Source organism: Simiduia curdlanivorans, from assembly GCF_030409605.1.
Classification (GTDB): Bacteria; Pseudomonadota; Gammaproteobacteria; order Pseudomonadales; family Cellvibrionaceae; genus Simiduia; species Simiduia curdlanivorans.
On the sequence record NZ_JAUFQG010000006.1, the window covers coordinates 173,014 to 230,684 of the forward strand.

General features: G+C 50.6%; 47 protein-coding genes (2 of these 47 only partly in view). 22 read left to right on the plus strand and 25 right to left on the minus strand.

The features are described from left to right. The 3 genes from htpG to QWY82_RS14680 all read right to left on the minus strand — a co-directional run. Positions 1 to 133: the start of a molecular chaperone HtpG gene (gene htpG / locus QWY82_RS14670; protein WP_290263838.1), read on the minus strand. It extends 1,826 nt beyond the left edge of the window; the window shows 133 of its 1,959 coding nt (coding positions 1-133); the start codon lies at positions 131 to 133; its stop codon lies beyond the left edge, outside the window. 105 nt (positions 134 to 238) lie between these two features. Continuing rightward, complete coding sequence (locus QWY82_RS14675; RefSeq protein ID WP_290263840.1) at positions 239 to 685, minus strand: PaaI family thioesterase; 447 nt, start codon at positions 683 to 685, stop codon at positions 239 to 241. Next, positions 682 to 1,191: a PaaI family thioesterase gene (locus tag QWY82_RS14680; protein WP_290263842.1), complete on the minus strand. Its 510-nt coding sequence runs from the start codon at positions 1,189 to 1,191 to the stop codon at positions 682 to 684. The genes QWY82_RS14675 and QWY82_RS14680 overlap by 4 nt, the downstream gene beginning before the upstream one ends. A 185-nt stretch (positions 1,192 to 1,376) precedes the next feature. Here QWY82_RS14680 and QWY82_RS14685 point away from each other — a divergent pair, with 185 nt between their 5' ends. Continuing rightward, a complete protein-coding gene (locus QWY82_RS14685; protein ID WP_290263844.1) occupies positions 1,377 to 4,901 on the plus strand; it encodes a PAS domain-containing hybrid sensor histidine kinase/response regulator in 3,525 nt (1,174 codons plus the stop codon). 15 nt (positions 4,902 to 4,916) lie between these two features. Here QWY82_RS14685 and QWY82_RS14690 read toward each other — a convergent pair whose 3' ends face one another. Further along, complete coding sequence (locus QWY82_RS14690; RefSeq protein WP_290263847.1) at positions 4,917 to 5,579, minus strand: response regulator transcription factor; 663 nt, start codon at positions 5,577 to 5,579, stop codon at positions 4,917 to 4,919. 164 nt (positions 5,580 to 5,743) lie between these two features. On the opposite strand from QWY82_RS14690, the gene QWY82_RS14695 reads away from it, so the two are divergent. The 6 genes from QWY82_RS14695 (at position 5,744) to QWY82_RS14720 (ending at position 12,976) form a co-directional block, all read left to right on the plus strand. Continuing rightward, positions 5,744 to 7,036 carry a DcaP family trimeric outer membrane transporter gene (locus QWY82_RS14695; protein WP_290263850.1) on the plus strand — a complete coding sequence of 431 codons (1,293 nt, stop codon included), beginning with the start codon at positions 5,744 to 5,746 and terminating at the stop codon, positions 7,034 to 7,036. A 98-nt stretch (positions 7,037 to 7,134) separates the two neighbouring features. After that, the gene (locus tag QWY82_RS14700; RefSeq protein WP_290263853.1) at positions 7,135 to 7,401 is read left to right on the plus strand and encodes a DUF4212 domain-containing protein; all 267 of its coding nucleotides are present in this window, start codon (positions 7,135 to 7,137) and stop codon (positions 7,399 to 7,401) included. 9 nt (positions 7,402 to 7,410) lie between these two features. Then, positions 7,411 to 9,117 carry a sodium:solute symporter family protein gene (locus QWY82_RS14705; protein WP_290263855.1) on the plus strand — a complete coding sequence of 569 codons (1,707 nt, stop codon included), beginning with the start codon at positions 7,411 to 7,413 and terminating at the stop codon, positions 9,115 to 9,117. Between the two features lie 422 nt (positions 9,118 to 9,539). Continuing rightward, entirely contained in the window at positions 9,540 to 10,271 is a 732-nt protein-coding gene (locus QWY82_RS14710) for a DUF1223 domain-containing protein (RefSeq protein ID WP_290263857.1), read from the plus strand. Positions 10,272 to 10,391: 120 nt separating this feature from the next. Further along, on the plus strand, positions 10,392 to 12,296 hold the full coding sequence (locus QWY82_RS14715; RefSeq protein WP_290263859.1) for a putative nucleotidyltransferase substrate binding domain-containing protein: 1,905 nt from the start codon (positions 10,392 to 10,394) through the stop codon (positions 12,294 to 12,296). After that, positions 12,293 to 12,976, plus strand: a complete 684-nt coding sequence (locus QWY82_RS14720; protein WP_290263863.1) for a 3'-5' exonuclease — start codon at positions 12,293 to 12,295, stop codon at positions 12,974 to 12,976. Before QWY82_RS14715 ends, QWY82_RS14720 begins: the two co-directional genes overlap by 4 nt. 4 nt (positions 12,977 to 12,980) lie before the next feature. Here QWY82_RS14720 and QWY82_RS14725 read toward each other — a convergent pair whose 3' ends face one another. The 4 genes from QWY82_RS14725 to QWY82_RS14740 all read right to left on the minus strand — a co-directional run bounded on the left by QWY82_RS14725 (position 12,981) and on the right by QWY82_RS14740 (position 18,088). Continuing rightward, positions 12,981 to 13,463 carry a hypothetical protein gene (locus QWY82_RS14725; RefSeq protein ID WP_290263867.1) on the minus strand — a complete coding sequence of 161 codons (483 nt, stop codon included), beginning with the start codon at positions 13,461 to 13,463 and terminating at the stop codon, positions 12,981 to 12,983. A 52-nt stretch (positions 13,464 to 13,515) separates the two neighbouring features. Then, a complete protein-coding gene (locus QWY82_RS14730; RefSeq protein WP_290263870.1) occupies positions 13,516 to 14,280 on the minus strand; it encodes a TSUP family transporter in 765 nt (254 codons plus the stop codon). Positions 14,281 to 14,378: 98 nt separating this feature from the next. Beyond that, entirely contained in the window at positions 14,379 to 16,109 is a 1,731-nt protein-coding gene (locus tag QWY82_RS14735; protein WP_290263873.1) for a M28 family metallopeptidase, read from the minus strand. 245 nt (positions 16,110 to 16,354) lie between these two features. Then, positions 16,355 to 18,088: a DUF885 domain-containing protein gene (locus tag QWY82_RS14740; protein ID WP_290263875.1), complete on the minus strand. Its 1,734-nt coding sequence runs from the start codon at positions 18,086 to 18,088 to the stop codon at positions 16,355 to 16,357. Between the two features lie 195 nt (positions 18,089 to 18,283). On the opposite strand from QWY82_RS14740, the gene QWY82_RS14745 reads away from it, so the two are divergent. The 3 genes from QWY82_RS14745 to QWY82_RS14755 all read left to right on the plus strand — a co-directional run bounded on the left by QWY82_RS14745 (position 18,284) and on the right by QWY82_RS14755 (position 20,574). After that, complete coding sequence (locus QWY82_RS14745; RefSeq protein WP_290263877.1) at positions 18,284 to 18,610, plus strand: hypothetical protein; 327 nt, start codon at positions 18,284 to 18,286, stop codon at positions 18,608 to 18,610. A 364-nt stretch (positions 18,611 to 18,974) separates the two neighbouring features. Further along, positions 18,975 to 19,535, plus strand: a complete 561-nt coding sequence (locus tag QWY82_RS14750) for a CBS domain-containing protein (RefSeq protein WP_290263880.1) — start codon at positions 18,975 to 18,977, stop codon at positions 19,533 to 19,535. Positions 19,536 to 19,767: 232 nt separating this feature from the next. After that, entirely contained in the window at positions 19,768 to 20,574 is an 807-nt protein-coding gene (locus QWY82_RS14755; protein WP_290263883.1) for a spermidine synthase, read from the plus strand. A 14-nt stretch (positions 20,575 to 20,588) separates the two neighbouring features. Here the strand turns inward: QWY82_RS14755 and QWY82_RS14760 are convergent, their stop codons facing one another. From QWY82_RS14760 to QWY82_RS14770, 3 genes are all read right to left on the minus strand, one after another. Further along, positions 20,589 to 22,211: a glycerol-3-phosphate dehydrogenase/oxidase gene (locus QWY82_RS14760; protein ID WP_290263886.1), complete on the minus strand. Its 1,623-nt coding sequence runs from the start codon at positions 22,209 to 22,211 to the stop codon at positions 20,589 to 20,591. Positions 22,212 to 22,398: 187 nt separating this feature from the next. Then, a complete protein-coding gene (locus QWY82_RS14765) occupies positions 22,399 to 22,914 on the minus strand; it encodes an ATP-dependent zinc protease family protein (RefSeq protein WP_290263890.1) in 516 nt (171 codons plus the stop codon). An 82-nt stretch (positions 22,915 to 22,996) separates the two neighbouring features. Next, positions 22,997 to 24,232 carry a TIGR03862 family flavoprotein gene (locus tag QWY82_RS14770; RefSeq protein WP_290263892.1) on the minus strand — a complete coding sequence of 412 codons (1,236 nt, stop codon included), beginning with the start codon at positions 24,230 to 24,232 and terminating at the stop codon, positions 22,997 to 22,999. A gap of 200 nt (positions 24,233 to 24,432) precedes the next feature. On the opposite strand from QWY82_RS14770, the gene QWY82_RS14775 reads away from it, so the two are divergent. Together QWY82_RS14775 and QWY82_RS14780 are read left to right on the plus strand one after the other, a co-directional pair. Beyond that, positions 24,433 to 27,402, plus strand: a complete 2,970-nt coding sequence (locus QWY82_RS14775; protein ID WP_290263894.1) for a DUF748 domain-containing protein — start codon at positions 24,433 to 24,435, stop codon at positions 27,400 to 27,402. A gap of 100 nt (positions 27,403 to 27,502) precedes the next feature. Next, the gene (locus tag QWY82_RS14780) at positions 27,503 to 28,366 is read left to right on the plus strand and encodes a PA4780 family RIO1-like protein kinase (protein ID WP_290263895.1); all 864 of its coding nucleotides are present in this window, start codon (positions 27,503 to 27,505) and stop codon (positions 28,364 to 28,366) included. A 99-nt stretch (positions 28,367 to 28,465) separates the two neighbouring features. On the opposite strand, the gene QWY82_RS14785 is transcribed toward QWY82_RS14780, so the two are convergent. Beyond that, positions 28,466 to 30,070 carry an ABC-F family ATPase gene (locus tag QWY82_RS14785; protein WP_290263897.1) on the minus strand — a complete coding sequence of 535 codons (1,605 nt, stop codon included), beginning with the start codon at positions 30,068 to 30,070 and terminating at the stop codon, positions 28,466 to 28,468. Positions 30,071 to 30,395: 325 nt separating this feature from the next. Here QWY82_RS14785 and QWY82_RS14790 point away from each other — a divergent pair, with 325 nt between their 5' ends. Further along, on the plus strand, positions 30,396 to 31,562 hold the full coding sequence (locus tag QWY82_RS14790; RefSeq protein WP_290263898.1) for a mechanosensitive ion channel family protein: 1,167 nt from the start codon (positions 30,396 to 30,398) through the stop codon (positions 31,560 to 31,562). A 50-nt stretch (positions 31,563 to 31,612) separates the two neighbouring features. On the opposite strand, the gene QWY82_RS14795 is transcribed toward QWY82_RS14790, so the two are convergent. The 5 genes from QWY82_RS14795 to hutC form a co-directional block, all read right to left on the minus strand. After that, the gene (locus QWY82_RS14795) at positions 31,613 to 33,121 is read right to left on the minus strand and encodes a type VI secretion system contractile sheath domain-containing protein (RefSeq protein ID WP_290263903.1); all 1,509 of its coding nucleotides are present in this window, start codon (positions 33,119 to 33,121) and stop codon (positions 31,613 to 31,615) included. Positions 33,122 to 33,345: 224 nt separating this feature from the next. Continuing rightward, positions 33,346 to 34,695, minus strand: coding sequence for a serine hydrolase domain-containing protein (locus tag QWY82_RS14800; protein WP_290263904.1), 1,350 nt, complete (start codon positions 34,693 to 34,695; stop codon positions 33,346 to 33,348). Between the two features lie 137 nt (positions 34,696 to 34,832). Beyond that, positions 34,833 to 36,368 carry a histidine ammonia-lyase gene (hutH, locus tag QWY82_RS14805; RefSeq protein WP_290263906.1) on the minus strand — a complete coding sequence of 512 codons (1,536 nt, stop codon included), beginning with the start codon at positions 36,366 to 36,368 and terminating at the stop codon, positions 34,833 to 34,835. A gap of 58 nt (positions 36,369 to 36,426) precedes the next feature. After that, positions 36,427 to 38,103: a urocanate hydratase gene (gene hutU / locus QWY82_RS14810; RefSeq protein ID WP_290263908.1), complete on the minus strand. Its 1,677-nt coding sequence runs from the start codon at positions 38,101 to 38,103 to the stop codon at positions 36,427 to 36,429. A gap of 60 nt (positions 38,104 to 38,163) precedes the next feature. Continuing rightward, complete coding sequence (gene hutC / locus QWY82_RS14815) at positions 38,164 to 38,871, minus strand: histidine utilization transcriptional repressor HutC (protein ID WP_290263910.1); 708 nt, start codon at positions 38,869 to 38,871, stop codon at positions 38,164 to 38,166. A 377-nt stretch (positions 38,872 to 39,248) separates the two neighbouring features. Here hutC and QWY82_RS14820 point away from each other — a divergent pair, with 377 nt between their 5' ends. Genes QWY82_RS14820 through QWY82_RS14830 form a run of 3 tightly spaced genes read left to right on the plus strand, consistent with a single transcriptional unit; the run spans position 39,249 to position 43,099 of the window. Beyond that, positions 39,249 to 40,364 (plus strand): M24 family metallopeptidase, encoded by a 1,116-nt coding sequence (locus tag QWY82_RS14820; RefSeq protein WP_290263912.1) that lies wholly within the window; start codon positions 39,249 to 39,251, stop codon positions 40,362 to 40,364. Then, positions 40,351 to 41,292 carry a bifunctional Delta(1)-pyrroline-2-carboxylate/Delta(1)-piperideine-2-carboxylate reductase gene (lhpI, locus tag QWY82_RS14825; RefSeq protein ID WP_290263914.1) on the plus strand — a complete coding sequence of 314 codons (942 nt, stop codon included), beginning with the start codon at positions 40,351 to 40,353 and terminating at the stop codon, positions 41,290 to 41,292. Before QWY82_RS14820 ends, lhpI begins: the two co-directional genes overlap by 14 nt. Positions 41,293 to 41,332: 40 nt before the next feature. Then, positions 41,333 to 43,099 carry an MFS transporter gene (locus tag QWY82_RS14830; protein ID WP_290263915.1) on the plus strand — a complete coding sequence of 589 codons (1,767 nt, stop codon included), beginning with the start codon at positions 41,333 to 41,335 and terminating at the stop codon, positions 43,097 to 43,099. A 97-nt stretch (positions 43,100 to 43,196) separates the two neighbouring features. On the opposite strand, the gene QWY82_RS14835 is transcribed toward QWY82_RS14830, so the two are convergent. The 4 genes from QWY82_RS14835 to QWY82_RS14850 form a co-directional block, all read right to left on the minus strand. Then, positions 43,197 to 44,126: a collagenase gene (locus QWY82_RS14835; protein ID WP_290263917.1), complete on the minus strand. Its 930-nt coding sequence runs from the start codon at positions 44,124 to 44,126 to the stop codon at positions 43,197 to 43,199. A gap of 142 nt (positions 44,127 to 44,268) precedes the next feature. After that, positions 44,269 to 44,937, minus strand: a complete 669-nt coding sequence (locus tag QWY82_RS14840) for a GntR family transcriptional regulator (RefSeq protein ID WP_290263920.1) — start codon at positions 44,935 to 44,937, stop codon at positions 44,269 to 44,271. A gap of 220 nt (positions 44,938 to 45,157) precedes the next feature. After that, positions 45,158 to 46,159, minus strand: coding sequence for a 4-hydroxyproline epimerase (locus QWY82_RS14845; RefSeq protein WP_290263922.1), 1,002 nt, complete (start codon positions 46,157 to 46,159; stop codon positions 45,158 to 45,160). A gap of 9 nt (positions 46,160 to 46,168) precedes the next feature. Continuing rightward, entirely contained in the window at positions 46,169 to 47,080 is a 912-nt protein-coding gene (locus QWY82_RS14850; RefSeq protein ID WP_290263924.1) for a dihydrodipicolinate synthase family protein, read from the minus strand. Between the two features lie 132 nt (positions 47,081 to 47,212). On the opposite strand from QWY82_RS14850, the gene QWY82_RS14855 reads away from it, so the two are divergent. Beyond that, a complete protein-coding gene (locus tag QWY82_RS14855) occupies positions 47,213 to 48,544 on the plus strand; it encodes an NAD(P)/FAD-dependent oxidoreductase (RefSeq protein ID WP_290263926.1) in 1,332 nt (443 codons plus the stop codon). A 131-nt stretch (positions 48,545 to 48,675) separates the two neighbouring features. Then, positions 48,676 to 49,110, plus strand: coding sequence for an META domain-containing protein (locus tag QWY82_RS14860; protein ID WP_290263928.1), 435 nt, complete (start codon positions 48,676 to 48,678; stop codon positions 49,108 to 49,110). A 129-nt stretch (positions 49,111 to 49,239) separates the two neighbouring features. On the opposite strand, the gene QWY82_RS14865 is transcribed toward QWY82_RS14860, so the two are convergent. From QWY82_RS14865 to QWY82_RS14875, 3 genes are read right to left on the minus strand one after another with little or no spacing between them, the layout of a single operon-like run. After that, positions 49,240 to 49,779, minus strand: coding sequence for a RidA family protein (locus QWY82_RS14865; protein WP_290263931.1), 540 nt, complete (start codon positions 49,777 to 49,779; stop codon positions 49,240 to 49,242). Between the two features lie 31 nt (positions 49,780 to 49,810). Next, complete coding sequence (locus QWY82_RS14870) at positions 49,811 to 50,503, minus strand: c-type cytochrome (protein WP_290263933.1); 693 nt, start codon at positions 50,501 to 50,503, stop codon at positions 49,811 to 49,813. Beyond that, positions 50,500 to 52,071, minus strand: a complete 1,572-nt coding sequence (locus tag QWY82_RS14875) for a flavin monoamine oxidase family protein (RefSeq protein WP_290263935.1) — start codon at positions 52,069 to 52,071, stop codon at positions 50,500 to 50,502. Before QWY82_RS14875 ends, QWY82_RS14870 begins: the two co-directional genes overlap by 4 nt. A 250-nt stretch (positions 52,072 to 52,321) precedes the next feature. On the opposite strand from QWY82_RS14875, the gene hutI reads away from it, so the two are divergent. The 4 genes from hutI to QWY82_RS14895 all read left to right on the plus strand — a co-directional run bounded on the left by hutI (position 52,322) and on the right by QWY82_RS14895 (position 57,515). Continuing rightward, on the plus strand, positions 52,322 to 53,524 hold the full coding sequence (gene hutI, locus QWY82_RS14880) for an imidazolonepropionase (protein ID WP_290263937.1): 1,203 nt from the start codon (positions 52,322 to 52,324) through the stop codon (positions 53,522 to 53,524). Further along, positions 53,521 to 54,531 (plus strand): formimidoylglutamase, encoded by a 1,011-nt coding sequence (gene hutG / locus QWY82_RS14885; RefSeq protein WP_290263939.1) that lies wholly within the window; start codon positions 53,521 to 53,523, stop codon positions 54,529 to 54,531. Before hutI ends, hutG begins: the two co-directional genes overlap by 4 nt. 66 nt (positions 54,532 to 54,597) lie before the next feature. Next, positions 54,598 to 56,025 (plus strand): alanine/glycine:cation symporter family protein, encoded by a 1,428-nt coding sequence (locus QWY82_RS14890; RefSeq protein WP_290263941.1) that lies wholly within the window; start codon positions 54,598 to 54,600, stop codon positions 56,023 to 56,025. Then, entirely contained in the window at positions 56,022 to 57,515 is a 1,494-nt protein-coding gene (locus QWY82_RS14895) for a Ppx/GppA phosphatase family protein (RefSeq protein WP_290263943.1), read from the plus strand. Before QWY82_RS14890 ends, QWY82_RS14895 begins: the two co-directional genes overlap by 4 nt. Here the strand turns inward: QWY82_RS14895 and QWY82_RS14900 are convergent. Next, positions 57,512 to 57,671 carry the end of a helix-turn-helix domain-containing protein gene (locus QWY82_RS14900; protein ID WP_290263946.1) on the minus strand. The gene runs 242 nt beyond the window's last position, so only the last 160 of its 402 coding nucleotides appear in the window; its start codon lies beyond the right edge, outside the window; its stop codon occupies positions 57,512 to 57,514. The two genes, QWY82_RS14895 and QWY82_RS14900, sit on opposite strands and share 4 nt — an antisense overlap.

Below are 57,671 nucleotides of genomic sequence, written 5' to 3' on the forward strand. Positions count from 1 at the left end.
TCTCCTTGTTCGAATACAAGGAGTGGATCATCAGATGAAGCAGTTGTTTTGCCTCTGTCTGGAAGCCGCGGGTTTCTTTGTTGCTCTCGACGTTGTTCTCGAAGTTGTTCTCGGTATTGTTTTCGACGCTCATGCGTGCAAGCTCCTGTTATCTCAGTATTTCTTTGCCTTGGCCGCCAAGCGACCAGTTGCCCTTAAGATGGGGCCGGCAAATGAGAATTCAAGCGTGGCAGAGGGCTTAATCGGTGAGCAAAAAATGAGCGCGAGCCCTAGCGATGGGCTCCTCAGGCGACTCTTGCCAGGCAGCTACGCCCATATTGACCAATTTTCGGCCCTGACGAACAATTTCGCAGCTAACCCGGGTATCGCGTAATTTACCGGCGCGAATATAGTCGATGGAAAAATCGACAATTTTAGGCAGTTTCAGGGTGTCCATTGCCATCAACAGGTGCAGCGCCGCCGACATTTCCATAAAACCGCCAATAGCGCCGCCGTGCAGTGCCGGCAGTGTTGGGTTACCCACATTGCCGGGGCTAGCCGGCAATAGAAAACACAGTGTTTTAGCGCTCTGATCCACGGTCATACCGAGCAACTTGGCATAAGGTATGGCATCCGTGATCAAATTTACCTGGCCGCTTGCGCGAGCCTCACGCACCAGATCAGCAAAAGTTCCCTGTTGACTCATGACTCGGCTCCGAAACTGTCGATAACTGCACGAAATTGCTGCGCCACCTGGGAAGCGATGGCCTTATCTAAGCGAGAGAAATTGGCCACACAGTAGGCAACAGGCTTGTCTTTATCGTCATGATAGGCAACGCCACGGGTAAAAATCACATGCTCAGTCACCTTGTAAACCTCGCCTTCGGCATAGAGTGTCTGGCCGGGTGTGGCTGGGCGCATATAGTCGATGCGTAAATCCATGGTGGGGCAGAGCTCTGGCTCTTCAAGGGCCGTACAAGTGGCGAAACCACAACAGGTATCGAGCATAGTGGTTAACACACCGCCATGAATCACGCCGGTATCGGGGTTACCCACAAGGTGTTCGCCCCAGGGTAACTTGACCGTCACCCGACCATCGCCCACCGCCTCAATCGCCAAACCCAATCGATGAAAGTGATCGCCCTTGTTAAAAGACACCATAAATTCAAACAACTGTTTGGCTTTTTCAAAACTAATCCCAGACTTCAGCATGCACACCTCAAAACCTCAAACGCTCGTTTAAGCATTATAGGGCTAAGCAGCGGACAACCACTAGCACACCGATGCCCAGGCCCAAACAAGGACTTAAAGCCAAATAGCCCCTTAGACCAAAGTCGAACAATACACCTTGGCAATAAATTAGGTAGACTGCAAAAAAATAACGAAAACAGGCTCTTATGAATAGTCAGCTGGTACTGTTACTGGCGTTTGTCTATGCCGGCTTACTCTTTTTAGTGGCCTGGAAGGCCGAGCGGCTTACGCAGATTTCGCCAAAAATTAAAGCCCTCATGTACGCCTTATCACTTGCGGTTTACTGCTCTTCGTGGACATTTTTTGCCGCCGTGGGGCTGGCGGCAGAGAGCGGCTGGGACTTCCTGCCCATCTATCTAGGCCCAGTTTTACTGTTTGGCTTGGGCTGGCCTTTTCTGCGCAAGCTTTCGGTCATCAGCCAACGCAATCGCGTCACATCCATCGCCGACTTCATCGGTTCCCGCTACGGCAAACATCAACTGTTGGCCTCTGTAGTGACCTTGTTGGCGGTCATTGGCACCCTGCCCTACATTGCTCTGCAGCTAAAGGCGGTGAGCTTGGCCTGGCAAACCGTCGATGCACAATGGCCATCGGTTAGCACCAACCTGCAAGCCAGTAACAGCCTAATTGCCGCCATCATCATGGTATGGTTCGCCATTTTGTTTGGCACCAGAACACTCGATGGCCCGCACCGGCATCAAGGTTTGATCTCCGCTATCGGCGTTGAATCCCTAGTAAAGTTATTGTCGTTCATATTGGTAGCTTGGCTCGCCTTTAAAGTGCTCAGTAATGCAAATTCGACTCCCCATGAATTAGCAGCGCTTCCTTCTGCTCTCAAACAATTGCCGGTTATAGATGCTAATTTTTTGACCCAAACCCTACTCGCACTCGCCGCCATTATTTGCCTGCCTAGGCAATTTCATCTGACCTTTGTAGAGCACCACAGTAGCCAAGGTTTGAGAACGGCACGCTGGCTCTTGCCACTGTATTTAATTATTTTCAGTGTGCTCGTCGTGCCTATCGCACTCGCCGGCCAAAGCCTGTTCGATTTACAAAGCGTCGCTGGTGACACCATCGTACTGAGGCTGCCGCTTGCGGAGAATTCACCGACGATAACAGCCATGGCATTTCTCGGTGGCATTTCCGCCGCGACCGGCATGGTAGTGGTCGCGGCCATCACCCTGTCTATCATGATATCCAACGAACTGGTGGTGCCGTTATGGTTGCGCTTTGGTTCAAACCGTCAATTTAGAGCCGAGCAACTGGGCCAAAACTTGCGTAACGTTCGCCGCTTAGCCATCGCCATTGTGTTGATGCTGGGTTGGTTATTGGAACAACATTTATCGGCAGACAACTCCCTACCCTCCATCGGCCTGATTGCCTTTGCGTCCGCCGCACAGTTGCTCCCCTCCTTAGTGGCCGCTTTGTATTGGCAGCGCGGTCACCGCAATGGTGTGCTGGCAGGGCTTTTGGGTGGCGCAGGTATTTGGTTTTACTGTTTATTGATACCCGCTCTGCTCGGTGCAGACCATCCACTGGTGACCGATGGCCCAGGCCAAATTCACTGGCTAATACCGACCAATTTATTTGGCGTTGATAGTGTCGACCCGCTCACTCAAGGCGTGTTTTGGAGCCTGTTGATTAATTGCTTGCTGTTTTATTTGGTGTCGTCGTTTAGTCGTTTCAACGCACTCGATATTCGCCAAGCCAATGCCTTTACCCAATTGCACCGCCGGTTTCATTATGCGCAACAGGATTTCGATTTAAGTGGCATTGAAATTCGACAGCTACAACGGGTTATTACCCCGCTCATGGGCGAACAGCGCAGCCTAGCGCTATGGCGAGAGTTCGAACAAAAGTTAAGCCATCGATTGTTACCTCACGATAAAGCACCACGCTTTGTGTTGGCGAAAGTCGAATCGGCATTGGCCGCCATTATTGGCGCCGTGTCCGCACACCGAACCATGGAGCTGCTACGCAAACAACAGCCCTTAATGCTTGAGGACTTGGTCAATCTTGTCGGCGGAACCTCTAAACAAGTTCAGTTCAGTCAAGAACTACTACAAACAACACTGGAAACCATTCCACAAGGCGTAAGTGTGGTTGGCGCGCAGTTACAACTAGTGGCATGGAATAAACGCTACGAAGAAATGTTTAACTATCCACCGCGCTTACTTTACGTTGGCTGCCCCATATCCCGAATCTATGAGTTTAACGCTGCTCGTGGTATTTTTGCGCAGGACGATAAGGATTTAGATGCCGCTATTCAGCGCCGACTCAACTGGCTCAAGGACGGTAAAAGTTACCGTTTAGAACGGCGACTGCCCAACCATACGGTAATAGAGATCAGAGGTATCCCCTTGGCCAACGGTGGCTATGTAACCACCTACACGGACATCTCTGAATATCGCCGGGTGCAAGAGGAGCTGGAGCAATCCAAAGATCAACTCGAAAGCCGCGTGGCGGAGCGAACCACTGAGCTGATTGAATCAAATCAATCGCTACAAAGAGAAAATCAGCTGCGCGCTAAACTGGAAAAAGAACTTAGCGCGGTTCATGCCAGTAAGACACGATTTCTGGCAGCGGCCAGTCACGACATGGCTCAGCCCATCAACGCGGCACGGTTATTTGTTGCGGCACTAGCCCAAAAGGCGGAAAAACGTGGCGACGACGAACTCTTAAACGACACTCGTCACATAGGCGATGCATTGGCGTCTACCGAAACCTTAATTGAATCGCTACGAGAAATTTCCCGATTAGATGGCGGCAAGCTGTCACCTAAGCGCGAGCACTTTTCCGCGTCGAGTTTACTTGAACCTTTAGCGCGAGAATTTAGCGCTATCGCGCGCGAAAAGGGGCTTATCTTTCACTGGCAAAACAGCCGCTGTTGGCTCTATTCAGACCCGCAATTACTAAGGCGCATCGTGCAAAACTTTTTATCCAACGCGATCAATCACACGCGCGCGAAAAATAGCGAAGGCAAGCGCAATAAAATTTTATTCGGCTGCCGGCGTCAAAATGGCCACCTATGGCTCGAAGTCTGGGATACCGGGCCAGGCATAGCGCTCGAAGACCAACAGCGCATCTTTAACGAATTTGAACGGGTTCAATGTCCATCTGGTGAGGTTGGCAATGGCTTGGGCTTAGGCCTTTCCATCGCTCAGCGCATGGCGCATCAACTGGGCCACAGTTTGGAATTGCGCTCGACCTTGGCACAAGGGTCTATGTTTCGCATTGCAGTGCCACGGGGCAATAAAACACTTCAGAACATTAAACCTGCCAATCAAGTTACTGAGCTCACTGGGCTGAAAGTGTTATGCATTGATAACGAACCGCAGATACGCTCGGGCCTGTTGGCACTTTTAACGCAGTGGGATTGCCAAGTTATCACGGCCGCAGATTTAGGCACGTCACTAACGCAATGGCGTTTCCTCCAAGCGCCAGATGTGGTGTTAGCAGATTTTCACTTAGACAACCAAGAAAATGGCTTGGACTTGCTACAAGCGCTTTGCTTACATTGGCACACAGACTTAGCCGGGCTGATCATTAGTGCGGATAACAGTGACGACATTAGAGCCAAAGTTAACGAAGCAGGCTTTAGCCTGCTGACAAAACCCGTACAACCTGCTGCACTCAGAGCGGCAATGCGCAACCTAATGAAAAAAAATTAACTCATGCAACTGACATCAAGACTTAACATCCAATTGCTGCAGTGTTAAAACGGCTTGCGTGCGCGAGTTGACACCGAGCTTCCGGTAAATCTCCGTGGCATGGGCCTTCACCGTGGCTTCCGTAACAGACATCTCATAAGCAATTTGCTTATTCAATAAGCCTTGGCCAATTAAGTTTGAAACCCTAAATTGCTGCGGGGTTAAGGTGGCTAATATATCTGCTACAGCCTCCTCATTATTCGTATCAATGTCTACAGCGGAGAAATTTTCCGGCATCCATTGGCCACCGTTTAAGATGTCTGTGACCGCAGTACTGATTTCCTCTAGAGAGCAACTTTTCGGAATAAATCCAGCGGCACCATGGCGCAATGCACGGGTCATCACCTCCGCTGTAGCATCGGCAGACACGATGACGACAGGCGTTGACGGGTAACAAGCACAAATATGAATGAGCGATGAAAAGCCCTGAGCGCCCGGCATATGTAAATCCAATAGCACCAACGAAACCGATGGATTATGACTTAATAACTGTTGTAAACCATCAACCGTATCGGCTTGGTGTATCGCTGCATGTTCAAATCGAGTGGACACGGCCTGCGCCAGCGCTGTTCGAAAGAGCGGATGATCGTCGGCAATAATAAAGGTATGTGACGTTTGTACTGTGGCAGTTGAGTTCATAGTGTCCGCTTTTATGTTTTTTTCAGACGTATACAAAGCTAAAGCAATCTTAGCCTTTCGTCTATGTAGACATTGGTCGATATTAGACCAATCGCTAATAGAATACACAAGCCCCAAACCCTATGGTCGATGCTGAGCATTCACTATAAAAAGGGGATACACCCATGCTAACAAAGAGCGTTTCACGAAAGTCACTCCTTGCACTCGCCATTGCCCCTGCACTGTTAGGCTTAACCGCTTTGCAGGCGCAGGCACAAACCGATGTCAGCCAAAAGGTCTCTGCGCTCGAAGCGCAGCTGAACCAGCTCAAGGCTGACCTCGCAAAAGAAAAAGACGCAACTACCACTAAAGGTGTAGAAACCAAAAAAGGCACGCGCTTTCAATTTGGCGGATTCATCAAACTAGACGCTATGTATTCGGACTACTCAGACGGTGACCGCGCCACAGCAAGCATTGGTGACGATTTTTACATCCCCTCGACCCTGCCCATCGGCGGTGAGTCTGGTAGCAAGTTTGATATGCACGCCAAGCAGTCGCGCTTTCATGTGAAATCAACCACTGATACCGATGCCGGGCAAGTTAATGGCCTGATTGAGATCGACTTTCAATTGAGTGGCCAGGGCGACGAGCGTATTAGTAACTCCTACGCTCCGCGTATTCGCCACGCCTACCTTAGCTGGGATTACTCCGAGACAACGAGTCTACTCGCCGGTCAAACCTGGTCGACCCTGTTTAACGTCAGCGCTCTGCCCAATACCGTCGACTTCGTAGGCCCGGCTGGCACCATCTTCGTGCGCCAGGCACAGCTGCGCTGGAGCAAAAAGTTGAGCGGCGGCAATGCCTTTCACTTTGCCTTAGAGAATCCTTCGACTGGGTTAAATGGCGGCAGCAATAATTACGATAATAACGAATTACCGGATGTTGCTATCCGCTTTGATGGTAAGGCTAATAGCTTTACCTATAGCCTCGCGGGTATAGGGCGGGAAATCCATTACAAAGATACCATTGGCGGCCAAGCCATGGATGAGAGTGAGTTTGGCTATGCCCTGAGCGGCTCGGCGGTGTGGAAGTTCGGTGCTGACGATTTCAAAGTTATGCTCAACTACGGTAACGCCATCGGTCGCTATATGGGGCTTCAGTCCTTTCGCGACGGCTCTATCGCCCCAGATGGCGCCATTGAACTGAATGATCAAATAGGTGGCTTTATCACCTACAAACATGCTTGGAACGATCAATGGCGTTCGAGCCTTGTGTTATCGGCCAGCCGCTCTGACAACCCAGATTTCGTTGCCGCCAGTACACCCAGTGAATATCAAAGCGCCCACATCAATTTGATCTATTCACCTGCCCCTGCGATCAACCTAGGCGCCGAATTTATCTATGGCGAAAAAACCATAGAAAACGATGACAGCGGCAGTATGAATCGTTTGCAGTTTATGGCGATGTACAGCTTCTAAGCTTGGCCGAACCGGTACAGGGTTAGACCAATGTCCAATGGTTTAACCCGGCGCGCCGGTAGATGATCATCAAGACAATAACAATCGAGGTAATGACAATGGCCTTTAAATCGAAAGACGATCAAATCGCTTATTGGAAAGAAAACGTACGGCTCATGCTTATATTGCTGGCCCTCTGGTTTTTCGTTTCCTTTATCTGCGGAATTTTACTGGTAGATGTACTCGATCAGTTCAAGTTCTTCGGCTTTAAACTGGGCTTCTGGTTTGCCCAGCAAGGTTCCATCTACACATTTGTGCTGCTTATTTTTGTTTATGTAAATCTCATGAACAAATTAGACCGCAAATATCACGTTCATGAAGACTAGGAGCCGATAATGGATATTCAAACTTGGACTTTTCTCATCGTCGGCGTTTCTTTTGCGCTGTATATCGGTATCGCCATTTGGGCCCGTGCCGGCTCCACTCAGGAGTTTTACGTGGCCGGTGGTGGCGTTCACCCCGTTGCCAATGGTATGGCGACTGCTGCTGACTGGATGAGTGCGGCGTCGTTCATTTCCATGGCCGGATTAATTTCCTTTATGGGTTATGACGGTGGCGTTTACCTCATGGGTTGGACCGGTGGCTACGTGTTACTGGCCTTGTGTTTAGCACCCTACTTACGCAAATTCGGTAAATTTACGGTGCCAGATTTTATAGGCGATCGCTATTATTCCCAAACGGCGCGCACTGTCGCTGTGATCTGCGCAATTTTCGTGTCCTTCACTTACGTGGCTGGGCAAATGCGTGGCGTCGGGGTTGTCTTCTCTCGATTCTTGGAAGTAGACATCACCACCGGCGTGGTTATAGGCATGGCCGTAGTGTTCTTTTATGCCGTGCTCGGCGGTATGAAAGGCATTACCTACACTCAAGTTGCGCAGTATTGCGTGTTGATCTTTGCCTATATGGTGCCCGCCGTTTTTATCTCCATGATGATGACCGGTCACGTTTTCCCACAACTCGGCTTCGGCGCAGAACTGACTGCTGAACCGGGAACATTTTTGCTCGATAAGCTGGACGGGCTGAGCCAGGAACTTGGTTTTGCTGCCTATACGGACGGCACCAAAAGTACCATCGACGTATTTTTCATTACTGCGGCGCTGATGGTGGGCACGGCGGGCTTACCACACGTGATCGTGCGTTTTTTCACTGTGCCCAAAGTGCGCGACGCCCGTAAGTCTGCTGGCTGGGCGTTACTGTTTATCGCCATCTTGTACACCACGGCCCCAGCAGTGGCGGGATTTGCACGCGTTAACATGATCGAAACGATCAATGGCAAAGACAGCCAAGGAACGCTTTACACCGAGGCGCCTAGCTGGATCACCAACTGGCAACAAACCGGCCTAATCAGCTGGACGGATAACAACGACGACGGACGCATGTTCTACTCCAATGATGAACGCAATGAAATGAAAGTTGACCGCGACATCATGGTATTGGCCAACCCAGAAATTGCCAACCTTCCCGCTTGGGTGATTGCCTTGGTAGCGGCCGGCGGTATTGCGGCCGCACTATCCACCTCGGCAGGCTTGCTGCTGGTGATATCCACGTCGATTTCGCACGATTTACTAAAGCGTAACTTGATGCCACAGATTACCGATAAGCAAGAACTATTCTACGCCCGCCTAGCGGCTGGTGTAGGCGTTGTGATTGCGGGTTATCTCGGTATTCACCCGCCAGGATTCGTTGCCCAAGTGGTTGCCTTTGCCTTCGGCTTAGCAGCGTCGAGCTTCTTCCCGGCCATTATCCTCGGTATTTTCTACAAGAAAATGAACAAGGAAGGCGCCATCGCTGGGATGGTAAGTGGTATTTTATTCACTGCCGCCTACATCATCTACTTCAAGTTCATTAACCCAGGCGCCAATGTACCCGCCAACTGGCTTTTCGGCGTGTCACCTGAGGGCATTGGTACCTTAGGTATGATTATCAACTTTGTTGTCGCTATTGCAGTCAATAAAATGACCGCCGATGCGCCTGAAGACATTCAGGACTTGGTGGAATCTATCCGCTACCCCAAAGGTGCTGGCGACGCGGTGAGTCACTGATTTAACTATGCTCCTAGATAAATAGGCTCCTTCGGGCACTGCTTTCCCACAGCTATGTCGCGGGAGAGTTTGGTGCCCGCACTAGCGACCGTCACCCGCATGGATGCGGGTGTTGAGACTACATGGATGTATTCACGTCGTGTCGCTAGTCTGGGCACCAAACTCATGTCCAAATATACGCCCAGATGTCACATATGTTGTGAGGTTTAAAACCTAACGATGATCATGTCTTTTATGTGGACAGCAGTGCTCCTTCGGGAGCCTTTTTTATAGCAGAGATTATTCACCCTATCTTCCAGAATACTCAAACTACAGCGCCTCTTGTTCGTGACGACGTTAACATTTGTACATGGCACGAAAGCGCGCGATTTGCCATACTGACTAACCGACTATAAGCGACTCGATAGGAAACCTGAACCACCTTGAAAACTTTACTACTCGCTCTTGTTCTTCTCTGCCCTTTCGTGCAAGCACAAACCTTTCATGCTAGCGAAGACAAGGCACAATTGATTGAACTCTTTACCTCACAGGGTTGTAGCAGCTGTCCAAATGCCGAGCGCTGGCTAAACAACTTTAAAAGCGATTCCGATTTGTGGGTAACGCTATTTCCCATCGCTTGGCATGTCGATTACTGGGACGACCTCGGCTGGGTCGACAAGTTTTCCAGTACCGACGCCAATCATCGACAATACCGGTATCACCATCAAAAAGTCACATCGGGGGTTTATACCCCCCAGGCTGTCATTAATGGAGTTGAGTGGCGCGCGTTAATGACACGGTTCAAGCCCGAGCTCCCTGAGACAAAAAAATCCAGTCAACCAAAGCTCAGTTTGCACGTAAGCGGCAATAAATTTACCGCGCAAACCGAGCTGGAAAACACCCTTCTAAATCTGGCAGTCATCGGCATGGACTTCAGTATTAACGTCAAACGCGGAGAAAATTCGGGGCGCATTCTGGAGCAGCAGTTTGTGATGCTGGGTTTTGCCCAATATCCGCAACAAGGTGTGCACTGGCAAGGCGAGTTACCCGCCAGCAAAGACAACATACCCCCTCAAGCTGTAATCGCCTGGATTACAGAACCGGGCAATAATACGCCGTTAAGTATTACCGGCGGCCCGCTGGCACAAAGTACTGCAGACAGCTCGCATCCCTAGCCTGACAGCCCTACCTGCGCCAACCATTGTTCGACAATTGATATTTAATTGATTTGCAACAAACACCTGAGGCAGAACACTTGATATAACCCACTAACGAATACCATGTGGCGAATGACAATGAATGACAGCAGCCCAGAAATAAGCGCGGTTATTGAGTTTCTAAAGCAATGCCTCCCCTATAATGAATTAAGCCCTAGCCAGCTTCAATTTGCCGCCAACCATATGGACGTGGCCTATCTACGAGCAGGCAGCCAAATAAAGCCCGACTATAACGCACGCAACATACGCATTTTGCGCTCGGGCGCAGTGGAACTTCGCTCTGGCTCCAACCAATTACTCGACCGTTTGGGTGAAAAAGAAAATTTCAATCTGTGTAATTTGGCGGCAGAAGAGCCGGATATTTCTGCACAGGTTATCGAGGACTGCCTGATCTATTTACTCGACAATAAATACCATGCGCAATTGCGCCAACAAAACCGCAATTTTGATCGTTTTTTTCACAGCCAACGCAACCGACGCCTGCGTCGAGCGGTGATGCTAACACCGGCCAACAACCTCCTGATGGGCCCTATCACCGCACTAATGAGCCACAGGGTTATTGCCGTTGAACCGACGATGAGTGTAAAAAAGGCCGCCCAAATAATGGTTGAAAACAGCGTTTCTTCGGTCATGGTATGCGAGCAGGAAAAGTTATTAGGTATTGTCACAGACCGAGATCTGCGTAGCCGATTAGTGGCCAAGGGGCTCGATTACCAAACCCCTATCAATGCCGTCATGACCGAACAGCCGCTCAGTATAAACCGAGAAGCAAGCCTCTTTGATGCCATGTTGTTAATGAGCGAACACGGCATTCATCATCTACCGGTATTGGAGACCACAGCTGCAAATAACGAATCGATCGAGCACGCGCCCTTCACGTCATCACATGGCAAGCCCTGCGGTATGCTCACTATGAGCGACATGATTCGCAATCGCGAACAGGACCCGGTTTATTTAGTGCAGTTTATTCACAAGCAAACCTCACTGGCCGGCTTACAAAGAGCCTCCGCCACACTCCCCAACCTACTAAGCCAATGGAGTGACTCGGGTGTTCGCGCCTACCAATTGGGTCAAATTTTTACCAGTGTGTCAGATGCCATCACCCGCCGCTTGCTACAACTGGCTGAACTCGAATTCGGGCCAGCGCCCGCGCCTTTCGCTTGGCTAGGTTTTGGCTCTCAAGGGCGCGCGGAGCAGGCCATTGGTGGAGATCAAGATAATGCGCTAGTGTATAGCGATGTTGCACCTAAAAATGCAGACGGCTACTTTTCCAAACTTGCGCATTTTGTTTGCGACGGCCTTAATAGCTGCGGTTATGTGTATTGCCCGGGCGGCATCATGGCCACCACCGATCAATGGCGCCAGCCGCTTAGTCGCTGGCAGCAACGGGTGTCTAGCTGGACCGACGAACCGACCTTAGATGCGGTCATGCGCGTCAGTATATTTTTCGATATTCGCGCGATTTTCGGCGATAAAAAACTGGCCACGCAACTGCAAAACCACATGCTGAAGGTGGCGCAAAAGAACGATATTTTTCTCGCCGCACTCGCGCGCAATGCTGCAACCCATCGCCCGCCCCTCGGTTTCTTTAGGCGCTTTGTGTTAGAGCGCAATGGCGAACACGCGCATCAACTAGATTTGAAACACCGTGGCATTATTCCCATTGTCGACATGGCGCGGGTTTACGCCTTGGCTTACGGTTGCGCAGCGGTGAATACGCGCGAGCGCCTTAAGGTCTTAGGCGAAATGCAAGCGTTGACACTGGCCGACAGCAGAAACTTACTCGATGCGCTCGAATACATATTAAGCTTGCGACTGCAAAACCAGGCAAGGCAACTTAGCCATCAACAAGCCACAACAAATTACCTAGACCCAGCCGCCTTGCCAGAAATGCAACGGGAACAACTTCGCGACGCCTTCACAGCGGTAAACGACGCGCAAGAGGCCCTGATCTTGAAGTTCAGCCGAGGGCTTAGCGCATGAACTGCATTAGCTATCACTGGCTAAATTGGCAACGAAATGCCGCAAAATCTAAAGTCATAGAGCCCGTCTTTAATGATTTTTTGTCTTGCAGCTTGCCAGAAAGAGGCGCGGATTGGCGCGATGTTGAGTTTATAGCCGTGGATCTAGAAACCACGGGACTAAACCCTTTGGCGCACGAAATTGCTAGCGCCGGTTGGGTTGTGATCAAGCAGGGTGTCATCAAATTAAACAGCGCGAAGCATAAACTGGTTAAAACCCAAATGGGCGTGGGTAACAGCGCCACTATTCACCACATTACCGATACCGAGACGAGTAAAGGTGAGACATTAAAAACTGTGCTGACTGAGCTCATACACGACAGTACAGGAAGAGTGCCGTTATTTCACAATGCCTGCTTAGATCTTGGTTTTATTAACAACGCTTGCCTAAGGCACTTCGATAGCCAATTTATTACCCCTTTTATCGACACCTTGCAGTTGGAGAAAGACAAGGTATTACAGCATGCGGATATCATAGGGCCTGGTAGCTTGCGGCTTCATGCATGCCGCTCACGTTATGGCTTGCCCAATGCACCGGCACACAATGCCCTAGAAGATGCCTTGGCCACCGCTGAGTTATTTCTTGCTTGGGCGGCCCACAGAGCGGGGCCAGAAAAGCTACCCTGGGATGAGGCTATTTAACGCACTAGTCAGACATTTCACACTTGCGAAATATATCCAAAGATTCGCTCATATGGGATTTCAGCAAGGTATTCAAGGCGCGGTAAAACATCGCATCACTATCGGCGGTAAAAGAGCGAGTGGGATTTTCCAGCTGATAAAAACTAACATGTCCCTGATCGCGATTAATAACCAAGCGCCAGCGCTCTAGCCCTTGGTCAGCGGCGAGTTCAATTTCAATAACGTGGTTGTGGCTTTTTATAATGTGGTCAATAAACTGAGGACTTTGCACTGTTAACGAACCTTGCAACAGCGCTAACTTATCCCTATCGCGGGTTTGCCACACCTCGCGCTCACTGTTAGTGGTACAAAAAATCGTCGTCATCGCCAGCCATTCTCGCTCCGAAAAATCCGGGCTCACAGGCTTTTCGCTACAGCCCTGTACGCTAAGGCCGCAGAAGATAACAAGCGCGAGCGCAGTCAGGTTAGATAATGATATTGTTTTCATAAGACTCAAATTATCAAAAGGCGTTATCAAAAAGTATTTTCATACAGCGAAATCAAACAGACAATAAATCCCACAGTAGTTTCGCCGACAAGCTAAGGGATAATACCACCAACAGGGGCTTAACTAACCCCGCCCCTCGCGCGAAAACCAATTTAGCCCCCACCCTACCACCGGCAAACTGACCAACGGCCATAATCAAGCCAAGGGTCCAGAGCACTTGACCACCGAGAGTGAAAAACAACAAAGACGCCAAGTTAGAGGTGAAGTTAAGTAGTTTCGTATGGGCCGTGGCCTTGCGCAACCCCATACCCGCTAGGCTTATAAAGCCCAAGGCATAAAAAGATCCTACGCCCGGGCCAAAAAAACCATCGTAGAAACCGCACCCTGCGCCGATGCTAAACGCAAAAGCCCGCTCGCTTAGGCGCCGCTCAGAATCATCATCGCGCATGCGCGGCGAAAGGATGAAGTAGATCGACATGGCGATCAATAAAAACGGCAGCAGCCAATCCATCAACTGACTATCCACCTGCTGCACCAATAGGGTACCCAAAGCGCTACCGAAAAAGGTACAGACTAAGGTGAGTAACATGGGTTTTAGCGCCAACAAACCGCGCCGCCAGAAAAACCAGGTGGCCGAGGCTGAGCCGAAGCAGGCTTGTAGTTTATTGGTGGCGAGTGCTTGGGCGGGGCTCAAGCCACAGGCGAGCAGCGCCGGCACCGTTAACAGGCCGCCGCCACCGGCAATTGCATCGATGGTGCCGGCGGCGAAAGCAACCGCGAGCAACAGCAGTAGGGTTGTTAGTTCGAGTTCAATCACGCGCCATTCACACCGAATCCAAGGTTAGAATAGTTAATCCACCGGCAACAAAAAGGGCTCGTGCGAGCCCTTCCTACAACGCCGAATAATTACCCGTATCAGTTCGGGCAGCGCTGCTCTTTGGCTGCTTTACAGGCGGCAATGGCCGCGAGGCGCGCCGCTTTAAACTCGCTGGTGTCAAACCACTTTGGAAAAAAGTCGCCCACGGCCAGCGCATAGCCAACATCGTAATACAGCTGCATATCTTCTGCCGCGCCGAGTAAATTCCAAGTCGGGTCATACTCGTCACCAGGCTTATGGTAGCGATGCGAGCCGTAGTCAGCCGCTTGTGCTGCGCCGTAACTGTGGCCGTGCTCGCGATTTTCCAGGCCGCCTTTAGCGTACAGCACAGGAACGCCAATTTTAGACAGGTTGAAATGGTCTGACCGGTAGAAATAGCCCTTTTCCGGTGTCGGCTCGCGCACTAACTCGCGCTGCTGTTTTTCTGCGGCGGTTTTTAACAATCCCTCCATTTCACTGGAGCCATAACCAATAACAACCACATCTTTGGTTGGGCCGTTGACGTTCATGGCATCCATATTTATGCCGCCGACCGTCTTATAGGATTTAAACACCGGGTGCTGGCTATAGTAGGCAGACCCGAGTAAACCCGATTCTTCGGCGGTAACGGCCACAAACAAGATGCTGCGCTGCAGTTTGTCCTCAACCGCCATAAAACTCTTGGCCAGACCTAACAAGGCGCTGGTGCCGGTAGCGTTATCCACCGCGCCATTAAAGGTGTGATCTTGGCCTTCGGCACCCGGCTTTTGGCCGAGGTGATCCCAGTGTGCCATATAGATCACCACCTCATCAGAGCGCTTATGACCTGGAATTAACGCGAGCACATTTCGACTTTCCGAATAGCGCAACGCAATAGATAAGGTGACACTCGCCTTGGCTGCCAATGGCTGAGCTTTAAAATCCCGGCTACTGGCCTGCTGCTCTAATGCCATGAGGTCGAGACCCGCTTGGGCAAATAGGGCCTCAGCCTTTGCATGGGTTATCCATCCCTCCACGGCCACCCGTTCGGCACCCTTGCTGTCACTGGCCAAACTGATTTGCTCGCCAGACCAACTGCCGCTAACCACTTCCCAAGGATAGCCCGCCGCACCAGTTTCATGAACGATAAGCACAGCCGCAGCGCCTTGGCGGGCCGCCTCTTCGTATTTGTAGGTCCAGCGACCGTAATAAGTCATGGCATTGCCATTAAAGAGCGCGCTGTCTTGGGTCGCATAACCAGGGTCATTGACCAGTACCACGACGGTTTTACCCTTCACGTCAACGCCGGCATAGTCATCCCACTGGTATTCTGGCGCGACGATACCGTAACCCACGAACACCATGTCGCTAGCGTCTAGAACCACACGTTCTTGCTCGCGCTTGGACCAGAGCATGACGTCGACGCCGCTTTTCAACTGCATCAGCTCCTTGCCGGTAATGGTCATTTCAGGACTGGCGGTCAAGGACGCACTCACCACCGGCACGTTTTGGAACCAGCTGTCGTTGTTGCCTGGGATTAGGCCTAGCTTGCCGAACTCGGCGGCCAAGTAATTAACGGTTTTTTCTTCACCCGCGGTTGCGGGTGCACGGCCTTCAAACTCATCAGATGCCAAAACGGCAATGTGTTTGTGTAAATCCGCCGCAAAGGTTTCAACCTGCACTTTGGGATCGACCCTGTTGCTCGGCTGATTTTTCGCTGTCTGGCTTTGCGCTGGCGGCTGATCAGACTCACAGCCAAGCAGTGAAATAAAGCAGGCCATACTCAGCGCAAGCCAAGTGGAATGTTTCATGGGATTGACTCCTAGAAGTATCTGCACAGCCCGCTAAAGCGGGCTCAATTTTCTTGTACTTCTAAGACGAGCGGATAGGTCTTTGCCTCAATCTAGAGCCGACAACACAGGCAATGGTGTGACCTAAGCACAGAAAAGTCACCGCGAGCGCTAATTCGCGGAGACTTTTTCAAATTCTAGCGTGTTTGAAAGGCTCGCTCGTGCAGCTATGCCTAACTCACTCGAGACACTGCAGTTTCGAAACCTTAGTGCGCGCGCATATTGTCTTTGATGACCTTCACCGGCGCGCTGCCATAACCTAAAAACTCATTGTGAAAAGCTTTCAAATTAAAGTCCTCGCCCAAGCGTTGCTTTTGCTCTTCTCGAAAAGCGTAAATTTCTTTATAACCGGTAAAGTAGCTGGTCAGCTGCACCTGGCTTAGGCTAGCGCGGCGCCACTTGCCTCTCGCTTCAGCCTCTTCTTGGAAGGCCTCATTCATTAACAGCGCCAGCGCAGCCTGCTCGTCCATACCCAGCACTTGAATGGAGTAATCGAGAATCGTGTTTACCACCGTGCGCAAATTCCATTTGTAATACATTAGCCAAAGTTCCGGCTGACCTTCACCGTAGCCCTGTTCCAACATCATTCGCTCGGTGTATACCGCCCACCCCTCAATCATTGCACCATTGCCGAATATGGCCTTAATTAAACTCGGCGACTTATTAGCGTGCACCAACTGTGTATAGTGGCCCGGTACTGCCTCGTGAATATTTAAGATCTGCATGGTGTAGCTGTTGTACTCGCGCAAATGGCTTTCCTGCATTTCAGGGCTCAAGTCATCCACCGGCGACACATTGTAATAGGTGTTAGCGGCGCTGTCGTAGGGGCCTGGCGCCTCAATGGAGGCGATAGAAAAGCCGCGCTGATAAGCCGGTGTTTCGCGCACAACCAATGGTTTATTTCTATCGGTATCCATCAAATCATGTTCGACTACGAAGGCATCAAGCGCGGGAATCTGTGTTTGCACGGCAGCCACGAACTCACTTGGCTTGGCGTGCTCGAGTGAAACCTGTTCAATCACTCGACCGATCAAGATCAACGAATCCTCGGGCATTGGTTGCTCGGGAAAATAGCGCGGCCAGAGTTGTTCGGCCAGAGTGGCCATCTCCACGTGAATCTTAGCTTTTTCCGCTAAGGCCATTTCGTACACCTGTTTGGCGCTGAACTCAGACACAATGTCGAAGCTAAACTTCTGCTCGTACAGCGCTTCACCGATGCGAAAATCCTTCGCGCCACCCGCTTCTAATGCCGGTACCATCTGTTCTAAAAATTCCACATAATGTTCGATAGCCGCAACCGCTTGTTGCGTGTGCATCACGAGATCCTGCTTAGTTTTTTCAGATATGGCTGCACTTTCAATCGCCTCCTGTAAACCACCCTCTAAAAGCCCAATAGCACCCCTATTTTGATCAATAGCCAACAGGGTTTGTGGTAGCGCCGGGGAAACAATATTCGCCTCTGCGGCTTGATAATATGCGGGTACCTTGATCAAGCGCTCGTTGATCGCGGCAAGCCTTTCTTCAATAGGGGCGTATTCGGTATTCAGAATCAGGCCGATTGGCCCGGCGACATTATAGTGTGAAGGGTTCCACTGATAATCCTTAAAAGTGGACAACCGCCACTGCCAAGAGCGCAACTCATTATCAATAATCGCCCAGTCACCTTTATTGGTGCCATTTAGCTCATCGACCGAAAACTTAGCCAACAACGCCATGTGTTGACTTATAAATTCTGCGTCGGCGGCACGTGCGGCGGCATCATTAATACGTAAGTGCGACGCAAATTCATAGCGACCATTGTATAAGGCATATTCTGGCGATACTTGCCAAAAGCTTTCCAAAAAGGCATTTTTATATTGATCAAAAGCCACATTTGTATCAATTTCTGCTTTTTCTGAAGGTGCTTTAGAGCAACCAGCCAACAGGAATGAAAAAGCCAAGATAACCCCAATTAGTCCACGCGAAAGAGTAAGCACAGTGTGTCTCCAAACTATTTATTGTAGAAGCAAGCTATTAAGACGAGCTGGAAAGCCAAACCCAGCAAGGGATATCCATAATATATTCGCTTAAACACTTGAAAATCGCGCGCCGCAACCACACTATTAAGGCACATCGCGCGAGGTTCAGCGGCGTTTATGCATCAGCTCAAAAATCAGCTCCCCTTAAGCATCTCCAAGCTCTTTCATATTGCTGGCACCATTGCGCTGGCGCTGTTATTTGTCACCTCATCCGCCAATCAAGACAGCCACCAAAACCAGCAGGCTAAAACTTGGAAACTAGAAGTTTCAGCCTGCCAGGCATCGGAGCCACAAAGCCAAGACGACCAACCTTGGGCTGGCAACAGCGACGCACACCCACTCACAACCACTCAGCCAGCCTACAAAGGCGGTCGATCCTACTCGCATCACGCCAACCAGCACAGCTACGCCTTCAGCATTCGAGCACCACCACAACTTTCCTAGGGAACCTCTGAATAACTCTGGTACCGCTCTGCGTGACCTGTAGCGGTCAGCCGCAAGACGAGTTTCGCAGCTAATGGCCTTAGCCCTAAGCAAGAAGCTCAACGCAGCGGATGGCCGCTAAAGGCCGCGCCCTGCGGGGCTTCCAGCAAATCCCGTGTGAGTTGGGGGCGGCCATCCGCTTGCGACTTCTCGACAGACCCCGGTATGCCTTCGAAGCCGCGCCTAGCCCACGAAATTTGCTGGAAGCCAAAGCGGCACCAGAGTTATTCAGAGGTTGCCTAGCTATCTCTTAAGCAACAACAACTGTGCCGCAACGCATCCAACCCGATGCCGGCCTTGCTATGTCTATAACTAGGATAAACCCATGAAAACGTTAAATTTATTGAGATTAAAACAACCGCTGACTATCGCCACCCCAAACACTGCGCAACTTTTACTCACATCACCTGCAACCAGCGTCATGCACGACTTTGAGGTATCTGCCCCCTTGCTAATTGAAGCTAGCACGCTAGTAAGAGATGCCGCGTTAATCATGCAGCGGGCACACGTACACTTTAAATTAGTGCTGGATGACGCCGATCTATTGGTGGGAACGCTCAACTATAATCAGGTATCGCTACAATGTCAGATGATTAAAAAAGCGGAGGGCTACGATGTAGATTCGCTGACAGTGGTCGATGTCATGACGTCCATAGACGCGCAAAGCGCACTCGAGTATGACGAGGTCAAGAAGAGTACCATTGGCCATGTGCTTAACACCTTAGCGACAGACGGACTGCAACACAGCTTGGTGATTGATAGCCATACAAACACCATTAGAGGCGTCATCAATGCCGAGAACCTCGCCCGCCAAATAAACGCCCCCATTCAGCTAAGACGTAAACCAAACTTTGGCGAGCTGTTTAAGGAATTGCACGTGAATTGAGATAAACGTTAGAAGGATAAACTTTTAGATTCAGACATGGTCCAACAGCAATAGCCAGGCCACTAAAAACCCCATTCTCGATGGGGTTTTTAGTTTGAAAATAAAAGATTTATCAACCATGACATAAACATTATGATTGCCAATACTCTTCGCCGCCCTCGGCACTAGCGCAACTAAGCACACGGCTAGATAGCATCAATGGATAGATATAGACAATGGATAGATATAGACAATGGATATTGCCAGTAAAATTCGACGCGCGCTGAACAGTTTTTCCTCGAAACCCTTATGCCAAACCAAAGACGAGTATGGTGATGTTTTCGTATTTGAAAATAAGGGCCTTAGAGTACTGAGCTTTGACGAGCGCTTCGAGCAAAGCACCATGGCCATTAGTACGCCTAGCAAACCCATGCACCGCTATATTCGCGCGATGCTAATTAGTCTAGCGTTTCACCAGCCGAACAATATTCTACACCTTGGCCTTGGCGGTGGCGCATTGTTAAGGGCTTGCCATAAAGTAAATCCACTGGCAAAGCAAACCGCAATAGAACTTAGGCCTGGCGTTAAGCGCCTAGCGGAACAATACTTTTTAACGGAAGAATTTTATTCACCGCAAGCGCATACCACTATCCTGTGCGACAACGCCCAACGCTATATCGCCGGCCAAAGCCCCGGCCGGTTCGAGTTAATATTTTCAGATATTTACATGGCCAGCGGCATGGATATCTCACAGAAAACAAACCGCTACCTAGCGAACTGCGCCAAGCTGCTAACCGACGACGGCTGGCTAGCTATTAATTACACGCAGTTACCGGCCTTTGACGACCAATGTTTCACCACCCTCAACCAGCACTTTAAAACACTACTCATTGCCAGCATCGACGCTCTGAACCATATTGTGCTGGCGGGAAAAAAAGATCTTGAAAAGCCATTGACGGCTTATGCCAGCCAAGTAAAGGCACTGGGAGAAAAATTAGACGTAGCTTTACTAAAGGAGTTTAAACAACTCCAACATCAGCAAGATTTTTACAATTTATAAATTAACAATGGCGTCTATAACTCATCGATCGCAGCGGTGCTGTAATATTTTTTTACAATAGTTTGGTAGCGCGCTAGCTCGAGCTGCCAATCCGCCTCGGACCAAAACAGCTCTTCTTGGCACAAGATTTTTAGCGCGGGAAACAGCTGTTCGGCACCATGAGCGAGGGATAAACCTAGGTGCGTTCTACGCAGTAGTAGGTCGTCCAAATGCACAACCTGCTCATACCGCAAGGCCCAGCGCAAATCGGCCAAGCTATAGTGCGTATCCAAGAGCGGCGCAAACTCATGCTGGCGCGCTTCACTCACGCAAGTGTCGATCAAACCTTTGGCGTCATCGCCATAGCGTGCGAGATACTGAGCTGCGAGTGGTGCACCGCAGCCCTCCAGCTCAGTCACGGTGACCGACAACGGATTAAAATAATGAGCTTTCAACTGATCCAACTCGGCTTTGCCGCCACATTTACCCGTGATTTTGGCTACTGCGGCTAACACGTCTAAGGCAATCAATCGAAATGTGGTTAGTTTTCCGCCGCTCACGGTTATTAGCGACCCATCGACCCAAACCGCGTGATCGCGCCGCTCCTTAGAGGGATCTTTGGCATTATCGGACGCGATAATCGGGCGCACGCCAGACCAAGTGGACACAATATCCGCACAGGTAAGTTTGGCCTGTGGAAAGGCGTAGTTGGCAGCGAGCAACAAATAATTTTGCTCCTCGGCATTCAAACAAGCCTCTTGATCGAGATCGGTTTTGTGGTCGAGATCGGTTGTCCCGATAACGGTTTTACCACCCCAAGGGTAAATAAAATGGTAACGACCATCCACAGGATGCATTAGCGTAAGCGCAGCCTCAACCGCCAAGCGCTCGCGAGTGACCAAAATATGACTGCCGCGCTGCGGCCTAACACGCACTTCTGGGTTTACTCGATTGCGCAGCCTGTCGGCCCACGCACCAGTGGCGTTCACTAATACTGCTGCGCGAAGCGTTAAAGCGTCGCCGGTGCATTGATCGACAACATCGATTGCAACGCCTTGGCCTGGGTCGTCATTGCTTTGGTCTGTTTCGAAATTGACAACTTTTACGTAATTCAAGCAGTGCGCACCGGCTAATTTGGCTTCGCCAATCACCCGTTGCACCAGTCTACTGTCGTCTGTCACTGCATCGGTGTAATAATAGGCGCCACTTACCTGCGCAAGATTCAACCCGGGTACGGCGCTGCTTAAGTTCGGCCGGCTAACATACTTATGATTATCAATACCGGCAAACCAGTCGTAAAAAGAAAGCAGAATTTTCACGGCAAAGCGCGGCGGCGCCTTTCTACCCAGCACATAGTAGTAACCCATAGGCGCTACCAAGCCGGGTAGCGCGCGAATCAAGTACTCCCGCTCCTGAAGCGAATGTCGGGTTAAATTGATATCGCCCTGGGCGAGATAGCGCAAACCACCATGCACCATTTTTGAGGATCGACTCGACGTGCCCCACGCATAATCTTGTTGCTCCAACAAAAGCACACGCAAGCCCTGACGCGCAGCGGCCAGTGCAACACCGGCACCGGTAATACCGCCACCCACAACAACCATGTCCCAGGGTTCAGCTTGCTTTAGCTGCTGCCATAAATGCGCTCTAGAGGTCAAAAACCTTCTCCTTTATAAAGTTTGACGCTGCGCCAGTATGACACGGCTATTTAGCGCTTGCTTGTTCGATCGCAACAGCTTTAAGTACAGGCCGAGATACCGAAGCGATAGAGAGGGCTAATACCCGAGATAATCGCCCCGTTTGCGCGAGTGAGCAGTGAGTCAGCACAGCCGTTTTCGTGTTCTATTATTCCAACGCATCCTGAATAAAAGAATTTCCTTCGCAGTAGGGCTTGCTTAAAAATATCTCTGAGGAATCCACTAACGCAACTTTCGACAAGAAAGATCGCCCCAGCAAAATGGAATAATTAAATTTACCTCTGTTGGCCAAACTAAACTCGGCTTTATAAACTTGGTGATACAAACAAAACTCCATCGCCACCACTGGCCGTGTCACATTCTTAGCACCATGGCGCTTAATCACCACTTCCCGCATAAGCTTGCCTTCCAAGCGATGGGTTTCGGATTTTCCGGTATCTAAATTCTCATCGGTAAAATCAAAAGCCACATAGGTATCCTTACCTCGGGTAATATATTTTAGGTTAGTCGCTTGTATGGACGATGTTTTTGCGCCTGGGTCTAGCTTGGTTTTAATGCGCATACCTGATGACATCAACCGCGTTGACTCCAACCAACCCAATACCATTTTTGGCGACTTCTCATTTGCCTGAACGAAACCTGAGAAGAATACAAGACTTAACATTGAACACAGCAACACCATTTGTATTTTCACGAAACACCTACTGATAATCATTGAACATCGTTAAACATAATTGACCGAAGGCTTAATGCTCTATATATCGAGCGGCGCCATCACCGGCCCAGCGCCCAGTCGCAAAACAAGCGGTTAACAAATAACCACCTGTTGGCGCCTCCCAATCCAGCATTTCACCGGCGCAAAACACACCGGGCATGGCGGTCAACATAAGATTTTTATCTAGCGCGCTGAATCTAACGCCACCAGCGCAACTGATGGCTTCGTCCATTGGCCGCATCGCCTCTAATTCCACAGCTAAGCGCTTAATATGAGCGGCCATTAACAGTGGCTTGGCCCATTGGCTTTTCTCTACACACTCGAACAGCAATTGCCTTTTCGCGGCGCTAAAACCGAGTTTGCTCGAAAGTAACCTCGATAAGGTTTTACCTTTGGGCGCCTGCTTAAAAACCGCGAGAACGTCTTGCAGCGACCTATCGGGTAATAAATCCAGATACAGTGTCGCCTTGCCTGACCGCAACAGCTGTTCGCGCAGCTGGGCCGAGAACCGATAAACCAAACTCCCCTCAATACCGTCCTGGGTCAGTAATAGTTCACCGCGAATTGGACTGCGCGAGTCTGTATCCTTTACCCAACCGGCAACCGCCTTTATGGGACAGCCTGCCGCGGTAAATTGTTCCGTCCAAGGCCGAGTAAAGCCACAATTTGCCGGCTTAAGCGGCTCAATACCCACCTGTTGTTCTGCTAACCAGGGTTGCCAAACGCCGGTAGACCCCAGGCGCGACCAGCTTGCGCCTCCCAAGGCTAATACAACAACCTTGGGCTTGACGCTGGTGCGGCCTTTTGGGCTATCGAATACCAGGTTAGCGCCCTGCCAACCAAGCCACTGATGGCGGGTAAAAAGCTGTAACCCAGCCTGCTTTAAGCGCTGCAACCAAGCCCGCAGCAATGGAGCCGCTTTCATTTCAGTGGGAAACACCTTGCCGGAGCTGCCAACGAAGGTATCTATGCCCAACTGGTGTACCCAATCGCGCAACGCATTAGCGTCAAAGGCTTGCAACATGGGCCCGAGCGCGTTCTGGGCCTCGTAATAATGGCTGTTAAAACGATCCGAGGCTTCCGCCTTGGTAATATTCATACCCCCTACTCCGGCCAGCAGGAATTTCCGCCCTACCGATGGCATGGCGTCATAAAGGGCAACAGAAACACCAGCGGCCAACAATCGCTCTGCAGCCATTAATCCAGCAGGGCCACCGCCGATGACCACCGCATCAGGGCACAAAACAGATATATTCTGACGGGTCAAACTGATCCAACCTAGGCGTTATAGAAGGCGTGCAGACTAACCCAAAGCCGGTAACCCGGCCAAGTACCCTCCGTTAATTTTGCCAGTGCAAAAGTGCATTTGGGCAATTTGATTCATTTGGTGTCTATCGGCACTGGCACACAATGGGTGCCTGCCCTAACATAGCATTTTGTGCCAATGATTCAGGGACCAGCAGTACCATGGACAAGGTAAAACTTACCGCAATCTGCCGTAAAATCTTTCTCGCCTACCTAACCTATGTCGCCGTTTGCTTAGCGCTGATTCTGCCAGCGCTCAATATGACCTTAACTCAGGTCTATCAGCAATTTACCGGCCGGCAACTAGACTACCAGCTAGTGGGCTTCAATCCATTTTCGCTGTCTGTGTTTGCCTACGGCTTGCGCGATACCAACCCCGATGGTAGCACCCTGTGGGCGATGGATAGATTAATCATCAACCCCTCGCTAGTGCACAGCCTATGGCGCGGCGCCATCGGTATCGACGAGGTGCGCCTGCTCGGCCTAACAGTGCAACCCGAAAAGCTCGCTCAGGATAGCTTTAACTTTTCCGATATCCTCGAACATTCAGAGGCCCGCATTGCATCTGAGCCAGCGCGTGCACGCACCGAGGCCAACTTCACTTTACCGAGAATCTGGATCGGCGAGTTCGAGTTGAAAGCGAGCCTGCTGCAATACACCGAGAGCCATAGGGAAAAACCTTTTAGCGCAGGGCTGAGAGATTTCCACTTTAGCCTGCAAGATTTTTCCACGTTAAGCGAGCAAGGCGACGGCTATAGTTTGCGCGCAGAAAGTGCACAAGGCGGAGTACTGGCGTGGCAAGGCGACGTCTCTGCATCAGGCGCGAAAACCTGGGGGCACTTCTCCCTCTCGCAGTTCAAGCTGCTGCCCATTTGGCAGTTTATGGAACCGGCATTACAGTTCACCCTAAACAGCGGCACATTTTCCATTCAAGGTGAATACGAACTGGATTGGAACAATGGCTTCAAATGGCAAGTTACCAACACCCATGCAGCCCTAGAAAACATCGATTTAAGCCAAAAACTGGCCAGCACCCTTGCTGGCCAAACACCAAGCAAAGTGCGATGGCAGAGTTTTGATGCCGACATAGCCCGCATCGACAGCCAAGAAAAAATTGCCGCCCTAACATCCCTCTCACTAAACAATTTTCAACTCTCGAGCTGGCACGAAAGCTCACGCCTCGGGCTGGTCGATATGTTTGCCATTGATACCAGCCCCAATGAAAATAATCGCACGAATAGCGAACCCATAAATACGGATCAGGCCACCCCTGAAACAGCAAATGATTGGCAAGTATCGGTCGAAAAATCGGCCGTAAACAACGCTAACCTAAGCTGGCTAGTGCCAGAATTAGATCGTAGGCGCATCAATCTATCTGCCATCAATGTTGTCATTGAAAACCTCAGCAATAGCACCAATGAAGCACAGCTACACGCTAAGATGACCCTGGATAAAACCGCCAAGCTCGCCATCGATGGCTCATTTACCCCACTCACCCAATCGGCCAACCTAACGGCAAGCCTAGACAATTTTCCACTAAACTGGGCCAACCCCATCGTCGCCCAGCAGGCAAATGCCCAGCTCGCCTCAGGCGAGCTGGGCACAAGCGTTCAAGTCGTTATTGCGAACGCAGAGCCCCACCAGGTTACTGCGGCCGTCACCATCGATAACTTCAATGCGGTTGATCAAAAGAATGCCTCTATTGCCAGCATAAAAAAATTAACTGCGCCAATGATCGAGATTAATCCGCGCGATCACACCTTGCGCATCGACAATATCAACGTTGAAAATCTCAGCACAGAAGTGGCAATAGCCGCAGATGGCAGCACCAACTTCAATCATTTAATAAAAACTGGCGCTAACCGGTCGCACGCAGAGGCAACCACAGAAGTAAATACCGAATCGTCCATTGGCACCAACACAGAAACAATTACAGAAATAAATACCGAAACTGTCACAAAAACAAACACAGAAAAGCCACCCGCCGCCAGCCCCTATCAATGGCAAGTCGACAGAATTAACTTGCACGACGCGACGATAAAATTTACTGACGAGACACCTCTCTCCACCTTCAGCACACGGATTGAATCCTTTAGCGGCCAGATCCTAAACATCAACAGCAATGCTCAGCAAGCATTAAGTGTCGATCTAAAAGGCCAAGTAGATGGCTATGCGCCTGTGACACTGGCAGGCAAGGCAAAACCCTTTTTAGCCGACCCCGCCATGAATCTCGCACTCGAATTTAAATCCATCGACCTCGGCCTATTTAACCCCTATTCCACGACGTTCACCGGCTGGAAAATTGAAAAGGGCTTGCTTAACGTCAAGCTAGATTATCAACTGGAAGATAAGCGTATCGTCGGTAAGAACCGCGTTGTCTTGGATCAACTCAGCTTGGGTGAACGGATAGATTCCCGCCGACTAGTGGATATCCCCTTGCGCCTCGCGCTAGCGCTTCTCACCGACGAAAACGGGGTTGCAGATTTGCAAGTACCGGTTTCCGGGACCACGGACGACCCCTCTTTTAGTATCGGCGCCATCGTGTGGGCGGCGGTACGTAACAGCATTATGAAGGTTGTTACGGCGCCCTTTAACCTATTGGCTTCCTTAGTGGGCAGTGACGAAGATCTGGGCGAAGTCGCGTTTGAGCTGCACCAGGCGTGGCTTACGGATGACGCGAAATCGAGCCTTGCCGATTTAAAGTCGGCCTTAGACCAACGCCCGCAATTGCGCCTAGGCGTTACCGGTGAGGTAAACCTGAAAACCGAAGCCCTGCCCTATAAACAAATGGCGTTGGACGCAAAATTCACAGCTCAAGGCCTGTCCGCGTCTGATATCGAAGGGCTGAGCGCAGCTTGGCGCAAGGTCGCCCTCACACTATTAACAGGGCCAAAAGTAGCCGATCTCGATAGCCTATCGAACGCACAATTATTGGACCGGCTCCTGTCGGCACAAGCCACTCCCCTAGCCGAGCTCGAGCAGCTAGCCAACGCGCGATCTATCGCGGTGAAACAGTACTTGCTGACGAGTCTCAACCTAGATGCCGAGCGGGTATTTATTCAAACCAACACATTGCAGTGCAAGAAAAAGCTGAGCTGCAGCAAAGCCAGAGTTAAGTTCACCATTGAGTAAACGCCAAGCCAAAGGCCGTCGCAGACCAGTTAAATGCCATGACGCATTAGTGCATTTCAGTTAACATGCCAGCCCAAACCTCAGGATCGCCTTATCGCCCATGAAAGTACCGAAACGCCTGCAACCCCTCGTCGATGACGGCCTTATCGACGAAGTAATGTTCCAACTTATGAGCGGCAAAGAGGCGCAAGTATTTGTCGTGCGCTGCGGTGATCAATTGCGTTGTGCCAAGGTGTACAAAGAAGCAAATAAACGCAGCTTCAAGCAGGCTGCAGCCTATCAAGAGGGGCGCACGACGCGCAACAGCCGGCGAGCCCGAGCCATGAGTAAAAAAAGTCGCTATGGGCAAAAGGAACAAGAAAGTTCCTGGTTGAGCGCCGAAGTGGATGCGCTATACCGCTGCGCTGAAGCCGGTGTTCGCGTGCCTACACCGCACGGATTTGTCGATGGCGTGTTACTGATGGATTTAATTACCGATGAAGAAGGTGACCCAGCACCTCGATTAGATGATGTCGCCTTCGATGCCGAAACCGCAGAAGAGTTTCACGGTATCATGATGGTGGAAATTGTCAGAATGTTGTGCGCCGGCTTAGTACACGGTGACCTCTCGGAGTTCAACGTGCTAGTGGAACCCGAAGGCCCAGTGGTGATTGATTTACCGCAAGCCGTGAATGCCGCAGGCAACAATAACGCCAAGATGATGCTCACCCGCGACGTCAACAATATGACCGCCTATTTCGGCCAGTACAATCGCGGCCTGCTCGTAACCCACTATGCCGACGAAATTTGGGACCTATATGAGCACGGCAATCTGCACCCAGATAGCAAATTAACCGGCAAGTACAACAAGGTTGCGGTTGAGGCCGATATCGCAACCATGCTGCGCATTATCGAAGATGCCAAAGAGGAAGAAGAGAGCCGAAAAGAGCGTAAGCGCGCGGCTGATGATGGCGTATTTGATTAACCCGAAACTATCGAATAGCCCGTAGAAAACCTTCAAAAAAAATGCGCCGAATTCGGCGCATTTTTATAGATCGGATAATTTATAGATCGGACAATAAGCTTAAGCCACGCGCTCTAAGCTCGCTTGACTGGCCAAATACTCATCGTAGGTACCCTGAAAATCAATCAGGGTTTGATCTTTAATTTCAATAACACGGGTCGCTAGGCTGGAGACAAACTCCCGATCATGGCTTACGAAGATGAGCGTGCCATCGTACAATTTCAAGGCATTATTGAGCGCTTCAATGGCTTCCATATCGAGGTGATTGGTGGGCTCATCCATAATCAGCACATTGGTGTCCATCATCATCAACTTGCCAAACAGCAACCGGTTTTTTTCACCGCCAGAACAAACCCGCGCTTTTTTATTGGTGTCATCTGCGGTAAACAACAGGCGCCCCAACATGCCGCGCACCTGTAAGTCATCATGCTTGGGCGTGCGCCACTGAGACATCCACTCAAAAATTGTTAAGTCGCTGTCGAAATCAGCCGTGCTATCTTGCGGACAGTAGCCAACAATGGCATTTTCAGACCATTTGATAACGCCCGCTTGCGCCTCAAGCTCGTTCATCAAGCAACGCAGCAGTGTTGTTTTACCGGAGCCATTTTCGCCAATAACCGCTAACCTTGCCCCAGCCTCTAAGATTAAATTACCGTCCTTGAACAAAACCTCTTGCTCAAAGCCGTGTTTTAAATCCTCCAGAATAAGGGCTTGGCGATGTAACTTCTTGCACTGTTTTAAACTGATTGAAGGCGTTAATCGGCTCGAAGCCTTAACCTCATCCAACACAATTTTATCCATTTTTTTCGCCCGCGAACTGGCCTGCTTGGCCTTGGACGCGTTGGCACCAAAGCGATTGACGAAAGCTTGCAGCTCGTCAATCTCAGCACTTTTCTTGGCATTTTCGGTCAACAATTGTTCGCGAATGAGCGAAGACGCCGCCATAAAGTATTCGTAGTTACCGGGGTAAATACGCAATTCGCCATAATCAATATCGGCCATATGGGTACACACAGCGTTGAGAAAGTGACGATCATGGGAAATGATAATCATGGTGCACTTGCGTTCTTTGAGTACATCTTCCAACCAACCGATGGTGTGAATATCCAAATTGTTGGTTGGTTCATCCAAGAGCAAAATATCGGGGTTGGCGAACAGAGCTTGCGCCAGCAGTACCCGCAACTTCCAGCCCGGCGCCACTTGCTTCATCAGGCCGAAATGGTACTCCTCCTCTATGCCGGCCTGCAGTAAAATTTCGCCTGCACGGCTCTCGGCGCTGTAGCCATCCATTTCGGCAAATTCCACTTCCAGCTCAGCCACCGCCATGCCATCTTCTTCGGTCATTTCGGCTTTTGAGTAAATAGCATCGCGCGCCTGCTTAATCTGCCACAAACGGGTGTCTCCCATAATAACGGCATCAACCACGCTATATTCTTCAAAGGCAAACTGATCCTGGCTTAACACGCCCACGGTATTGCCGGGAGTGATAGACACATTGCCAGCGGTCGGCGTTAACGCCCCGCTGAGGATCTTCATGAAGGTAGATTTGCCGCAGCCGTTGGCGCCGATAAGCCCATAGCGGTTGCCGTTACCGAATTTGGCTGAAATGTTTTCAAACAATGGCTCGGCGCCAAATTGCATGGTGATATTAGCGGTAGAAATCAAAGGACTATCCTAGGGGCTCAACAACTCGGCCAAGCGGCCAAATGGGCACCGTTTAAGAGGCAAATAAAGGGGGCGCACTATAGAGAGTTAAGGCCCGAAAGTCGAGCCATTCTGGCTATTATTTAACCTAAACCAAGGCCGAGCCGCGCCGACTTACAAGCCAGAGCAAGCCAGTTAAACCACGGCAAGCATCGGTTTGACCGACTGACAAATACCGGCTTTCGTGTAAAACTGACTTTAGACATCGCTGTGCAGCAAGCGCTTGGTTGTTGAACAATAACGCCATAACGCATTTTAGCCGCCGCCCCTTCAGAGCAACCTCACTATGCAAGATACGAGCGCCACCCAAACAAACACCGAAACCGCTGTAGAGGCCACCACAACGCTTACCGAGCAGCTGAACCAGCTAGACTCTTGGCTGCCCGAGTCACTGCAAGCCGCTTGGCTCGTTCTGGTTAACTACCCTTTAGTGGCAGCCCTCGTTATTGCCTTAGCCTTTTATATTTTAGCGATTACCTTGCGCAGCTTAATCGTCCGAGCACTCGGTAAGTTGACCGGCTTTACTACAACGACGCTCGACGACGACATTTTAAATCTGCTACGCAAACCTGTTTTCATTACGGTGCTCTATTTCGGCCTTGCACTGGCCGTCGCTGTCGCACAATTGCCAGCGGGTGGCGAAAGCCTCATTAAAATTCTCGTATCCATTATTGTCGCCAGCTGGATGAGCGCCATGATTCGCGCGTCTTCCTTAGTTTTAGATACACTCAGCACGACCAGCCGCTTTAAATTAATTGATACACGCACCGTGCCTTTGTTCGATCTCACCACCAAACTGCTGATCATAATGATTGGCAGCTATTGCTTGCTGATGATTTGGGGCATCAACCCCATAGGCTGGTTAGCCTCCGCAGGCATTGCCGGGCTAGCCATTGGCTTTGCCGCGAAAGATACCTTGGCTAACTTATTTTCCGGCTTTTTTATTGTCGCCGACGCGCCCTATAAAATTGGCGATTATATTAATTTAGACTCCGGCGAACGCGGCAAAGTATGCGCCATTGGTTTGCGCAGCACTCGCCTACTCACCCGTGACGACGTGGAAATTACCATCCCGAATGGGGTCATCGCCAACGCCAAAATCATCAACGAAAGTGGCGGGCCACAGAATATTCGCATTCGCATCGTCGTCGGTGTTGCTTACGGCTCCGATGTGGATTTGGTGTCGGAGCTGTTGATGAAAGCGGGTACTGAACATAGCGAAATTTGCCCAGACCCAGCACCCAGAGTCAGATTGCGCGGCTTTGGCGCTTCAAGCTTAGATTTCAATCTCATGTGCTGGATTAGCAAACCGGAAGACCGGGGCCGAATTGCCCACGAATTGCACATGACCATTTATAAAATGTTCAACAGCCACGGCGTTGAAATACCCTACGCAAAACAGGATGTGTATATAAAACAATGGCCGGATGCGGGAAAGCCCAGTCTAAACTAGGCTAAGCCGTATCAACTCGGGCCAGCGCTAAGACCACTAGCCCGCGATAATTAAGCGGAAATGACATCCAATACCGAAACCTCGGTATCGGCCATGGAAACTAAACGCGGCACCAACACAGCGGCCTGATTCTTAACCGAACGCAGCGGGCAAAGGCCTGCAGCCAGCAACGCCGCCGCGGTTTTATCGGTCATGTATATTTCAGCACAGGCCTTCGCTTGGCTGTCGCCATCGCTATCGGTGTAAATAGATTGCGGTAGATCCTCTACCTGCTGGCATACGCCGGAGGCGAGATCCCAAAAATTTTGTTCGAAAGTTTTAGCCACTAAATAACTGGCCAAATAAGCCCCCTGCGCCCACAAATAGTATTTATGCTCGCCCGCTTCGCCCAATTCCTCAAAGGCGAAACTGTCGATGGGTTTCGTCTTGGTGCCATAGGGCAGCCGCAATAGAAACCGCGGTGCGGCTACCAGTAAACATTCAGCCTGCGGCTCTTCGCGCAGTATTTGCCAGAGTTCTTGGAACTCAGTATCAACCTGGTAAGACCAATCATCGGTGTCTGGCGTTTCTGCCAAGCTCAAACAGCCAGCTATTTTTTCACTGCCGCTGATCAACGCTATTGCATCTGAACTGGTGGCAATTGCCGATAATCCAGCGGCAATGGGAATATCTTCAGCTTTATCCGTTAATGTTACATCGCTCACAAGCACGGAGAAGCCAACACTGCCTGGGACTTGATATTGACTAACAATCCGTTGATACAGCTTGGCGTCGGTAATCTCCAAACATTGGCTAAAATCACTGCGTAATTCCGCCGCGGTCACATCTAGAATAAAGAGTTTTAAATTGCGCCCTGTCTCGATGTTGCGACACAGCCAATAAAGGCTGCGCCAGTTTGCCTCTAGCTGTTGAAATGCACCGGTATGCATAAGGGTGCGCAAAGCTTCCGCCGTAGCCAGATCAACGCTGCGCATCAACTCTTCGGCACGCGGGTCGGCCTTAGGCTGAACGAAGGGCGCCACAATACTGTTTATTAGCGCATCCACTGTCTGAGCTTTGGCATCGCTCGTTTGACTAGACAAGACAGACTCAAACAGGCCTGCCGGTATTGTCACGCCCGCCGGTGCCGGCGTCGCGACTGGGCCTAGGCCTTGGGCCAGCATATCTTTGGCGGCGGCGTCAAACGTCGCTGGCATCGACAATCGCCGCTTAAGGTCGCGCAAACGCTCGAATAAGGGCAGCTGTTTGTAAAGTAGGTCTGGGTGTAAGTCATCCAGTTCATCAAAAGCAATGGGGGCTGCGCAACTTGGCAGATGTAACTCTACGGCAAGACGGGAAAATACGTCGTCAAAATTATCGCGATTAATTTCAAGGATTTTTCGATTTTGTAGGCTCTGAGTATCAACCACTGAGCGGCTCGCTCTACCACTAAAATCACCGACAAAAAGAATGTGCATGGGCTGACCACTATCTTCTTGCTGGAAGTGTGTGTCATCCGACCTTGACGCTGTTCCAGCGCCAAATACTGCGCCACCTGTAGATATGCTCGCGCGCGACATAAAGATCCCTCTACTCTGTAAATAAAATAAGTAAAGCGCGAGTCTAAACCGCAGCTTAGCTGAAAAAAATAAAAATCTTGTAAGCCGTCAATGACAAGGCTAAAAGGCAGCTATTCAGAGCGAAGTCGAAGCATTGCCGGCCTTGCGACCGGGCAAAGTGGTACCAACGAACTCATTAGGGCATCAGCAATAGAAGTGTAAACAAATAGCAGCAAAGGCTACAGCTAGTGCTTTCTCGCCGCCGCAACAACCTTGGCGATATTAGCATCCGTTGGATAGTCGCCATTGGTCCAGCCGAGGCGCACGAACACCAAATTATCCGACGGCATGATCATGACAATTTGCGAGCGATTGCCCATGGCAGCGTAGGCATCTTCTGGCACATTGGGCCAACGTAGCGACGCATCACCGGCATTTAGCCAAAACTGAAAGCCATAAGCCTTTTCATTTTCCGAGCCATTGGGGCTAGACGCCATATCGACAAACTCTTTGCTGAGCAAGCGCTGGCCATTTATCTCACCTCGGTTAAGCATAAGCAAACCGATACGCGCCCAATCCCGGGCACTGGCGTAAAAATAGGAACTGCCTACCAGCGTGCCGCCGGCATCGCTTTCAAACAGTGCATGGGTTAAACCTAAGGGGCGATATAAATGTTCATCCAAAAAGCTCACATTGGTCTGTAAAGTTGCACCACTGCGCTGCTGCACCAATGCAGATAAAATATTCGCGCTTCCCGATGAATAATTAAAGTGCGAACCCGGTTGATAAAGCGCAGGGCTTTGTAACGCAAAGCTGGCGCTATTGGGCTCGGTAAATAACATACTGGTGACATCTTTGCCGGGCGCGTAGATTTCATCAAAATCCAAACCATCGGTCATGGTCAGCAAATGTTGCACGCTAATTTTTTTGCGCTGATCATTGCGCCACTCACTAAAAAGATCCGTTTCTTCCAGCCCTAAACGCTCCTCATAAATGAGCCGGCCGATGGCAATGGCAGTGACACTTTTACCCATAGACCAACCTAGCAATTGCGACGCGGGGCCTATGCCTGGCGCATAACTTTCAGCGACAATGTGGTCACCCTGCACCAACAATAGGGCCCTAGATTCCAAACCTACGGCATTATCATCGATCAACATTTGATCTAAAACCGCTTGTAAGTCTGGCTCAATGGTATTCACCTCAGAACCTAGCGGCCAAGCACCGGCGGCTGGCGCCAACTCGGGAACCACCACACTGTCACGGGCGTTGACGCCAGTAAAATCAATGGCACAACCGAGACCTGGGTGGAAACTTGCCCTAGCTTGGAAACCATAAAAAGACGTAGTAACTGACTGTGTTTGATCATCGAAGTCCACATTCAGTTCAGCCAATAGGGGCGAGTAGCTGGTTAAATCAACTTTTGCTTGTTGCTCCGTTAGGCCACTTACATACTTCGAGGAGCAGGCAAGTTTAGCACCCATACCCGTGGCAACCTTCGGCGCCGCTATAATATAGCTGGGGCCAAGCCAAAAAATGCCGGTTAACAAAAGTACAACCACAAGAGCCGACAACGCTAGAGCAACTTTTTTCATTATGCACCTCGAATCCTTGCGTCGAAGGCTAACAGCCATGCGTTAGCAAGACAATCTAAAAACGAAAATTCGAACGCGCTGTAGCCATAAAAAAAACCCGCACTTGGCGGGTTTTGAGGCTATCAAGTCATTGAATTTTATAATCGAATGGTTTTATCCACCAAGGTTTTCAACACACCCAAGCCGATGAGCTCGGCGGCCCTCTCGATATCTGGAGCAAAAAAACGATCTTTGTCGTAAAAAGGTACATGGGCACGCAATTCGGCCCGAGCCTGCTCTAGTGGACCGGACGTGGTTAAGCCGTCGAGAAAGTCGAGACCCTGACAAACCGCCAACCACTCCACCGCCAATATACCCACGGTATTTTCGCTCATATCTTTCAAGCGCCGAGCGGCAAAAGTCGCCATAGAGACGTGATCTTCTTGATTGGCAGAGGTGGGTAGCGAATCCACACTGGCTGGGTGGGCCAAAGATTTATTCTCGCTCGCGAGCGCTGCCGATGTTACCTGTGCAATCATAAAGCCCGAATTGACACCGCCATTATTCACTAAAAATGGTGGCAAACCAGATAACTTACTATCAATTAATAACGCCATGCGCCGCTCAGATAGAGAGCCTATTTCCGCGATGGCTAAGGCCAGATTATCAGCGGCCATGGCGATGGGTTCGGCATGAAAATTACCACCGGAAATAATATCGCTCTTGGCAATATCCTGTTCCACAAATACTAACGGATTATCCGATACCGCATTCGCTTCGGTAACAATTATATCGCGCGCATTGCGCATTTGCTGTAAGCAAGCTCCCATTACCTGGGGCTGACAACGCAGCGAATAGGGATCTTGAACTTTCTCGCAGTCGATGTGGCTGTGTTCAATTTGCGAGTGATCCAGTAAAGAGCGATAGGCCAATGCCATATCAATTTGCGATTGATGACCGCGCGCCAGGTGGATGCGCTCATCAAAGGGTTTACGCGAACCCTTAGCCGCCTCAACGCATAGCGCGCCAATAACCGTGGCCGAGGCCAATAGATTCTCGGAATAAAACAACCCTTCAAGCGCCAAAGCGGTGGAAGCCTGGGTGCCGTTCAATAGTGCTAAGCCTTCCTTGGGGGCTAAGACTAGGGGTTTTAGGCCGGCGATCCGCAGCGCCGTTTTCGCGGATACTTTTTCTTTTTTGTAGAAAGCTTCGCCCTCACCCAGTAGCACACAACTCATGTGCGCCAAAGGCGCCAGATCGCCAGAGGCACCGACTGAGCCCTTGAGCGGAATACAGGGGTATATCTCATGGTTGAGCAAGGTTATTAGAGCCTGAATAACCTCGAGGCGAATACCGGAAAAGCCGCGAGCTAAGGCGTTAATTTTTAACACCATGAGTAACCGCACCGTGGCATTTTTCATGGTTTTTCCAATGCCGGCGGCGTGACTCAACACGATGGAGCGCTGCAGCTCCTCCAGCTCTTCGGGCTTAATACGGGTATTGGCGAGTAAGCCAAAGCCAGTGTTTATACCGTATACCACGCGGTTGTCATCAATCACTTTTTTTACCACCGCGGCCGAAGCATTTATGCCGGCCTCACAATCGGGATGCAAGGAAAATTGATGGGGATGCGCGTGCAGCTTAAACAAATCGTTATAGGTTAGTTGGCCGGGGTTTATTTCAAAATGGTCCATATTGAAATCTCAAATGTAATAAATAAAAAGTCGTCGGTTTTCAGCGTTTACGTAGCCATTATTTCAACATAGGCAAATCTAAGCCCTGCTCTTGCGCGCACTTGATGGCGATATCGTATCCGGCATCGGCATGGCGCATCACACCAGTACCCGGGTCATTGCGCAGCACGCGCCCTACGCGCTCGTGCGCAGCCTGGCTACCATCGCAAACAATCACCACACCGGAGTGCTGGCTGAAACCCATACCCACACCGCCACCGTGATGCAAACTTACCCAGGTGGCACCACCGGCTGTGTTCAACAAGGCGTTGAGCAAAGGCCAGTCGGACACGGCATCGCTGCCATCTTGCATCGCTTCCGTTTCACGATTAGGCGACGCCACCGACCCGCTATCCAAATGGTCGCGACCGATAACAACCGGCGCCTTTAGTTCCCCACTGGCAACCATGGCGTTGAAGGCTTGGCCCAAGCGCGCCCGATCCTTTAGACCGACCCAACAAATTCGCGCCGGCAATCCTTGAAACTGAATGCGTTCGCGCGCCATATCCAACCAATTGTGTAAATGCTTATCATCGGGAATAAGTTCTTTAACTTTTTGATCGGTCTTATAAATATCTTCCGGGTCACCGGATAACGCCACCCAACGGAATGGCCCTATGCCTTCGCAAAACAAGGGGCGAATATAGGCCGGCACAAATCCGGGGAAATCGAAGGCATTGGCAACGCCCTCTTCCAACGCCATCTGGCGAATGTTGTTGCCGTAATCTAAGGTGGCGGCGCCCGCGGCTTGTAAATCCAACATGGCTTGAACTTGGATCGCCATGGATTGCTTAGCCGCTTTTACCACGGCGGCCTCATCTTTCGCGCGCTCAATTTGCGCCTGCTCGAGGGTCCAGCCCTTCGGTAAATAACCATTGAGCGGGTCGTGCGCCGAGGTTTGATCGGTCACCACATCAGGGGTAATACCGCGCTTGGCAAGCTCCGGGAAAACGTCGGCCGCATTGCCCAAAAGCCCGACCGAAATGGCTTGGTTTTCAGCCTTTGCCGCCGCCAACAGTTCGAGCGCTTGATCGAGCGTGGTTGCCTTTTTATCCACATATCCGGTCTTTAAGCGAAAATCGATACGCGACTCATCTACCTCCACCGCGAGCATAGAAAAACCGGCCATAGTTGCCGCCAATGGTTGTGCTCCACCCATACCACCCAAGCCGCCGGTCAAAACCCAACGGCCTTTAGCGCTGCCCGCGAAATGTTTTTTCGCCACGCTCACAAAGGTTTCATAGGTGCCCTGCACTATCCCTTGCGAGCCAATGTAGATCCAGGAACCGGCCGTCATCTGGCCGTACATCATCAAACCCTTTTTATCGAGTTCATTGAAATGCTCCCAATTCGCCCAGTGCGGAACTAAGTTGGAATTTGCTAATAAAACCCGCGGCGCATTTTCGTGGGTTTTGAAAACACCGACGGGTTTACCGCTTTGAATGAGTAAGGTTTCGTCGGCCTCTAAGCGCGTCAGTGTTTCGACGATACGGTCGTAACACTCCCAATTGCGTGCGGCCCGACCAATGCCACCGTACACCACCAAGGCCTGAGGATGCTCGGCAACCTCGGGATCGAGATTATTCATTAACATGCGCAAGGGCGCTTCGGTAAGCCAACTTTTTGCCGTTAATTGGGTGCCACGCGCGGCGCGAATGACCCGGCTGTTATCAATTCGAGGGTTGTGCTCTGCCATGGTAAGGCTCCTTTGCAATAAGAGGCGTGAAGCGCACTCGTGATGGCTTCACGTTTGACATTAATAATTAATATGACCACCTAAACGGAAGCGACTGCCCGGGTGATACAAGTGGGTATAACTCACCACACCGGCACTGGAAAACGTGCGCCGGCTAACTTTCAAACAAGGTTCGGTTTCGGCTAGGTGTAAAATTTCCCGTAAAAAATCCGATGCCGGAACTGCTTCAATTAAGTGGTCGGCCTCGGTCAGTGGTGCCATTTTGTTGAGAAAGCGGCTGGGGGTTAAATCATCAACCCCAAATGGCTGATCTAAATAGCCAGCGGCAAAGCTTGGGTTAACCCAGCGCTCTTCGAGCTGTAATGGCAAGTCGTTTTCAAAGTGAAGTAGGCGGGAAAAATACACCTGTGTATCAACCACAACTCCCAGCTGCCGAGCTTGCTTCTGGTTCGCGAACACAGCGTTTAAAGCTAACACCTGGGCACGATAAACATGGCCGCGCTGGTGAATCTCATCGGCGATGTTGCGAATTTCCACCAAATTACTGTTCGGGCGCTCATCGGCCACGAAGGTGCCCAAGCCTTGGGAGCGGACTAACACTCCATCCTCAGAGAGCTCATCCAAAGCGCGACGGGCCGTCATTCGGCTGACCGAGAATTCGCCGGCCAGCTCGTTCTCCGAGGCCACCCGATCACCGGCACACAGCTCACCGGCGTCAATGCGACGCAGCAAGGCCTGTTTAATCGTCAAATAACGGGGCTGATTCATAGTGGCACATACTAAACCGACGCACTTGTATATACAAGTATATACAAGGCAGGTAGCAACTAAACCATCAGACTGAGCGGACATTGCTCCTACAAAGAATAATGTATACAATATACCCAAATAACAAACGCGGAGTTTCCACTTCGCCATCAAACAGCAGCCCAAAGCGTCAAAGGGCCCTATAGAAAGACATGCCGGTGCAGATACCAAAGGTCAATTTGAGCGAGATAACGCGATGGCTATCAACAACCTAACTGCCAGGTTCGTCCGGTACGAGCCCCCACTACCGCGCTCGCCGCAGCTGCTGCCGGCCATATTAAAGACACCCACTTATTCAACCACCCTCCAAGATCTACATAAGCAGGTTTGATTTTTTGATGACTAAAGTAATTCCGCTCGAATCGATTCAGCGCCGGCAAAAGCTCCTCAGAGCGCAACTGCACTCGAGGCGACTTAATGCCTACATTGTTTTTTCACCGGAAAATTTACGCTACCTAACGGGATACACCGGCGAAGCCGCCTGCCTACTGTTTAGCCTCGATTATTGTTACTTAATAACCGACTATCGTTTCGTCCAACAGGCGACCACAGAGTGTCAACTCACCCAAATCATTGAACGCGACCGAGACGCCCAAAGCCTCGGCCAGTGTTTAGCTGCACTGTGTAATGAATTTCATCTGACCGCGATTGCTTTCGAAAGCGATAAGGTTTCCGTTGCGCAGTGGCAGAAGATTGCCTTGGATTTAGCCGGCTATCACTGCACGCCCTTGAATAGCTGCATTGAAGAGCTGCGAAAAAAGAAAGAGGCCTGGGAAGTTGAGCAGATTCGGCAGGCCGCGAGAATCGGCGATGAGGCCTTAGCCATCGCGCTTCGTACACTAAAGCTCGGCGTCACCGAAAAAGCCTTTGCCACAACCCTAGAGTATCAACTTGCGCAATTAGGCTCTGAGGGCATCGCCTTTGCCACTATCGCGGTTTTCGGTGAAAACACAGCACTGCCCCATGGCATGCCTAGCCAAAAGTCTTTGGCCGATGGCGATTTTATTACCATTGACTTCGGTGCTGTGGTTAACGGTTACAGATCTGATATGACACGAAGTTACATTTATGGCAGTGCCAGCGACAAACAACTCGCATTGATACAAACGGTATTAAAGGCCCAGCAAGCGGCCTTAAATATTCTCCGTCCGGGTATTAGCGCTTGCGAGGCAAATACCCGGGCTCAAGAGATACTTGAGGCATCGGAATTTGCACAGCATGCCGGCCCAGGCCTAGGGCATGGCCTTGGATTATTTTTACACGAACAGCCCCACATAGGCGCGCACTGCATGGATCAATTATCGAGCGGTTTTGTCGTTACCGTTGAACCAGGCATCTACATACCAAATTTTGGCGGCGCGCGCTTTGAAGACGACGTTCTGATTACCCACCACGGCATAGAAATACTGACTCAAGCGCCGAAACACTATAGGTTGCCCCATGAAAATAATTAGTGCAGAGCAGATTAACAATGCCTTGAACTACCCAGACCTGATTGACCACTTGGATCAGGGATTTTCTCGTCCATTCAACATGCCTAAACGCCAAGTGTTTAATATAAACCCCGGCACAGAAAATAAAGATGCTTTTGCGGTGTTACCGGCGTGGAATGAAGACTATCTGGCGGTAAAAGCTTTTACCTACTTTCCCAGCAACTACCGCCACAATAAATCCGCTTTGCACTCAAATATACTGCTGTTTAATAGAAGCCATGGCGAACCGCTAGCCTTGCTCGAAGGCGCAAGTTTAACTCATTGGCGCACAGCGGCGGTATCGGCACTTGCATCGCGCTACCTCTCCAATCCGGATGCATCACGGCTGTTATTGTTAGGCACGGGAAATCTTGCGCCACATTTGATTGCGGCACACTTAAGTGTTAGGCCCATAGACTCAGTCATTATTTGGGGCCGTAATACCGACAAAGCGCAGGCGTTGGCCACAGGGTTAAGCGAAAAATTTCGCCGCGTTAACTTTAGCGTGCACCTCGATGTGAAACCCGCCGCTCAAGACAGCGATATCATCGTTGCAGCTACAGCGAGCCCTGCACCGGTTTTGTACGGCAATTGGGTTGCCCCTGGCACCCACGTGGATTTACTCGGCAACCACAATGCAGACCAGCGCGAATGCGATTCGGAACTGATTGGCAAAGCGCAGGTTTTTGTCGACAGCAAAGTGAACGTTTTGAACGAAGCCGGGGAACTTTTGATTCCCATTCACGAAGGCGTATTCAGCGAGCAGGCGATCTTGGCTGAGCTAAGTCAATTGTGCAATAAGTCTATCGCTGGCCGGCAATCACTAAGTCCTATCACACTATTTAAAAGTGTTGGCACCGCAATCAGCGACCTATTAGCTGCGCAATACGTATTCGAAAAGCTTAGCTAAAGCATCTCCTATCCATAAAAGATAATAAAAAGGCCTTCGCTTGAAATTTCCCCGAGCTTTTTACATCGCCAATACCCTAGAGATTTTTGAACGCCTCGCTTGGTACGGTTTTTTTACTGTGTCGTCGCTGTATATGAGCAGCCCCAAAAGCCAAGGCGGCATGGCGTTTACCGATGCCGAGCGCGGTTTTCTTCAGGGCTTGATTCCCTTTCTGCTTTATCTATTTCCTGTTATCACAGGTGCCCTCGCCGATCGCTATGGCTATAAGCGCATGTTTTGGATTTCGTTTTTTATTATGTGCCCCGGCTATTACCTGCTCGGCCAAGCACAAGGCTTCTGGTCTTTCTTTTTCGCCTTTCTCGCCGTTGCCATTGGCGCGGCCTGTTTTAAACCCGTCGTGCTCGGCACCATTAGTCGCACCACCTCAGCGCAAAACAGAGGCCTAGGTTTTGGCATTTTCTATACCATGATCAATTTAGGCGGATTTCTCGGCCCCTTCGTTGCCGGCTACGTACGCGCAATAAGCTGGGAATGGGTGTTTATCATGTCTGCCTGTTGGATAGCGATCAACATGCTCATACTCGGGCTATTTTATCGCGAGCCTGAAAACGAAGCGTGCAAAGAAATAAAACTCGATGACAGGAAGAGCAAGGACTCGCGTAGCCTAAAAGTCGTATTAGTAGAAGCACAGGAGGTGCTTGGAAACGCTCGATTAGCCTTTCTGTTAATCCCTCTGATTATAGGATTATTGGCCTGCGTAAAATTTAATGTCGATATTTCCTATTACATTTATGCAGCGCTGTGTTGGCTTGGCATTAATTTAATCTGGAGCCAGTGGGTTAAAATCAATGAAAACGCTAGCTTAACCAACAGTTCCCACCGAAATCCACTCCACAACTCGCCAAAAAGACCTTTCGACGAGCTCCCAAGCGGCAAATGGTACCAACAGCCGATCGTCATAGGCGAGGCAAATTTTTTACTGTATCTGCTCATTCTGGCCGGCTTCTGGACCGTGTATAACCAACTTTTTTTCACACTGCCGCTGTACATTCGCGACTTTGTCGACACCTCAGACCTCGTTCGCGCACTGTATACCATACACCCTAACCTCGCCAACTTCATGGCTCAGGTCAATGTCGAGCAACTCAGCAGCATAATTGAAACACTCGACTGGAATAGACCGGCGGGCGAGATTAGATCAAGCCTCACACACTACAAAATTTTGCTGCCCATAGAATTGGTTGAATCAACCAGAACGGCCATCGCCAGTGGCATACTCGAACCGCAATTCCTAGCAAAAAATTGGGCCCAACAATACCGGCAAATAAACCCGGAATACATTATCAACCTCGACTTTGGTGCCATTATTTTATTTCAAATTGTATTAAGCCAGTGGCTACAGCGTTTCAGCTCGCTCAAGGTTATCGCCCTAGGCACCGTTGTTCTCGCCTTGGCAAACTTAATCGGCGGGCTAGCCCATATGGTTGTGCTGAGCGGCTTCATGGTGGTAGCTGGCGTCCTAGTGTTCGCTTTGGGCGAAATGGTTGCGTCACCCAAAAGCCAAGAATATATTGCCGCCCTCGCTCCCGCGAATAAAGCCGCGGTATTTATGGGCTATTACTTTGTGTCTATGGCCTTGGGCATGTTGTTTGGCGGCTTGTTATCGGGTTGGGCTTACGGCACCTTGGCGCACGCCAAGCAAGCACCCTACCTCATGTGGGGTTTATTCGCGCTCATAGGGTTAGTCAGTGCCGCAGCGCTATTTATATTCCAGGCTCGCCTGTTAAATGATAAAACCATGAATTGAAAACTTATATTCAATCACATCGTCTATAGACCAAATTTTATGAAACACGCGTTGTAAAAGACAGTTAATTTTTTAACTGTCTTCATCTAGGCTTAAATTACTCAAGAGCTTCCAGCCACAGATAAAAATCGTCATCCATGGATGTGCCCCATTGAGTCACCAGCGCCTGGTAGCGTGGAAAATCGCCAGAGCGAGTAAACATCAACATTTGCTGCACTTTTTCAGGTTGCTTTTCCATCATGTAGCGCACCGCTAAATAGCCCCAGCGGTAAATACGATCGACACCGCTATGGGTGGTGTTATTAAAAATATCGCTTAATGCAAGAGCATCCTTCTGTGCAAGCGCTACAGCGGCTGGATTGCTATCGCCTTGCGCCACATACTCCGCGACGCCCTCCGTCCACCAGGTGAGGTGCGGTAATAGAGGCGACGGCTCTGGGCAAAATTCCGGGCCCTCGTGGTTGTCGTGCAGGCCGGAACAGAAATCACCGTATATATTAAAGCGACCATCAAGGTAATGAACCATTTCGTGACGTAAATTCCAGATTCCTTCATCGCGCTGATACGCAATGAAATTAGCCGCATTATCCCGCCACTGGGGGTAGCCCTCTAAGTACATACCACCGTTATCCGTACTAATGCCGAAATCATCGCCCGCATGGGCGCGATACGCATCGACATTGGAATAAATATTGGCTGTCATGAAATGGTTGTAGTCATGTTCAACAGGTTTTTTATCGGTTGGAAATAGACGGTGAAACTTTATCTCGTTTTGCGCCATCATGTCGCAGGCTTGCTGTACCTGTTGATCGGTTAAAGATTGATGGCGAATCGCCCAGGCGCTATTACAGCGATGGTAGTTAACCAACACACTAGACGCCGGTGCAGGCGCCGGCAACCAGTGGCCGGGTGGCACGAAGGCAACAAGTTGTTGCTCGTTTGTTGGGCCGCAGCCCAGAAAGGTTAATAGCGAACAGGCGCAAGCCAATGATAAACAGGTCTTCTGAACAGGTAGCGATGAAAGCACAGCAGTCTCCTAACGATATATTGCCAATGTATTGCGGGCTACCTAGATACGTCGAAGTATCTAGGATTCCGTAAACCGGAATATCAAGAGACTACCAAGCGACATAAATGGGTTATTGATGTCGCCCGAACTACCAACAAGGTTAAATCGATTTCTTTGCTTCTTGTGCAGCTAAGAGTGCGCGAATTTCTGATTTGGCCCCCAAGATATGGTCGGTCAAACACTTACAGGCTCGCTTCACATCTTTGGCGCGACAGGCGTTAATTAACTCGCGATGTTCAGGCCCAGCTTTTTTAACGCCCCCGGCCAAGAGAAAGTGCATGCGAATATAGCGATCGGCATTTTTATTTAAATTTTCTACCACATCCCGGGTTTGCGGGCGGTCGACCTTATACAGGCCCATGTGAAAACGGGTATTCAATGCAGACCAACGATCCGCTGCATTTTCATGCTTCAACGCCGCCTCAAGCTCAACCAAAATAGTTTCAGCTTGGGCCAAATCTTCATCTGTTAGCAATGGCACTGAGCGGGCCAATAAATCCGCTTCCAACATGGCGCGCAGCTCAAATAACTCATCGATTTGTTCAAGGTTAAGTTCGGTGGCAGTAGCTCCTTTGTGGGGTTCAAATCGAACCAGGCCTTCGGCTTCCAGCTGCAGTAAAGCCTCGCGCACCGGAATCCGGCTAACATTAAGCTCTTCTGCTAAGGCCGCTTGGCGCAAGGGTTCGCCGGCCTTAATAGCACCAGACAAAATGCGCTCGCGGATGGCTTCCACCACAACCTGAGTTCGGGTTTTGTACTCTATCGCCATTGCAACTCAACCTTATATTGAAGTGGCGGCTAGTGTACCTCTTGCGCAGGTTAGGAACAATTCGCCTAACTGCATGAAATCTCTGCGATTTTTTACCCGAGCCTAAGGACTCTCGGGAAAAAATGCCGGGGAAACCCCGGCCAAGTGCAGATTGGACTGCTCACTAAAACCGACGTTTTATCGAACAGACCCAGGGAAACACATTTATGGCGCTATTTCGTCAAATAACTTCAAAGCCATAGGCATAGGGATCTCGGTCGTCGACACAGATTTGATTGGCACCGAATACATGGGCCCAACCCTCTATACTCGGCACTATCGCTGTGATGCCCGCAACCTCTGTTATCGATTCGATGCAGCCGGTAAATTGGCTACCGATAAAACTTTCGTGCACAAAGCTATCGCCAACACCTAACAAACCCCGGGCAAAGCGCTGCGCCATGCGTGCCGAGGTACCGGTGCCACAGGGCGACCGGTCTATGGCTTTCTCGCCATAAAAAACCGCGTTAGCGGCATGGGACCCCGCTGTCTTAGGCTGCCCCGTCCAAAGCACATGGGACAAACCCTGAAGACTTGGATCTAAGGGGTGAACAAACGGCTGAAGCGCCCGTCCAGCGTCGCGCAATAGCGGGCTGTATTGCAGCACCTGGGCTGCGGACCATTGATCGACGCCTGGAAAATTTTTCTGTGGCTCGACAATGGCATAAAAATTACCGCCGTAAGCAACATCAAAACTGATATCGCCGAGGCCGGGTACAAACGCCACCAAGTCTTTCGCATAAAGAAAGGCAGGCACGTTCACCAGTTTGACCGAGCTCACTCTGTCGCCATGCATTTGGTAGGTCACCGACAATTGCCCGGCCGGCACATCAATGATTAACTGACCCGCCAACTTCGGCTTCACTAAACCCGACTCCAAAGCCGCTGTTACCGTGCCGATGGTGCCGTGGCCGCACATGGGAAGACAGCCTGAGGTCTCAATAAACAGAATTGAAAAATCCGCATTTTCTGAACAAGCAGGGTATAAAAATGCCCCCGACATCATGGCGTGGCCACGCGGTTCAAACATAAGCGCCTGTCGAATCCAGTCGAAACGCGACATGAAATCAAGCCGCTTTTCACTCATGGTTTTACCCCGAAGCTCGGGGTGACCAGAGGTCACTAGCCGCACGGGGTTACCGCAGGTATGCGCATCGATACAAAAAAACGTGCCTTGTTTCATGGTGCCGCCTTAAAGACCAAATTTAGACAAGTCGATACGGCTGTTCATGGCCTCGCCGTAGAGTTTTTCTACAGTGGCTTTTTCTGTATTAGTCAGTGCCAATCTCGGGGCACGGGTGCGCTCTGAACCCCGCCCCGCGAGCTGCTCGGCAAACTTAATACACTGCACCAAGGTCGGGATGGTATCTAAGCGTAATAACGGTAAGAACCAACGCCAAATTTCCAACGCCTCTCGGTATCGGCCCTGTTGTGCCAGTTTGAAAATGGCAACCGACTCTTGCGGAAACACATTGGTTAAACCGGAGATCCAACCGGTGACGCCCAACATTAAACTTTCTAAAGCAATATCATCGACGCCACAAAAAACGCCAAAGCGATCGTCGAAGCGGGTATATAACTCGGTGATACGACGGGTGTCTGTGGTTGATTCTTTAATGGCGACAATATTTTTTTCCGCGGCCAAAATCTCCATGCTATCAAGGCCCAAGTCGACGCCGTAGGTCACCGGATTGTTGTACACCATGATAGGCAGTGCCGTATGTCGAGCCACCTGTTGGAAATGATGTATCGCCTCGCGCTCTGTGGAACGGTAAACCATACCCGGCAATAGCATGAGGCCATCCAAGCCTATTTTTTCTGCCTGCTTGGCAAAATCTTTGGCAAATGCCGTTGTGGTTTCTGCCACCCCCGTGAGCAAAGTCACGCGGCCTGCGACAACTTCCTGTGCCGCTGCCAACACCTGTAATTTTTCTGCAGCCGATAGCGAGCAGTTTTCGCCAACCGTGCCGCACACGATGATGCCATGCACACCCTCGTCGATGAGTTGATCCAACATCTTTTGCGTTGCCGATAAATCAAGGCTGTCGTCGGCCTTGAACTGTGTTGTAACAGCAGGAAAAACACCTTTCCAATTAACACTCATCGCACCATCTCCAAAACTAAATGACCGAGCAAAACCCAGCACAGGACTATGAACCAAGGCGCCTGCCTTGAATGGGTGCAGACTAAGGTATATTGTATACAATTACAAGCACGCCATTTAATGAGAAACCCTATGTCAGACAAAATTGCTATTGTTGGTGCTGGAATAATCGGAATTTGTACGGCGCTTAGGGCCTTGGAAGCCGGCCACCAAGTCACCTTAATAGACCCGCAAGAACCCGGCAGCGGCTGCTCAGCCGGCAACGCGGGTCACTTTGCCACCGAGCAAGTCTTCCCGCTGGCCGATCCCGCGCTATTGACTCAAATACCCGCCATGCTTCTAAACCCGCATGGCCCCTTGGCCATTCGCCCGCGTTATTTCGTAAAAGTACTGCCTTGGTTGTGGCGATTTATCTGGCAAATGGTCAGCACAAAACGCCGAACCAACACCAAAGTGCTGCGCACACTCTGTGAAGCTGCCCTACCCGCATGGTGCAGTTTGTTACACCTATACGATCTAGAGCACCATCTGATTCTTAATGGCAGCCTGCTAGTTTTTGAAACAACGCCACTAAAAGAGATTCAAATGCTGCAGCGTCACTATCAACAGGAAGGCGTGGAAGTCAGCTTGTTAAACCGGCAAGACCTGGAAAAGCTGGAACCAGAACTTTCTAACACCGTGTCCCATGCACTTTTTTTTGAACGCGTTGGCCACACCGCAAACCCACTCGCACTTAGCCAAGCACTTTATAGAAAATTTATTGAACTCGGCGGAAGCTATCTACAGGAAAAAGTAACCGCCCTAACCTTGCACCAAGCTCAATGGCAAGTAAATCTGGAAGCCAGTCAGTGCTGCACGCAGAAGCCCACATCATGCTTTGATACAATCGTTCTATGTGCCGGCGCTCACAGTAAACAGCTGTGTGGTCAACTAGGTTACTCGGTGCCTCTTGAGGCAGAGCGAGGCTATCACCTGAATTGTGTAACGAAACACTTGCCTCAAAGACCCATCGCATCTTATGAACGCAAGTTTATTATGACGCCCATGAGCATGGGTTTACGCCTAGCGGGCACAGTAGAATTCGCGGGCGTAGGTGCCAAACCTAACCCGAAACGGGCCGACGGATTTTATCAACACGGTTGTGCGCTTTGGCCTCGCCTTGTGCAAATACAAGACCCGAGAGTGGAACAAAATCGCTGGATGGGCCACAGGCCAAGCCTGCCCGATTCGCTGCCGGTTATTTCCGCTGCGCGAGAGAAAAATCTATACTTCAATTTTGGCCATCAACACTTGGGTTTAACCCTAGCGGCAATTAGCGCGGAACATGTCATGCAACTGGTAGGCGCAAATAACAGCCAGCAGCTCGATCAAAAGCAGGACCAGAATCAGGAGCAAAACCTAGATAACAACCAAAGCCATTGGCCCGGTGCACCGGCACTGTCGATTCTACGCTTTCATAAATAAGCCATATTTTTTTGTTAGCGTGAATTATTGACTATTGTAAAACTTTATCACTGCGAAGGCCGATTATGATAAAAATGCTAGCATGGGCTATTATCAACCGATACTTTCTTCCTCAGAACAAGGATGCACAGATGCAACAACGCACCAAATTAGCCGCACTTTTAATCGCGGGCGCCAGCCTCGGCGCTTGCAACAATACAGATGGTGTAGGCGATATGGCCATGAGTTTAGCTGGCGGTTATTTAGGGCAATATCAAATCACCGAAATTGAGGGTGAAGCGATACTAGCCGATAGCAAGCCTGAGCTTTCATTGAGCGAAGACGGCACAGTCTCAGGCAACACCGGTTGTAATAATTTTTCGGGAAAATACGAGTGGGTGGGCACAGCGCTCAGCTTCGGCGACATGGCTAGCACTCGAAAAATGTGCGCACCCGCCCTGATGGGCCAAGAGCAAAAACTTTTGGGCTTACTCACCTCGGTCAAAGGTGCAAAACTCGATGGGCTCGACTTGGTGCTAACCGATGGCGCCAAAAACCCGTTGGTGCGTGCGGCCAAAATACAATAGTAAAAAAGCCCCCGTTACTGGGGGCTAATCTCAAAATCTTGGTCTAGGCACACGGTCTATCCATTTGATTTATTTGATCTATTTATTTGATTTATCCATTTGAGCAATTTATTTGGTTATTTAGCTGGCCTATTTTTTTGATCTATAGGCAATCACTTCAATCTCCACCAACATACCCGGCACGGCCAAGCCCGCAACTTGTACGGCCGACCTCGCAGGCAAGTTGGGTTGCGCCGCAGTGCCAAAAAATTGTGTATAGGCTTTCATCATACCGCCAAAGTCCATCTGCCCGCCTTTCGCTTGGTCACCCACGAGAAACACCGTCATTTTAATCACATCGCCCATACCCAAGCCTTTGCTTTTTAACGAGGCCTCTATCTGTTGCAACACATCCAGGCTTTGTTCCTCAGTATTGCCCCAATAGGCTGCGCTGTACTTTTCTGCTTTAGCATCCTTAGGGCCTGGCACCTTACCACTCTCGAAAATAAGGGCGCCACCGCTCACTTCCACTGCCGCTGCAATGGGAAAATTACTATTCTCTAAGGGGTAGCGCTGAACCTGATCTGCAGCGGTGGCCGTAGATACATACACCATTGAACAAATAAACGCACCTAGGGCTAGCCAGTGGAAACCAGCTGCCAATTTTGTTTGGATATTTGAAAAATTCATGCAATCTCTCCTAAGCATCATTGATGGAAAATTAAAGTGTTGATATGTAAGCCAGCAAGGCATCCAAGGTTTCATCGCTCATAGGCCAAGTGAGTGCTTGCGCCATTTGCTGACCGTAGATATCGTCAGCACTAAAGCCGCGGCGCCCTAGGCCAAATGACACCAACTGCGCTTTCAGATAGGCAAGGTTTTGGCCCGCCAAAGGCGGCGCGTGCAATATCTGTTTGCCCTGCCCTTCGCTTCCATGACAGCTTGCACAGGCGGCGAAGGCAGCCTTACCTTGATTTATTCTCTCGGCAACCAGGGTGCTTTTTTTTACCACCGAGGCCACGGGTTTCAACTGCTGCTTCACACTGAGCGCGTCAGCTATTTGCGTAGCATTTAGGGCTCGGGCCACGGATGCCATGTCATCGCTAATACTGGGCTGCTCGGCGCGCTGCCGCCAACCCTTTTGGTAGGATTGAATTTGGCCCGAGATATACCAGTCGGGTAGTATATATAGATTGGGCGAGGCCAAGATTGAATTCCCCTGCCAATTGCTGCCATGGCAAACGGCGCAATTGGGTTCACTGACATTTGGCTTCGCGCCGGCAGAAGGGTTAACCATAACATCGGTGTCGGCATGGGAAAAACCTTGCGGCAACAAAACCAACAGCAGACAACAAAAGCGCTGAATACTCAGTTCAACACACAGGCGACGGGAAAAGCCGAACCACTTTATCAAGCAATCTCCCCCTGTAATACGCGCTCTTGCACATGCGCGAGAGCGTGCCAGGCCGATCTCACCGCGCCTTCTTGCCAGCCAATCAGGGTCGCCATTTGGTCGCCCATCATATAATGCCGCCCAGCCGGTGCTTGCAGCCTTTTATAGCCTTGGTTGTAGGTTTCCTCGGTCCAGATGCTACCGCAACCTAATAAGTGATTCATTCGGTGCCAACACACGCTCACACCGGTTTCGATATGTTGGCGATAATTAGCGTGCAGCCTTTCACCTTGCTGAATAGCCAACTCGATACGCGCACTCGGGCTCATGGCCGCAATGCGATCGACAATTTCAGGCACCCAAGAATAGGCGCCTAAGAGCACACCTTTAGCCATAAACGTGCCGTGCTCCGGATACCAAATTTGCGTGATATCCTGGTTGGTCCAACTGATACCGCCGTATATTTTGTCTTTTTCCCAAAAGCGTTCGCGCGCTTGCAAACCAATTTTCACCAATTTACCGCGCTCCGGTAACGTTAAGGCGTGGGCGTAGTCGGCCGGAAAATTATTTTCTATGGCGTGCACCAAATGGGTGGGAATACAATTTAAACAAACGTCAGCGTTTATGGTGTGCGATTGATTATTCTGCCGATAGGTCACCCGAACACCGGCATCGGTGAGTTGAATGCGGTTGACAATGGCACCCAAGGAAACATCCGAACCTACATGCTGTAAAAAATGTGTGACAATTCGATCCATCCCACCCACTGGCGTCATCATCGCTGGGCCCTGATCTTCAATTTCTGCAAAGTGCATGGCGCCAAAGCAATACTCACTCGCCAACAGAGATTTAAAATCTAGCGGGCCTTTAAATTTTGGCAATTCTAAAATGGAAGTACTGAGACCGGTGCGCTCGCCACCACGGTACTTGCCATCCTCTTGCAACTCACCATAGGCATGTAAAAAAGCGCGCAACCGCTCTTTATCAATTTCATCGAAGGGTGCATCTAATTGGCCGGGTGAAAGTAAAGACTTATTCATGAGCTCCGCCATAAAACCGCGCAAGCTCGCGTGGAATTCACCCAAGCGAATAGGCTTGCCATTAAAGGCTTTATCATCTTGGGCGTAGCAATTGCGATTGTAGTTACAAAAAAACTGCAGCGGTACCTGCAGCTCGCGGCAATAGTGCATAACACCAGTATGTTCTGCAGGAATACGCGCCGGGCCAGGGTTGAAATACAAGTTGGGTTGGTTGTCAAACTGGCAGATTTGTTCGCTGCCCAGTTCGTCAATGCGGTCGCCGTGACGCAAGGTTAGATTGCGGCCACCGGCTCTATGGGAGGCCTCCAGCACCGTACAGCGATAACCAGCGCGCTTTAATTCATAAGCCGCCACCAACCCGCTGATACCTGCGCCCAAAATCAGAACATGGGGTGCACGGCCACTGATAGGTTGCAGGTGGATAGGCGCGTGGGGTGTAACCTCGGGCGACACACCAAAGGCGCGAGCGGCATGCATCACACCCGATGCTGTGCCCATCGCTCCCGCTAACAGCAGTAAACATTGTCGCCTCGAAAATTCCCTTTCCACGCGTTCCCCATAGCCAATGCCGATTTTCCTACGATATTGAAATCATTGTTCACTTTCTACCCGCGATCCTATTATGAATCTATTATTTTGCTGTATAAATTCGCGTAGATATAACCAGAGCAATAGCCCTAATCCTTTTGCGCCGAGTGAAAATCGCCGCCACAACCGTGGTTCAAATTCAACTAAACTTGAGGGTGTCAAGTGTTTTAGCGTCATAGAGCACGAACCCACACCACACAGATACCGCCAGATGACCGCTCAATTAGTGATAACCAACATTAAGCTCGCCACGGCTTCCGACCCGAATAAGCCCTATGGCGAAATCGCTCCTGCCGCCATTGCCGTTGCAAAAGGTAAAATTATCTGGATAGGCGCAGCCGAGGATGCCCCCAGTGCTCACACCCTCATTGATGGAAAAGACGGTTGGCTCACACCAGGGTTAATTGATTGCCATACTCATCTCATTTTCGGTGGCAATCGCGCCAATGAATTTGAATGGCGCCAGCAAGGTATTAGCTATACCGAAATATCAAACCGTGGCGGCGGCATCATGAGCACGGTACAGGCAACGCGATTGGCAACAGATAAAGACCTACTACAAAGTGCGCAAAAAAGATTAGATGCACTCATGGCCGAAGGTGTTACCAGCTTGGAAATAAAATCTGGCTACGGGCTCAGTCTGGAACAAGAGTTAAGAATGCTGCGTTTAGCGCGACAGCTAGAAAATCAAAACCCAGTAAAAATTGCAACCACCTTGCTGGCTGCCCATGCTCTGCCACCCGAATTCACCTCAAAAGATTTTTATATCGACCATATCGTAAACGCTATTTTACCGGCGGCGGTGGCAGAAAATTTAGTCGATGCCGTAGACGTGTTTTGCGAAGGCGTGGGCTTTTCCGTCGCCCAGTGCGAACGGGTTTTTAAAGCCGCCACCGCCTTGGGTTTGCGCGTTAAGGGCCATGTAGAACAATTGAGCAACTTGCACGGCAGTGCACTGGTGGCAAAATACCAAGGGCTTTCCGTCGACCATATCGAATATTTATCAGACCAAGATATCGCGCTATTAAAAGCCGCAAATACGGTAGCCGTATTACTACCCGCCGCTTATTTCTTTCTCAAAGAGACCCAGCAACCACCCATCCACGCACTTAGAAAAGCCGGTGTTGCCATGGCGGTGGCGACAGATTGCAACCCGGGCACAGCGCCACAGGCTTCGCTGCTAACGGCGATGAACCAAGCGTGTGTGCTATTCGGTTTGACCCCAGAAGAAAGTTTTTATGGCGTCACTCGGCACGCCGCAAGCGCGCTTAATCTGAGCAATAAAGGCCAACTGGCCGTGGGCTTTGACGCCGATCTATTACTCTGGGATATCGAGTCGCCAGCCGAGCTAAGTTACGGTATTAATCTAGTCAAACCGATAAAGCGCTGGGTTGCCGGAGAATTACAGGCATGAATTTATATCAACCCAATGATGGCAGCCAATGGACTGGGCGTATCGATGCCGAAGAGACGCGACCGGCACTGCGCTGGCATCAAAAAATCCAATGCATAAATTTGGATCAATCCGAAACCCTGGCAAAACCGGAAGCTTACCGAGATCACCTTGCCCTACTCGGCTTTCAGTGCGACGCCGGCGTTGTGCGCAACAAAGGCCGCCCAGGCGCTGCCGAAGGGCCACAATCTCTGCGCGTTGGCCTCGCTAACGCTGCCTGTGCAGATCAACAGATCTTCGATGCTGGCGATGTCACTTGCCTCGGCGATAATTTAGAAGTGGCGCAAACGGAACTCGGCAAAAGAGTTGATCAGCTTATTACATTAAACTTGCGACCGGTCGTGCTCGGCGGTGGCCACGAAATAGCTTGGGCGAGCTTTCAAGGTTTAATTCCCACGCTGCGGGAAAAAAAGTTGGACCTCGGTATAATCAATTTCGATGCGCATTTGGATTTGCGCACACCCTCGCCGAAAGGCTCTTCGGGTACACCCTTCCGACAAATTAACGAGTGGTGTAAAGCAAATAACCAAGCTTTTAATTATTGTGTGCTCGGCGTTAACCCCAGCGCCAATACCCAAGCACTATTCGACTACGCCGATGAACACAGTGTGGCGTGCATGGACGATATCGCTTTCGAAACCAACGAGCCACTGCAGACGCAAGCTTTCCTCGATCAATTTTTAAACCGCGTCGATGCGCTTTATATTACCGTGTGCTTGGATGTGTTTAACGCGGCCTTTGCGCCGGGGGTAAGCGCACCTGCGGCCTTGGGTATTAGCCCCACGAAAATGTTACACACCTTTCAACAACTACTGAAACACGCGCAACTGAAAGAAAAGCCGGTGCTACTACTCGATATAGCCGAGCTAAGCCCGCCCCACGACAGAGACGGTATTACCGCCAAGCTCGGTGCTCGGATCATTTGGCAATATCAGCAATTTTACCCTACGACAGTGGCGCCTAAGTAGACATTCCGCGCTCGAGACAGCACACTTACGACATTCATTAAAAGCATAGCAACTAAAGAAGCCGGCATGGACAGTATCAACCAATTTTTAGCCACTTCTGTGAGCGCCATTAACGACGTCTTGTGGGACTCCATTTTAGTTTACTTGCTGGTGATTGCCGGTGTTTGGTTTACGGTGCGCTTAGGTGCCGTGCAATTTCGCTTGTTTGGCCACATGTTTTCCATGATGAAGGGCTCAACGCGGTCCAATGCCGAGGGCATTTCCCCCTTTCAGGCACTCGCCACCAGCCTCGCCGCGCGCGTGGGCACGGGCAATTTAGCCGGTGTGGCTGTGGCCATTACCTTAGGCGGACCTGGTGCGGTATTTTGGATGTGGATGATTGCACTCTTGGGTATGGCCACCGGCTTCGTGGAGTCAACTCTGGGGCAGTTTTATAAAGTTAAAGATACTAACGGCGAGTTTCGCGGTGGCCCTGCCTACTATATTCAAATGGGCCTTAAGCAACGCTGGCTCGCCATCGCCTTCTCACTGTGTTTGTTATTTGGCTATGGCTTTGTCTTCTCTGCCGTTCAAGCTAACACCATTGGCGATGCGTTAAACAACGCCTACGGTATTCCCGCACTCTACAGCGGCTTAACGATGACCATCGTCGCCGGCGTCATTGTCATCGGCGGCTTGAGAGCTATTGCCCGCTTTGCCGAATTTACCGTGCCCTTTATGGGCGTCGCCTACGTCGCCATGGCGCTGTTTATTGTCGCGGTCAATATTCAGGAGGTGCCGGCAATTCTCACATTAATTGTCAGCTCGGCTTTCGGCTTGGAAGAGGCTGCTGGTGGCTTTTTAGGCGCTGCCATCAATGGCATCAAACGCGGCCTCTACTCGAACGAAGCGGGCTCGGGTAGCGTGCCCCACGCCGCGGCCGCAGCCCAACCCTACCCCAACCATCCCGTATCTCAGGGCTTAGTGCAAATGCTGGGTGTGTTTGTCGACACCATTTTAATTTGCTCTTGCACGGCCATCATAATTCTCTTAGCGGGCGGCGGTTCAGAAGCGGGTTTGACCGGTATTCGCATTACCCAAGACGCCATGGTCAGCCATGTGGGCAATTGGGGCATGGACTTTGTGGCTATTGCCATCGTGTTTTTTTCCTTCACCTCGGTTGTGGCAAACTACGCCTATGCTGAATCCAATTTGCACGTATTTAGGCTCGACCACAAACCCGGTCGCCTCGCCTTGACCCTGGGTTACTTAGCCATGGTGTTGTGGGGCACCATGGCACCACTGCGTACCGTGTGGAATATGGCCGATATGGCGCTCGGCTTAATGACCGTGATCAATATTATTGCCATTGCCTGGTTAACGCCTACGGTTGTCATGTTGCTGAACGATTATCAAGCGCAGCGTAAAGCCGGCAAACTGCCCGAGTACCAACTGCACAAAAATCATCAATACCAAGGTGAAACAGAACCTGGTGTCTGGAGTAAAATCGATTGACTGAAAGTACCAGCGATAGTCCCCAAGCCAACTATTATGCAGCTGTCGATCTAGGCTCTAACAGCTTTCACTTGTTAGTGGCCAAAGTGGTCGGCAACCGATTAGAGGTCGTCGACCGCCATAAGGAGATGGTACAAATTGCCCGGGGGCTGGATGATCGCGGCAACCTTGCCAAAGAAACCCAGGCAGAAGCTATTGCGGTATTGTTGCGCATTAACGAGCGACTCAGAGATATTGCGCCGGAAAATATTCGCGCTGTGGGTACCAAAACCTTGCGCGCGGCCCGCAATGCCGACAAATTTTTACGCAAAGCGGAAGCGGCGCTAGGTCACTCAATCAATATTATCTCTGGCTTCGAAGAAGCGCGCCTAGTTTACCAGGGCGTGGTGCGCTCGCTCGAAGATACCAGCCAAAAACGCCTCGTTATTGATATTGGCGGCGCCAGCACCGAATTTATTATCGGCGAAGGCCGTGGCCCTCGCTTACTCGAAAGCCTAAACCTAGGCTGCGTAACACTGGCAGAACGGCACTTTAAATTTGGCCCAGTGACAAAAACCAGAATGGATGCGGCCTACATTGCTGCCAGCGCCGCGATAGAACCCATAGCTCGGGCTTATAAAGCCTTTGGCTGGGATATCGCGCTTGGCACTTCTGGCACCATGCGCGCAGCAGCGGAATTGATGGACGCCAAAGATCAAGGGCTAATCACCCGCGCCAACCTCGAAAAAATCATTCAGCAAACCATTATCGACGGCGAAGTATTAAACAACGAAGTACCTAAATTGCGCCGCGATGTATTGCCGGCCGGCTTGGCCATCATCAAAGCGTTGTTTGACCAACTAGGATTAGAGCAACTGCATATTGCCGATGTCGCCTTGAAAGAGGGCTTAATCTTTGAGATTTTAGGCCGCGAAGCCAATACCGATAGCCGCGAAGACAGCGTCAATCGCCTCGCCCAAACCTACCAATGCGATCAAACCCAGCGCGAACGCGTGGCGCGGCTGGCGGAGCGTTTTGCCTCGCAATTACAACTTGCCGACATCAACGATACCAAGGCCGCGCAACTAGTGGCCTGGGCCGGTACATTGCACGAAATTGGCTTGCACATCAGCCACAACGGCTTCCATAAACACGGCTATTACCTGCTGCGCCATCACGATATGAGCGGCTTCTCGCGCTACGAGCAACACATGCTTGCGGCATTGGTCCGGCTACAGCGCAGCGCTATAAAAACCTCGCTCATCAGCGAACTTGCGCCGCACAACCGCGACGATTTTATGTGCATGGTGGTTGCCTTGCGCTTGGCCGTGATTTTATGTCGCGGCCGCGAAGCGCTCGACATCACCCCAAGGTTAACGCTGCTGGCCAACGGCGAATTGACCTTAGCACTACCCCAAGGCTGGCTAGAAAAACACCCTCTCAGCGCCATCAACCTGCATAATGAGGCCGAAGAGCTGCTGCTGGCGGGCGTTAAATTTCACTTTAGTTAACCGAGTAAATCATCGGCCTTTATTTTCAATGCCTGGGCCAGGCCGCGAATAATGGCCGGGCTCGGCTCGCGCTCGCCTCGCTCAATTTGTTCGCAATAGGCTGGCGATATACCGGCATCCTTGGCTATTGAACCGGTGGACTTACCCTGCTCGGCC

Bases quoted from the DNA above. Each gene is read 5' to 3' on its own strand.
- QWY82_RS14675 (WP_290263840.1), bottom strand. From the start codon at position 685: ATGAGTCAACAGGGAACTTTTGCTGATCTGGTGCGTGAGGCTCGCGCA.
- QWY82_RS14680 (WP_290263842.1), bottom strand. From the start codon at position 1,191: ATGCTGAAGTCTGGGATTAGTTTTGAAAAAGCCAAACAGTTGTTTGAA.
- QWY82_RS14685 (WP_290263844.1), top strand. From the start codon at position 1,377: ATGAATAGTCAGCTGGTACTGTTACTGGCGTTTGTCTATGCCGGCTTA.
- QWY82_RS14690 (WP_290263847.1), bottom strand. From the start codon at position 5,579: ATGAACTCAACTGCCACAGTACAAACGTCACATACCTTTATTATTGCC.
- QWY82_RS14695 (WP_290263850.1), top strand. From the start codon at position 5,744: ATGCTAACAAAGAGCGTTTCACGAAAGTCACTCCTTGCACTCGCCATT.
- QWY82_RS14700 (WP_290263853.1), top strand. From the start codon at position 7,135: ATGGCCTTTAAATCGAAAGACGATCAAATCGCTTATTGGAAAGAAAAC.
- QWY82_RS14705 (WP_290263855.1), top strand. From the start codon at position 7,411: ATGGATATTCAAACTTGGACTTTTCTCATCGTCGGCGTTTCTTTTGCG.
- QWY82_RS14715 (WP_290263859.1), top strand. From the start codon at position 10,392: ATGAATGACAGCAGCCCAGAAATAAGCGCGGTTATTGAGTTTCTAAAG.
- QWY82_RS14720 (WP_290263863.1), top strand. From the start codon at position 12,293: ATGAACTGCATTAGCTATCACTGGCTAAATTGGCAACGAAATGCCGCA.
- QWY82_RS14725 (WP_290263867.1), bottom strand. From the start codon at position 13,463: ATGAAAACAATATCATTATCTAACCTGACTGCGCTCGCGCTTGTTATC.
- QWY82_RS14735 (WP_290263873.1), bottom strand. From the start codon at position 16,109: ATGAAACATTCCACTTGGCTTGCGCTGAGTATGGCCTGCTTTATTTCA.
- QWY82_RS14745 (WP_290263877.1), top strand. From the start codon at position 18,284: ATGCATCAGCTCAAAAATCAGCTCCCCTTAAGCATCTCCAAGCTCTTT.
- QWY82_RS14750 (WP_290263880.1), top strand. From the start codon at position 18,975: ATGAAAACGTTAAATTTATTGAGATTAAAACAACCGCTGACTATCGCC.
- QWY82_RS14755 (WP_290263883.1), top strand. From the start codon at position 19,768: ATGGATATTGCCAGTAAAATTCGACGCGCGCTGAACAGTTTTTCCTCG.
- QWY82_RS14765 (WP_290263890.1), bottom strand. From the start codon at position 22,914: ATGTTAAGTCTTGTATTCTTCTCAGGTTTCGTTCAGGCAAATGAGAAG.
- QWY82_RS14775 (WP_290263894.1), top strand. From the start codon at position 24,433: ATGGACAAGGTAAAACTTACCGCAATCTGCCGTAAAATCTTTCTCGCC.
- QWY82_RS14780 (WP_290263895.1), top strand. From the start codon at position 27,503: ATGAAAGTACCGAAACGCCTGCAACCCCTCGTCGATGACGGCCTTATC.
- QWY82_RS14790 (WP_290263898.1), top strand. From the start codon at position 30,396: ATGCAAGATACGAGCGCCACCCAAACAAACACCGAAACCGCTGTAGAG.
- QWY82_RS14795 (WP_290263903.1), bottom strand. From the start codon at position 33,121: ATGTCGCGCGCGAGCATATCTACAGGTGGCGCAGTATTTGGCGCTGGA.
- QWY82_RS14800 (WP_290263904.1), bottom strand. From the start codon at position 34,695: ATGAAAAAAGTTGCTCTAGCGTTGTCGGCTCTTGTGGTTGTACTTTTG.
- hutH (WP_290263906.1), bottom strand. From the start codon at position 36,368: ATGGACCATTTTGAAATAAACCCCGGCCAACTAACCTATAACGATTTG.
- hutU (WP_290263908.1), bottom strand. From the start codon at position 38,103: ATGGCAGAGCACAACCCTCGAATTGATAACAGCCGGGTCATTCGCGCC.
- hutC (WP_290263910.1), bottom strand. From the start codon at position 38,871: ATGAATCAGCCCCGTTATTTGACGATTAAACAGGCCTTGCTGCGTCGC.
- QWY82_RS14820 (WP_290263912.1), top strand. From the start codon at position 39,249: ATGACTAAAGTAATTCCGCTCGAATCGATTCAGCGCCGGCAAAAGCTC.
- lhpI (WP_290263914.1), top strand. From the start codon at position 40,351: ATGAAAATAATTAGTGCAGAGCAGATTAACAATGCCTTGAACTACCCA.
- QWY82_RS14840 (WP_290263920.1), bottom strand. From the start codon at position 44,937: ATGGCGATAGAGTACAAAACCCGAACTCAGGTTGTGGTGGAAGCCATC.
- QWY82_RS14845 (WP_290263922.1), bottom strand. From the start codon at position 46,159: ATGAAACAAGGCACGTTTTTTTGTATCGATGCGCATACCTGCGGTAAC.
- QWY82_RS14850 (WP_290263924.1), bottom strand. From the start codon at position 47,080: ATGAGTGTTAATTGGAAAGGTGTTTTTCCTGCTGTTACAACACAGTTC.
- QWY82_RS14855 (WP_290263926.1), top strand. From the start codon at position 47,213: ATGTCAGACAAAATTGCTATTGTTGGTGCTGGAATAATCGGAATTTGT.
- QWY82_RS14860 (WP_290263928.1), top strand. From the start codon at position 48,676: ATGCAACAACGCACCAAATTAGCCGCACTTTTAATCGCGGGCGCCAGC.
- QWY82_RS14865 (WP_290263931.1), bottom strand. From the start codon at position 49,779: ATGAATTTTTCAAATATCCAAACAAAATTGGCAGCTGGTTTCCACTGG.
- hutI (WP_290263937.1), top strand. From the start codon at position 52,322: ATGACCGCTCAATTAGTGATAACCAACATTAAGCTCGCCACGGCTTCC.
- hutG (WP_290263939.1), top strand. From the start codon at position 53,521: ATGAATTTATATCAACCCAATGATGGCAGCCAATGGACTGGGCGTATC.
- QWY82_RS14890 (WP_290263941.1), top strand. From the start codon at position 54,598: ATGGACAGTATCAACCAATTTTTAGCCACTTCTGTGAGCGCCATTAAC.